The following is a 57671-nucleotide window of genomic DNA, read 5'->3' on the forward strand; positions in this document are numbered from 1 at the left end:
AGAAGCCAAGGAAGGGCTGATAGTTTTTGAATGCCAGAAGCACGCCCCACATGGGTACGTATTTGAAAATAATGAAATATAACAGGCCTGGAGTTAAAAGCAAGTACAGCCACTTGTCTTTCTTGAGTCTCGCCAGCACGTTGGGTCGCGTTCTTTTATGAATTGTCGTCGCCCGCATCAGTTCTGCTTGGCTGGGAGCAGCCGCCTGCTTCATTTGGGGTCACCTCCAAGTTATGGTTGCATCGCATGACCTAATTATTAGACCTCCCTCGCCTTTCCGCCAATCGGACATTTTTGAGAAAGCCCTTACAACGACTTGCTGCAAGCGAAAATCAAGATAATGCAAACCCGTCAAAATAGTGGAAGGTCCCGTCAAACCGGGCAAAATTGTACGATTGTTCTCCCCTTTTCGGGCACCTATAGTGGAACTGCGTGTTATTCCAGTCGAGTTGAGGTGAGCTTATGGGAAAGAAGCTGTATCATGGGGCAGCCTGGTATCCGGAGCTGTGGGATGAGGATGTTCTGGCGGAAGACTTGAAACGGATGAAAGAAGCCGGCATTAATGTGGTACGAATCGGAGAATTTGCTTGGTCAAGGATGGAGCCGCATGAGGGCAAGAACGATATGAGCTTTTTCGAGCGCATTGTAAATCGGTTATATGAAAACGGGATCGATACCGTTATGTGTACGCCTACGGCAACACCGCCAATCTGGTTCAGCCACGGCCATCCCGAGCGGATGTATGTCGATGCGAACGGGCAGACGATGGGACATGGCTCCCGTCAGCATGCCTGCACGAATCACCCCTATTTCAGGGAAAAGGCAGCGATTATTACCGAAAATATAGCGCGGGCAATAGGACGGCACCCCGGCCTGGTCGGCTGGCAGCTGGATAATGAATTCAAGGCACATGTGTCGGAATGCATGTGCCGTACCTGTCTTTCGGAATGGCATCAATGGCTGGAACGGCGTTACGGGACGATTGAAAAACTGAATGAGGCCTGGGGAACCCAGATTTGGAGTGAATATTACCATCAGTTCGACCAGGTGCCGCAGCCCGGTCCCGCTCCCTTCCTGCATAATTCTTCGCTGAAGACCATGTACCAGCTGTTCTCGATGGAAGCAATCGCCGAATTCGCCGATGAACAAGCGGCAATTATCCGCCGTTATTCCGATGCGCCGATTACCCATAACAGCAGCATGGCGTTTAGCGTCGATAATGAACGGCTCTTCCGCGAGCTTGATTTTGCTTCCTTCGATACGTATGCCACAACCGATCACGTATCGGCGTTTCTTATTAATAATGATCTGTTCCGCAGCTTCAAACGCGGCCGGGATTATTGGATTATGGAGACAAGCCCGTCCTTTGCCGCTTCGCTCGAAAGCTATGCGAAGCCGCATCCGGACGGCTATCTTCGGGCGGAAGCCGTTGCCGCTTACGCCCTTGGCGCCGAAGCGTTCTGTTATTGGCTGTGGCGGCAGCAGCGGGCGGGCTGCGAGCAGCCGCATGGCTCGGTATTAAGCGCATGGGGCAAGCCGGCGGTTGGGTACAACCAAGTACTTCAAGTAGACAAAGCCCGTAAGGAGCTGGAAAATGTTATTTTGAATACCCGCCCGGCTCAAGCTGAGGTCGCCCTTGCCTATTCGGACCGGGCAAAAGCCTTTTTGAAGACAGAGCCGCTTCGGAAGCTGAACCACCGGGGGTTAATCACGGACTATTACGCAAGGATTCTTAACGCCGGCATTCACCGGGATGTCGTACCAGAGGGTTCCAACTTGGACGGTTACAGGCTTCTCTTCACTCCGTTCCTCCCTTATGTCTCGCCTGACTATATGGACCGGGCATTGGATCTGGTTGAGAACGGCGGCATTTGGGTCATCGGCCCGTTGACCGGCGGGCGTACAGAAGAGCATACGATTCCTACAGATGCTGCGCTTGGCAGGCTGGAGCAGCTGGCAGGCGCGGAAGTCGTCTACACGTATCCAATGGATGGCAGCGGTGCGATTGGACATGCATTTGGCCATTCGGCTCCGCTAACGTTATGGAGCAGCGTCTTTAAGCCGGTAAGTGCGTTAGCGGTTGGAACGATGGAGGGCGGTTTAACGCCAGAGCTTGCCTGGATAACCGAGAAGGCGCACGGTAAAGGGAAAATCGTCATGCTGGGCTCCATGCCGGCTGGCGAGGATGGACAGTTCTTGATGGAAGCCCTGATAACGCATTATGCGGATAAGGCTGGCGTGACGCTCCGCTCCGATGTGACGCCGGGCACCCTTATTGCCCCGAGACGCGGCGACGGGTACGAGATCTGGATCATTGTTAATATGGATGGCGGCGGCGGAAGCTTAACGATTCCGCGTGCAGCGGTTGACGAGCTCGCGCAGGAGCAGCTTAAGGCGGGTACAAGGCTGGAACTGGGAAGGTACGAGTATAGGGTCATCCGATTCTAATTCCTCCTACAAAGCTTCTGTTCATATCCCAGGTTGGATTTTATCCAATCTACGACCTCTTCTCCTATGCTTTCAGCCCCTATGTTGGATTTCATCCAACGTAGGGGCTCCCAACTAATCTATTTTATGATTTAGACGGATTTTACTGGAGAAACTCCAACGTAGGCGAGGATACAGCATCTAAACCGGCAATTTTAATGGATTGAATCCAACGTAATCTCAAAAAGTGACCCGGTAAGCGAATTCGCACAACAACAAGCAACCGTGTTACGCTGTGCCAAGCTCCTACGCGAAAGAAGCATCGCCTTCCGATAAACGGAAAGCGATGCTTCTTCTTTTGCTTTTATGATTTATTTTTGAATCGATGCCGCTTCAATGTCGCCGGATGCCCAATAGCTTGCCGGGACGTCCTTCCAGGATGATGCTCCGCTGCTGGATGGGCTAATGCCCAGCGAGCGATTGATTACAACTACGGCTTCGGCGCGAGACAGCGTGCGATCCGGCCGGAACGTGCCGTCGGCGTAACCTTTAATGTAGCCGGCGCCCTCGGCGGATTTCACCGCTTTCTCCGCCCAATGGCCGGTCGTATCTGCGAAGCCTGCGCCCAATTTGGAGCCGCCGCCGGCCAGACGTACGACGAGCTGTGCCATCTCGGCACGCGTAATTGCCTGCTCCGGACGGAAAGTACCGTCAGTATAACCGTTCATCAAACCGGCAGCCGTAGCTTTGCGGATTGCATCCGCCGCCCAGTAACCCGGCTTGACGTCGCTATAAACGCTGCCATCTTCTCCTGCCGTGCCGTCCTGCGCGATACGCGACAGAATGGCCGCCATCTCCGCGCGGGTAATTGCCTTCTCCGGCTTAAACAGATTGCCTTCGAAGCCATTCATATACGCGGCGGGAGCCGATCCCGAAGCTTCGTCCAGCTTCACAAGCGCAAATGTGCTGAACTTCGAGTTCTTGAATTGGATCCCCTTGCCGCCGTCAATATCAACAGCAGCGCCTTGCTTGTATTCGACCGTGCCATCGCTATGCTCGATGTAGACGCCGATATGCGAGAGCGCTTCGGAGCTCCAGTCTCCGGCAGGAAGCGGCAGCACAAGCGTTGTCTCGCCTTCCGGCAGGTTTGTTTCAATGTCTGCCGGATAGCCAATCAGCGTTATCTTGCTGTCCTTGACGGCTGCGGAAACAACCGTGGACAGATTGGCGCGGCGTTCGAGCTGCGCTCTATGCTGGGTCGACTTAACCGGTGAAATTACAAAGTGAACTTCCGTGTTTACGCTCTTCAGTACGGCGTTAGGCACATGAATCTTCGCGCCGAATACGTCAATGTCCAGATCAAGTCCGCTGGCTGCAAACTGTTTGACCGCTTCCGCATCCAACTTCACGGCTGTCTCTGCCGCTTGGCCCTTCGAATCCGGCACCGCCAGCTTCAAGGCGCTTGCTCCCGCTGCCTTACGCGCGTCAATCAGTACCTTCGCTTCCGTGCCGGCCAGCGAAAGCTCATCCCGCACCGTGCCGTCCGGCTGCGTCGTGCGAATAACTTTTGGCGCTGCAGGCTCAACCGGCGGAGTTGCATTGCCGCCTCCGGATACCGGCGGCACGCTTGCTTCCGCGGCGGTAAACCGCAGGGCGTCGGCAAGCATCAGCTCACCGGACTTTTTAACGACGCGGATCGTATGCGAACCCGCGGTCAAGCCCGAGACGCTGTACAGGCTTACTTGCGAGTCGCGGCTGTCCGCATAAGCGTTAACCGTCTTCTTCAGTTCGCCGTCAATATAGACTTCCATCTCGCCTTGCTTTGGACCGACTGGCGACAGCAGCTCGATGCCGATGCCTTTAAACGTATAGGAGAAGGCTGCTCCTTCCGCCGCGGACGCATGCGCGTCGTCGCCGTAATCGCCCCGGAAGCGGAGCGTCAGCTTCGTTGTTCCGACCGGCTGAGCGGCCAAGTACTGTTGCTTGATGGTCAACACATGATCTTCAATCGTGTAATCAGTGCCGCGAACAAGCGCCGCTCCCCCGTTATAGATGCCGCTCAGGCTGTCCGGACTTGCCAGCAGATTCACGCTGACGTCAGCCGGCGCATTCTTCGCGAAGTCCGTCGAGGAAACATCAATCAGGTCCGGCAGCTGAACGCGCAGCGCGTCGAGCAGCATAAACTTCCCTGACTTTTTCACGGCTTTAATCGTATGGAAGCCATTCGTCAAGCCTCGTACGGTATACACCGTACGCTGCGGCGCATTGTGCGCTCCAGCTTCGTACGTGCTTACATTGCCTTGGCTGACTCCATCAATGAAGATTTCGACATTGCCCTGGCCTTCATCCACTTCGGTAATATAATCGATTCCCGTGCCTTGGAACGTATACGTAAAGAAGGCATCGTTGTTCTCCGTCCATTGCACGTCATCCTTAAAGTCTCCAAGGCCGCGGCCGCTGCTGCGGTTCCAGCTGCCCGTGTACCGAATGCCCGGATCGTCGTTGTTCACAAATACATAACGGCCCGGCGAAGCCGAATTGAGAACGGTAAGCGCAAGCGTTCTTGGGCTGCTGTTCGAGAATTCGAACGATAAGCTTGCGTCCCCGACCGGCAGAGATGCCAAATAGGATTTGGCGATGCGGACAACGTTGCCGTCCACCGTATAATCCGTTCCTTTATTCAAGGCATTCGAGCCGTTTTTAATGCCCGTCAGTTCGTTCGAGTCGCCAAGCGTCAACGTAACCGCAAGGTCTGCCTGAGCGGCAGGGCGTTTATCGAAGGAAGCCGCCAGCGGGCTTATCGAAGTACCGCTAATGGCAATGGATAACGTCTGTGCGGCGCCTCCCGCGAATTTGAAGTTAAGCGCTGCCGATTGACCCGATGCCTGCTGCGCCAGATAAGACGATTTGATCGTGACGACGCCGCTTGACACCGTATAGTCGGTCCCCGACTGCAGGGATGCGGTGCCGCTGCTGATGCCGGCGAAGGAGCTTGCGCCGAGATTCAGCGGAATCGTAATATCAGCCGGCGCGTCCTTATTGAAGCTTGTCGCCGAAGGGCTGCCGAGCAGCGTATCCGCCGTGACTTTAAACGCGTCGAAAAGGAAGTAATATTGGCCGCCGGCATTCCGGACTGCCTTCAGCGTATGCGTGCCTTGCGGCAAATCCGCCACGCTGAATACGGAATGCTGTCCAACCTGGTCATTGCCGTAGGAATCAACCGTCGAATGGAAATTTCCGTCGATATAGATATCAATCTTGCCGCTGCTGGTGCTTTGCTCCGATAGCAGCTCAATCCCCGTACCATCGAACGTGTACGATAACTCCGGCTCCGAACCGTCCGGTTCACCGTAATGCACGTCGCCCATATAGTCGCCGAAGGACCGGCCGGTGCTGTGACCCCATTTATTGGCGTAAGCAATCGCCGGATCGTCATCGTTGATCGTTACCGTATAGGAGGAAGCCGCAGCGTCTGCCGCCCCCGCTGATCCGTCGCCCGCAACGGATTCCCCGCCGGTGCGGGCGCCCGTATCCACGGAGGAGCCGCTGCCCGAACCCGAAGAGTCCGTTATAACAACGGACAAGTCCTGTGCGTCGCGCACAAGCTCATTGCCGCCGTTGCGCGTCCACTCGCCCGTATATTTCATGCCGGTATCGTCATCGTTAACGATCGAGGTACCGTTTTGCACGGTCACCTTAAACAAACGCGATGCGTGCGGCTCGAGGAATAACGGATCAATGCCGGTTGCCGAACTGCCCATTTCCTTATGGCTCCACAGGTCGCGGATCGAACCGGTGCCGCTTAGGCCGATCTCGCTCCATTTCACGCCAACCCGCGCGCCTTTGCTGCCCAGATTAAACAACGCCACCGTGTACGTCCCGTCACCGTTGTTGGCGTACCAGGCTTGCTGATCGGTATCCATCGATACCGGATGAATCGGATGACCCGCTTGGTTGACGGCGATTACCTCATCGTTCGTGTAGAGAGACAAGCCATAATCATCCAGATTGGTCAAATCGTCCCCTGTATAGAATTGCGCTGCGGAAGCGGCCCACAGCGTTGCCGCAGTCTGCCGTTCGTCCTTCGTTAAGCCGGACGTTGCGCCGTTGCCGACGTTCAGGGAATCGAAGTCGTTCCAGCCTCCGGGACCCGCGTCGCGCCACCATAAAGCCGCGCCCGGGAACAATCTGGCGACATTGGCCCATTGCGTCATGCCAATATTCGGATCATAAGCCTCTACGTCCCAATCGATACGCCAGCCGTTAGCGTATTTCTTCCAATAATCGACGTAGTTATGATCAAGCGCCCAGCTCAGCTCCAGCCAGATGCCGTGCCTGCTTAACGCCTCGGACCACGCTTTAACGTCGCCGCGGGCATCGATGCTCTCGTCGTTATGGCCGGAGCCCGGCGTCACGCTGTCGAACTTGACGAAGTCGACGCCCCAAGACGCGATCAGATCGGCAACAGAGTCGACCCATTTTTGCGCGCATGGATTGCTGAAATCGATCTTGTAACCAAGATTCCAATAATCGCCGTATTTATAAGGCCTCACGACAATGTCGCCGATGGAGCAGCCCGGTGCTCCGTAGATCGGCAGATCGCGTTCAACGGCATCAGGCGATATGCCTGGAATCATATAGATACCGAGCTTCTGCCCATTGGCATGCACATAATCGACAAGGTTCTTGAAGCCGTTCGGATACTTCTCCGTGCTTGGCACAGGCCGCCCGTATTCGTCCATGCTGCCGTTCCAGCCCGCGTCGATATTAATGTATTTATAGCCGTGTGCCTGAAGCTTCTCGTGCATCGTATCGGACATCAGCTTGATTTTGTCTTCCGAAATCCAGTTGCCCGACGGGCCGTCGTATACCTGCATGCTGTAGCTGCTCCAGCCCATGTAAGGCTTCTGCGCCAATCCGTTATCGGCTGCCTCCGCGACATTCTTCCCCGGAGGAATGAAGCCGATTTGCGCCAGGACGGCGACCACAAGCAGAATCCCCATCCACGCCTTGTTCCGGCGTTTTGCGTTAACGCTCAATCTTTGCATCCCCTTTACCCAAGTTATTCGGCAGCGCTGACCGCATGCTATGTAGAGTGACTCTCCAATGCGGCCCCATTATGAAAACGCTTACCGTACAACCGATTGTATCGGTCCCATGCTTGGGAAGGTAGGTACATCTTGGTCGTTTAGCGTACCTTATTCCTGATTTCGGGGGTACAAATTGCCTTTTCATGGACAATTTCACCTGTATGGCGGCCGATTAAGGAAAAAAAACGCAAACGGGACGCCGCTGAGCCAACGCCCGCACCGTCCCGTTACGCTTGCTATGTCGAGCGGTCAATTCCGCTGCTTGCGCCGGACCTCACTGCAGCTCATCGTGCTGACCTTTGAACGGGGCATTCAGCCCGTTCACGCCAAGGCTGATGACCGGATCCGTTCCTTTTAAGTTCATAGATTAGCGCATGCTCATCTCCTTATGGAATCAACCTTTTACGGATCCGATCATGACCCCTTTCTCGAAATATTTTTGCAGGAACGGGTACAGCATCAGAATCGGCAGAGACGACACGATAATAACGCCGTATTTGATCTGGTCGGCATAACGCTGGGCATAACCGCCCGACGCCGCACCGCCGCCCGTCCCTGCTCCGTTCTGAAATACCTGGTTGGACAGCAAAATATCCCTTAGCACGATTTGCAGCGGCTGCAGATTATTGTCCCGGATATAGATCAGACCGGTAAAGAAATCATTCCAGTGACCGACCAGGTAATATAATCCGATCACCGAAATCAGAGCTTTGGACAAGGGCAAAGCGACCTTGGCGAAATACATGAAATGCGAGCAGCCGTCCATCACCGCCGCCTCGTAAAGCTCCGCCGGCAGAGCGGTCTCAAAGAACGTACGGGCAATAATCAAATAGAAGATATTCACGCAAAACGGCAGGATAAATACCCAGAACGTATTTGTGATATGAAGATCCTTCATCAGCAGATAGGTCGGGATCAGACCGCCGTTAAAAAACATCGTAACGACAAACAGGAACATAATCGGACGTCTCGCCTTAAATTCCTTCCGCGACAGCACGTAAGCGGCCGGCATCGTAAACAGCATGTTCACCAGCGTTCCGAACAACGTATAAAACAACGTATTCCGGTAGCCGGTCCATACCCGGCTGTCCTGGAAAATCTCCTTATAACCGAATAGGCTAGCGCCCTTCGGAAAAAACAGCACCTTACCCGTCGATACGAGCGTTGAATCACTAAACGAAGCAATCACAATGAAATAAAGCGGATACAAGATAATGACAAAGATAACCGCGCATAACGCATAAAGCGCGATATGAAAGGCGAGTTCACTCCCTTTCAAGCCCTTAAGCGCCATATGGCCATTCCTCCTTCCTTTCCGAATTAATACAGGCTTGTATTGGACATTTTCTTGGAAGCGGCATTCATCGCAAACAGGAACACAAAGTTGATCAGCGTATTAAACAAACCGATAGCGGAAGCATAACTAAACTGATTGGACACAATGCCGATTTTGTAGACGTAGGTGGCGATAACCTCGGAGACCGGCAGGTTCAGAGAGTTTTGCATCAGGAAGATTTTCTCAAAGCCCGTGCTTAAAATATTGCCCATGCTAAGAATGAACAAAATAATAATCGTAGGTACAAGCGCCGGAAGATCGACGTACCGGATCATCTTCATTCTGCTTGCCCCGTCAATCTTGGCGGAATCATAGAGCTGCGGATCAACGGTAGACAGGGCAGCCAAGTAAATAATGCTGTTCCAGCCGCAATGCTGCCAAATATCCGACAGGACATAGACCGGTATAAAGGTATTGGTCGAGGCGATCAGGTTGATATGGCCAAGCCCCAGCCCCTTCATCATATGGCCAACAACGCCGGTCTCCGGCGACATCAGCACGTTCATCATGCCGACAAGGACGATAATGGATATAAAATGCGGCAGATAAACCGTCGTCTGCATCACATTTTTGAACCTTTTGCGACGGATCTGGTTCAGAATCAATGCCAGAATAATAGGCGCCGGAAACCCGACGATAATAGTCGCCAAGCTAATGAGGAACGTGTTGCGCATCAGATCGGTGAACAGATAGCTGTCAATGAACTGCTTGAAATAATCGATGCCCCTCCAGGCGCCGCCGGTGAGACCCTTTGTAAAATCAAAATCTTTGAAAGCAAGCTGAATGCCGTACATCGGTATATAGTTAAAGATCAGGACAACGGCAATAGCGGGCGCAATCATAATCCACAGCTGATAATCCCGCCTTAATGCCCGGAGTCCTCCCCCTAATAATCGCATCGCCGATTACCTCCTTTGCCAGCCGGAAGCCGGCATCCCGCATCATGCGGCATGCCGACTTCCGCCGTCCGTTATTGCTTCTTGAATTCGTCGTAGTACTTCTGCATAATTTCAAGATTTTGCTTCAGGCCGGCTTTTTCGCTTTCCTTCACATAGCTGTCCCATTCGCCTTCAACGCCGCCCTTTGTTACCCATTTCGCGAAGTTTGTATTGGCCAGGTTCATCACGTTGGTATTGTTCAGGCCCATTGTGCTGTTGTCGGCGCTCGAATATTTCAGGAAGCTAGGGAACACATCGTTATCGACGTCGATTTGAATCGCGTCAATCGGCTTCGATTGCTCCAGAACCTCCTGCATATCCTTGCCAAGCGTCAGTTGAAGCGAGTCCGGAATATAGAACGCGCCGTTATCCGCCATCGTGGACGTCCATTTCCATGTGCCGGGATCCATTTTGGAATCAGCCGGCGGCAGAACGCTGTAGCTTCCGTCGCCATTATCCTTAATGTTTGGTCCAAGAGATCCGAACAGAACCTGCATGCCCATATCCGGTGCATACAGCTCGTTAATAAACCGCATGACCGCATCTTTGTTTTTCGATTTGGCCGACACGACAAGCTGATTAACCCCATAGTTCAAGGAGTTGTAGTCATAGCTCCACGACACATTGCTGCCTGGCGTTGCCTTAAGCGGCGACATGGAGGTGTACTGCGGCGCAAGCTGCTCGCCAAAGCGGTCGGAAGCAACCCAGCCCATCGTAAAGCCAACCTTCGCCGTATCCCCTTCGCCGCGGGCAACGGACTGGTATTTCGTGTAATCGTGCGTGAATACTTCCGGATTAATCAGACCGGCTTTATAAAGCTTGTTCAGGAAAACAACCAGCTGTTTGTATCGATCATCGACCAAATAGTTCTTCACGACGCCGTCCTCGACGAAATACCCTTGCGGGCTGCCGTCCGTCAGCGTTATGCCTTCTCCGCCAAGCATATAAGCCGGGTTGAAATAACCGCCGATTCCGCCCGGCCAGTCCATCGGGATCTCGTCGTTTGGATCTCCGTTGCCGTTAGCGTCCTTTTCTTTGAACGCCACGAGCACATCGTACAGCTCATCCCAGGTTGTTGGCATTTGGAGGCCTAGGTTATCCAGCCATTTCTGATTAATGTATTGGCGGGTAGCCGTAGACGGCCAATATCGCTGGTATTTCGGCAAGCCGTAAATTTTGCCGTCCGGCTGCTCGGCGATTTTTTTCGTCTCCGGCTTCGCATCAAACATCGCCTGAACGTTAGGCAGTTTATCCAGCATGCCCGACAGATCCTGGAACAGCCCTTGGAACTGCGCCATATCCGCATCCGTAATAACGTTAGGACCAATAAAGAGATCCGGAATATCCCCGCTTGCCAGCAACGTTCCTTTCTTTTGATCCCAGTCGGCGGTAATCTCCTGCCAATCAATCTCAACGCCGGCCTTTTCCTCCACCTGCTGCAGCCATTCCATATCCTTAAGCGGTTTCGTCAGAGCATGTTTGGTCATGATCGCCGTTAGCTTTACTTTCTTTCCGCTATTGCCGCCGCTGCCGGCGGAGCTGTCTGCCGTAGGACTGCTTCCCGTATTGCTTCCGCCATTGTTCCCGCCCGAATTCGAGCTGCTGCTGCACGCTGACATAATGGTCGTTGCAGCAAGCATGACGGTAATGATGCTGACTACTTTCTTCCGCATGTAATTGCCCCCTCAATTCAATTCATTTAGATGGCGCCGAATCGAAGCCGATGCGCCGCACCAGGACGTCGCCGCCCGGTACATCCACAATAATCGGTATGGCGATAAGCCGTATACGGACAGTTTTCGAAAGGTTGGCATTTTTTGAAAGCGTTTAACATCAGGTTGCTGAAAACGCTTCAATTTCTGCCCATTCAATTATTGTGGATGTTCAAAAAATGCCGCTTGCCATGCGCGGAAGGGTGATCCGTGGCTAAAAGAAAGGCCTTTTTATTTCTTGGGCAACAACAAAGCCTGCCGAGCGATTCGGCAGGCTTGCCCGCGATATATGTGCAGCATTTTATGAAATGAGCTTATGCGTTTCCCGATATTGCCCGGGTGTCGTGCCTACGATTTTTTTGAAGCAGCGGATATAGCTTGACGTATTGGAGAAGCCCGTCTGCTGGGCAATGCCGTCCAACGTCTGGTTCGTCGTTCTCAGCAGCTGAATAGAGGTTTGAATGCGGAATAAATCGATGTATTCTTTAAAGTTCTGGCCCATTGTTTTCTTGAAATGATGGCTGAAGTTGGACCCCGACATGGCGAAATGGTCCGCAATCAGCTGAAGAGAAAAATCGGGGTTTAGCCCCCTTAGCTCGATAAACCGAGTAATCTCGTCCTGGGATGCATTTCGGACAGGCGGCAAGGTGTTCTGAATCATGAGGCAAAGCCTTTCGCAGCTATCCCGGATGATATCCGCCATCTGCTTAACCGTATACCGGAACTGGTATGCCGTATCCGTAAGCCGGAGCAGGACATCGTCCTCCGGGCTAAATCGCTGGAGCCCGTTCAGCAAAGCGCTAACCGTGTTAATGTAGACGCTTCGGACCATGTGCGGCGGCATTCCTTCGCTGCTCATCTGCGAGATAATACGGTCCGTAATGGAACGGACGGCTCCGGCGTCATTTTTCAGGATAACAAGCTCCAGTGATTGCAGCAGCTCCGCGTAATAGGATACGGAACCGGATTTGGGCGCTTCTATCTCGTCGAAAACGATAACCGGACTGCCTCCGCGCAGCTGAAGATGCTCCGATGCACGAACGGCCTGCAAATAGGCAACATGAATAGCTTCCGCCCGGTCAGGCTTGCTTGAGGTTCCTATGCCGATATAGACTTTCGCACCCGTCTGTTCCTCCAGCTCCCTTCGGGTATCCGCCAGAAATGTCTTTACCGCAAAGCCTTCTTCATGTGAGCAGACGTATATCATTTCGTGACTGTAGATGCTCTTTAGAAAATATCCCTTAACCTCGCTTGGCTGCGAGTCTTCTATTGCTCTTAAGTACTCCGCTGCCCGGCAATCCGCCCCTTCATCGCTTTTCGGAGATTCGATGGACAGGACGGCAACGGTGACGGCTTCATGCGGGAAAGTAATGCCGTATGCAGCGGCCTGCCCCATAAAGGCTTCATCATTGACCGTTTTACCGCTTACCAGCTCAAGCAGCATATGATCCCGGAGCATCGGCAGCGTCTGCTTCACTCTGGCATCAAGGGAACTGTTCACCGACACCAGCTCGCCAAGCGCAAAGCGGATCATCTCGAATTCATTCATGGGCTTCCTGCCGCCGGGCTCGAACAGATTGGAGGCAAAATCCACAATGCGCTTAATCGGCTGATAGTTCCGGCGGATAGCCACATAGATAATAACCATTTCGAGCAGCAGCATCATGCCAATGAGGACCACCGTATTGCGCTGAATCGTCTGAATGCCCTGCAGCATCTCCGTTACGGGCAGGACGCTTACGTACTGCCAACCGTTTTTGTCTGACACGGTATGCGAAATGATATAAGAGCGGCCGTCTTTCTCATATAGGCCAGCTCCTTTGCCGCTCTTATCAAGATCGGTCAGGAAGCTCTGCACCTCGTTCGTAGGTATGTACGAGCCTTTGCTCGAGGTGAGCAGAGGACGCCCCTCTCCATCCAAAATGATGAAGTCTCCGCTGTACATCTCCGACATCGAGTTCAGCATCCGGATAATCGTATCCTCTCGGACCATAATGAGCACCGCTCCCGGTGTTTCGTAGCCGCCGATCGGGAGCGGCAGGGCAAAGGTAAGCATGCGGACATGATTGCTGCCCGGAATAACGACATCCTCTACCGGCCGCACTAACGTCCCCTTCAAATGGTTCAGTTCATTAAACATATTTGGCCAATCTTTGTAGTAATACCCGATGCCCGGTTTGCCGAAGTCGCCAACATTGTAAGCGCTTCCTGTTTTGGCGAATAAATAACCCATACTTTCTATATAAAGCAGGGTGTTATCGATAAAGCCGTCTGTGGCGTTATATTTCCGCATTTCGTTTGCGATTTGCACGCGTTGATAATCCATGTCTTCGGCGTTGTACAATTTGATTTCCCGGTTCTTCAGCAGCTCGAACGGCAAATTGTACACGTATCGGGTAAACGTATCCATTGATGTCTTTACCTGCTCCGTAAGATGCGTATTCCAGTCCATCTCTTTCTGCTTGACGACCGCCGTCGAGTGCGGATAGTAGTAGACCAGAATAATCAGCAGCGGGAACAGCAGCACCAGAAAGTAGGAGACGAGATGCTGGATCAGCAGATTCATACGGCTTCTTTTCATCGGAATGCCACCTTTCGCCCTTGCCAAACTTAAAAAGATGGGAAAAGTCTCAACAATTGCTTTATTATACCACTCCGGATAAAAGCAGACTACCGCCCTAAGCAGCAATTGAAACAATTCCATACGATCCACGGACGGAATAGGAAAGGATTATTATGGAAAAATAAATAGATGATCAAAAATCTCATCCATTTGAATTGCGAGGTTACGATGAATAAAATTACGGTCTATCAGTTGTTCGCAATCACTTTTATTTTTCAAATAGGCACTACGATTATATTCGGCTTTGGCGGTCTCGCCGGCAAGGATGCATGGATTGGCGTATTGCTGTCCAGCTTCCTGGGTGTATTTGTGGTTCTGATCTACACGGCCTTAATGCGATTAAATCCGGGACTGACCCTGGTCCAATGGTTTCCCGCGCAATTCGGGCGCTGGATCGGAACGCCGCTTGCCTTTTTGTACCCCCTTCTCTTTATATACCTTGTAGGAAGGGCTATTGCGGATATTAGGGATATGGTATCAACAACCTTATTATTTAACACGCCGCTTATCATCATTTCGGGGGTTTTTGTCTTTATTATTGCCTATTGCGTATATGGCGGAATTGCGCGGGTTTCCCGGCTGGGGGAAATGTTTCTCCCCATCGTGCTGCTGTTGTTTTCGATTGAAGTCATCCTTCTGATGAGCTCGAACGTTATGCATTTCCATAATATGCTTCCCGTTTTAGAAAAAGGTTGGGGGCCCGTCTGGAAAACCGTATATCCTTCCGGGATCACTCAATCCTATGGAGAAACCATTGTCCTTGCCATGTTCTGGACGGAGACCAAAGAGCCTAATAAAGTGATGAGAGTTACGATTCTTACGACTTTGCTGTCAGGAATCATGGTAACCCTGTTCGATTTGATGGCCGTATTCGTATTTGGAGATATGTTCTCGGGTTTCCTGTACCCTCTTTACACCCTGCTTAGTTTGATAAGTATCGGCAAATTTATCGAAAACTTGCAAATGTTTGGCGTACTTTATTTATTAATGACGGCTCTGTTAAAGGGCGTTATTGAAATGTTCGCAGCGGTAAGAGGGATTCAGCAATTAACGAAGATGAAGAGCTACCGCGCACTTGTCATCCCGTCCTGCGCCGTTGCGCTCCTTCTTGGAATGACGATGTCCAAAAACATTGCCGAGCACATTTACCGCCATCACTTTGAAATACTGGTGCCTTACGTGTGGGTGCCTTTATACTTAATCGTACCAACGATTCTTCTCCTTGTTACTTGGTTACGGCGGAAATTGGCGAAATAAATCTCATCACTTCTTAACCTCGTCTGCTTTTAATTGCAATGCGGGTCCCGTTACCCCTATCCGTCTAACCGTAACGTTCGCATTTACGGAAATTTCCGCTTCCCGGAACTCATGTTCCCAGTCATTCCTTATCGATTTCCATAATGCCAAATTCTTTCTTTTGATCGTGTCGCTGAATCCGAAAATATCTGTTCCGTACTCTTGCTGAACATGGGAAATCGTTCGCGATACGGTTTCTTCGATTTGTTTGTCCAACACGCTTTGAACCACGTTTACATTATTAGGCCGTGTCAGGTCCAGCCTGGTGTTATTTTCGCGGATTGCCCCATTCGCTGTTAACGTAACAACCATTTTCAGCTTGCCATTCTGGACAGCCGGCTGAATTTTGCTATGCAGCTTAAAGAGACTAATGCTGACATTGCCTTCCTCGCCGGGTATTGTTACAGGAACCGTGAGCTTATTCAGATTTCCGGTTACCCATCGAATTGCCCGTCCTTCCTCCATCTTCAAAAAACCAACCATTTTCAACTCTTTATTAAAAATGGCTGTTCCGATAATCCGGAATCCTTCCGGATTGGACGTCACATTCTGATGGGGTTGATTCCCTGAACTAGAATCCATACCAATCGCAACCGCCGGTACGGCTGGAGAAGCTCCTTCGCTGGTTGCGGCATGCAAAAAGTTCAACAACCCCATTTCTATTGGTGTTCCTATTTGATCGTATTCTCCTAACACCCCAAGCGCGGCAATGTTTTCAAGTGGGTATGAGGTTTTCAAAAATTCGTTTGCAGTGCCCCCCATGACGATAAATATATCGGTTCTCAGCTTAAGGTTCGGATCGCGCGTGTACGTATCGAATACATCCTTAACTCCCTGTCTAGCCATGGATTCCCCAATCACAATGACACGCCGATGACCGCGAAACACTAACCTGGAAAGCTTGGTCTGCATCTGCTGTACCGCGTCCAGCGTATTCATGCCTTCGCCCGAGACGACAAAAAACGGCTTATCCTTGCCCCCTCCGCTTTTACCGTCCTGCCCGCCGTTTATTCTCGCCGGGATGATCGCCTGGGCACTGATCTTGACTCTCTTATTCGGGGCTTTGTCGATCCCCCACCCAAGCTCAACCGCAATCTCATTTACTTCGGAATTATCCCAACAGCCAGATACTAACGTAAGAGAAAGAGTAAGAAAAAACAATCCGGTTCTATATAACTTATTCATTCGTCTGCCTTTCCCCGCTTTGGGCTTGGTTGTTGGCCTTTAGGGATCCGAGTCTTATTAGCCCCGGATACAAAGACTGAACGCCGTGTCATACTCCACCTGGGCGCACGTATAAATACATCCTTCAGGCCCTGAGGTAATTTGGGAACGACCGGACTCATATACGGAACTCCGAACGACCGCAGACCAAGAAGATGGATCATCAGAAGGAATAATCCGCTGATGATCCCGTATAAGCCCAGCATACCCGCCAATATCAACATGGGGAAACGAAGAAGACGATAAGCCGTCCCGAAATTGTACCGCGGGATGGCAAACGATGCGATCCCGGTCGTGGCAACTACTATGACGACAGGAGCGGATACGATGCCTGCTTGTACGGCAGCTTGTCCAATGACAAGCGCTCCCACAATGCTGACCGCCGAACCTACGGCTTTTGGCATGCGTATACCGGCCTCGCGGAGCCCTTCGAACATAAACTCCATTAACAATGCCTCGACAAACGTGGGAAACGGGACACCCTCCCTGGAATTAGCAATGCTAATGAGCAGGTTCGTAGGAATCAGCTGTTGATGGAAGGTTGAGAGCGCCACATACAAGGACGGAAGCAGCAGGGCGATATTAAATAAGGAATAACGGACGAATCGAATGAATGTCGTGTAAATGGACCGTTCGTAATAATCCTCTACCGCTTGCAAACCTGTCCAAAACGTCATCGGCACGATTAGCACAAAAGGGGTATTATCAACAATTACCGCGACTTTCCCTTCGAGCAAACTTGCGCATACGATATCGGGCCGCTCGGTATTCTGAATTTGCGGGAACGGAGACCAAGGCGCATCTTCAATAAATTCTTCGATAAAGCCTGACTCCAGTACCCCGTCTATCACAATCCGGTCGATTCTAGTGCGGACTTCCTTCAGGACCGTGCTTGAGACAATTCCGTCAATATAAACGATAACGATATCCGTCTGAGAAACTTGACCAAGCGTAACGGATTCCATTTTGAGCTTTGGACTGCGGATTCGTCTGCGTATTAAGCTGGTATTGGTTCGCAGTGTTTCCGTAAATCCGTCTCTTGGACCACGAACGGAAATTTCGGCGGCCGGTTCTTCAATCGAGCGTTTCTCGAATCCTTTAAGATCCGCGACAAGGGCCTTGTTTTGTCCGTCGGCCAAGAGAACGATATTCGCCTTCAGAATGCCATCGATTACCTCGCCTAAAGTGGAAACGGTTTTAATTTGCGCGACGGCAATCAGTTTATCTTGAATCATCTGCCCCGATAGGGGGATTTCTTCATATAGAATTGGCGCTAACACCAAGTTATCGAGCGCTTTATTGTCAATTAAACCATCGGCATACAGGATAAGAATTTCGGGATTGCTGCTGATTGAACGAAATATGATATCTGAGCATTGATGAAAAACTTCTCTAACCATCTTCTCGTTCATAGCAAGCTTTGCGCTTAATTCAACATGCTGATCGTCAGTAATCCGCTTCAAGCGCATCCCCTCCTTCAAACGTGTATGCAAGCATCCAGTTGTGTAGTATATCCAACCTTTCCAAAGTTTATTGGATAGCCTGGCTGCTTCGAATCGATGTATAAAAAACAAGGAGCGGATGCCTACGGCAAACCGCTCCTTGTCAAGCTCTTTTTGCTACCTATGTTAACCTTCAACGGCTACTTTCTTTGCCGCCGCGCTTGTCTGTTTCTCGTCAGACGCTTGAGCGACGCGTTTAATGAAGAAGGTTAGAATCAGACCAACAACGCCAATTCCGACGATAACCAGATAAGCGTCATTCATCCCGCTGATCGTCGCATTCGTAATCATCTGCTGTTGAGTCAGGCCTTCGGTTGCCCCGGATGTCATCGCATCCTGCAGATGGGATTTGGTTTGCGTAGTCAGGATAGTCACGAGAAGCGAGGTGCCAACCGCACCCGCAACCTGTCTGATCGTGTTGGAAATCGCCGTGCCATGCGCATTCAGTCGGTTAGGCAATTGATTGAGGCCCGCTGTCTGGACTGGCATCATCAGGAGCGCCATACCGATACGGCGGCCGGTCGACATCAGAACCAGATACGTATAGCTCGTTGTGTCCGTCAGGTTAATAAATCCTAGAGTGGTTAGGATAACAATAATCATACCTGCAACGGACAGCCATTTGGCTCCGAATTTATCAAACAATTTGCCTGTAACAGGCATCAGGAAGCCCATGATAAGCGCGCCTGGAAGAAGGAGCAGACCCGATTCCATCGCGGTATACCCGCGTGCATTTTGCAGATAAAGCGGAAGCAGCATCATATCCGCATACATGATCATTGTAATGGCAATGTTGATAAACGTCGTTAAGCTGTACATATTGTATTTGAAGGCACGCAGATCCAGCAGCGGATTGTCGGAAATAAGCTGACGCCATACAAACAGCACAAGAGCAACCAGCCCCCCGATAATCGTAACAAGCACTTCCGCGCTTTCCCATCCCGCGCTGCCCGCGCGGCTGAAGCCGAACAGCAAAGCTCCAAAACCGACGGTGGACAAAATTACGCTAATAACATCAATCTTCGGATAGGAACGTTCCGATACGTTCGTCAAGAACATATAGCCGCAAATAATAACAATAACCGCAAGCGGAATCATGCCGTAGAACATCGTTTCCCACTTAAAGTTCTCGAGCACCCAGCCCGCAAGAGTAGGGCCAATCGCCGGAGCGAAAATAATCGCAAAACCAACCATCCCCATTGCCCCGCCCCGCTTCTCGGGAGGGAACAAGGTCAAGATGACCGTCATCAGAAGAGGCATAATAATACCGGCACCAGCCGCTTGAATCAAACGCCCGATCAGCAATACGTTAAAATCCGAGGCAAGCGCTGATACGACGGTACCCGCCAGGAATAAAATCATCGACGTCTGGAACAGCTCCCGCGTCGTAAATCTTTGCATCAAAAAGGCCGTAATCGGAATCAAAATACCGTTAACCAGCATGTAACCGGTCGTCAGCCATTGGACAGTAGCAGCCGATATACTAAAATCGTTCATTAACTCAGGGCCGGCTACACTCATAATCGTCTGGTTCAGCGTCGCAATAAAGGCGCCCAAAATCATAACAAATAGAATTGGCCCCTTTTTGACAGAACTGTCTGCTTGTAAACCTTTACTCAACCGCTCCATCCTTCTTTCTTGTCTCTCTAGACTAAATTTACAACGTGTCGTATAGTGAACATTGTATAAATTAAATTATAGCTTTAGCCGCCCCTTTTACAAGCGACGATTCCAGTCGAAAGTGTAAATTAGTTTACAGAAATTGAATTTATGTAGCATTTGTTAAGAAAATAATACAGTCAAAACGAAATTGTAGTTTATTACTAGAACATTTAATACTAAAGAAATGAAGGAGAAAAAGGATGGACAAAACAACAACCCGGACCGATCCGCGCATTTTGCGGACACGCCAGCTGCTAAGAGATGCCTTTATTGATCTGCTTGAGGAAATGGATATCGAGAAAATTTCGGTTAACAAGCTTGCGGAGCGCGCTACGATCAACCGCGTCACCTTTTATCTTCATTATAAGGACATCCCGGATATGCTGGAGAAAATGGCCGATGATATGATCGAGGACATCCATCAGGTTCTGGACCGGTCAACGGTAAAATCCGAATCGCCGGAGGTTATCAATACAACGATGCTTGTCAAGCTGCTCGAGCATATTGCGGAGCATTCGAAATTTTACAAGATTATTCTTGCCTCTCATCGCACAACAATCTTTACGGATCGGCTATTGCGCCTGCTGACCAAGCTGATCTCGGACGGCATAGACAAACGGGGGAATGATTCCTTTGTGGCGAAAGCCAATATCCAGAAGGATATCGCGGTCTGGTACAGCTCCGCCGCCTTGATTGGCACCATCGTGTCCTGGCTGCGCGCCGACCTGCCTTACACCCCGGTATTTCTCGCCAAGCAATTCTTCCTGCTCCGCACGCTGCAGGATCCGAAAGAATGATTTTAATTACGGTAAATGAAATCGCCCTCACCCAGGGAACTCTGCATACAGGTGAAGGCGATTTTTTACGCTGTTTATTCATCCTCTATAGGCTTTGTGCTTTGTCTGACGATAAGCTCGGGCTCAAGGGAGTACACTTTTTTGACCTTTTCCTTGTTCATCAGATGGCGGAGCACCCGCACCGCCGTCCGTCCAAGATTATTAGCCTGCTGCGATACGGTGGTCAGCTCGGGAATAACGTGATGGGCCAGCGGAATATCGTCGAATCCAACGATCGAAATATCCTCCGGTACGCGAAGTCCCTGCTCGACCGCCGCCTTGATCGCGCCGATTGCCGTAAAATCATTCACGCAGCATACAGCCGTCGGCCGGTCTTTCAATTGCAGCAAGGCCTCCATTTGCGTCCGTCCGGAATCGACGGAGAAGCTGTCCGGAAGAATCCAGTCTTCCCTTACGGCAAGGCCGGCGTCTTTTAAAGTCTTCTTATAAGCCCGGATCTTGACCGAGGTCGTTGACATATGGATGTGACCGCCGATAAAACCGATTTTATGATGTCCGATCTCGATTAAATGCTTAACCGCGAGAACGGTGCCCGCGTATTCATCCGTTACGACGCGTGTTATACCGGAATCCTTCAAATTTCCGTTTACGAGCACCATTGGAATTTTCTGCGAATGCTCAACAACCTCCTGAATCAGGGCAGGGCTGCAATCCTTCAAGTTAATCCGCCCGCCCATAAACAGTATGCCGTCCACCCGCTTCTCCTGCATCATGGTCAGGAACTCCGATTCCTTGTCGTGTAGCCCTATCGTATTGCAGAGGAAAAAAGTATGGCCGGACTCCCTGCCCTCCTGCTCGGCTCCGGAAAATACTTCCGGAAAAAACGGGTTCGTAATATCCGGTAAAATAACGCCAATTATCCCCGTCTCTTTCTTCAGCAGACTTCTGGCGTTTGCATTTGGCTGAAACTGATATTTTTGCATAATAGCTTCGATTTTTTCCCGCGTTGAAGCACGTACAGGAGCTGTGTCATTTAGAACACGCGAAACCGTAGCAACGGATACTTTGGCCTCTTTCGCTATATCATACACGGTTACTTGCTTCATCTTATGGCTTCTCCTCTGGAACATCTAATATAGTTGAAATTATATCAAAGTTAGGTTACTAAAGAAACGGATTAAACAGGCCTTAACCCTCTATTCTTTCCTGTACATTTTTGCAGCGGCTAGTACTTTTTCCGCAACAAAGCTACGCGGTGTTATTTCTTAATTGACTTTCACTAGCGTCCATTGCTGATTTGTCCCGTTATTATCGGCCCATTGGATGACGGATGCCCCGCTTGCCGTTGAGGCCTGATTCACATCCACGGTCATTCCGCTGTTCCTGTTCACGAGAATAACGGAACCTCCGGCGTCTACCGGAAGCCATTGCTGATTATAACCTCCGTTATCCTGGTATTGAATCAATGCGGTACCACCCGTCGTGGAGCTCTGATTCACATCCAGCAGCAATCCGCTGTTCACATTCTGGATTTTGTAATAACCGTTGCCTGCCGAGACAAGCTTCCACCGCTGGTTGTTGCCTCCGTTATCGGTATATTGTATGACTGACGCGCTATTTGCCGTTGAAGCGCCATTCACGTCCATCACGAGACCGCTGTTCTTGTTGACCAGCTTATAGATTGCGGCAGAAGGATACCCTGTCGCTCCTGTATAAGTGACATTCGAGATAACGTATGTCGTGACCGAACTTGCCTTGGCCGTAGCGGTAAACGTCTTGTTCGAGATGGCCGCATTCGAGACTTGGGCCAAATCCTCCGTCTGGGACGTCCGGTAAACCTCGGCGGAGCTGCCGGTTGCCGTGAACTTGCTAAGATCATAGGTCACCGAAGTATCGGTTGTTGCGCTGTTGGTTGTAACCAGCACAAGCTTACTTGAGGCCGCATCGTAAGCCGCCAGCGTATTGGCATCGCTAGAGCCGATAATCTTGTAGCCCGGACGGACAAATTTGCTGTAATTGCCCATGACGTAATATTTTTTGTTCACCGTATAGCTGGTCGTTTGCGTGTTATTCAGCACGTTTTTGAAAAAGCCCCAGCCATCGGCGCTGTCTACCGCCTGCCAATAAATCCATGCCGTTACGCCCATGTTGCGGATGTCCTTCAAGATTGTGCGGGACATCGTGAGGCCGCTGGCATCCCCGTCTCCATACTCCGAAACCCAAGGCGTCTTCCCGTTCGAAGCCGCAATATTGCGGAAGGCCGCTCTGCCCGTTCCGCCGTAGGTATGCGTGTTGATCTGTGCCAGAGCAGATTTGACTCCGCTTGAGTAGCTGTTATACGAGGTTACGGAATCATCTATGCTGTATTCTTCCGGAGCGCTCAGCTTGGTTCCCGTGAGACCTTTTGCGGCAAGGGATGCATTCACCTGGCTCAGGATCGTATCCTGATTTGCCCGGTCGAAGTGCATGCCTTCCTGATTGTTGCCGAGTGACCACCAGGTGGATACCGGCTCGTTCAGCGGCGTTAAGGTTTTGAAAGTAATGCCCCAGCTATCACGGAAATGCTTAACGACCTCCGTCAAATAGTCGGCAAAATCATCGTAATAATCGGTCTTTAAATTGTTGGCCCCGCCGGATGCGCCGGTAACGCTTCCGCTATTGGTCATCCAGTAAGGAGCGGAGTTGGAGAAGGCTTCAAATACGTTGGCGCCTCTTGTTTTTGCGGCTTGGAGCATATACCTCTGATTGGCATCGGCCGTCCAATCGTATACACCTTGGGTCGGTTGGAAGCCGGGGACGGCTTTCCGGTATTCCAGGTAATTCAAGCTTGGATTCTCGCCGCCTCCGATATTGTACCGGAGAACGTTAAGGCCAATCCCGCTTGTTGTGCTGAACATTTTGTCCGCATAGTCGTCCCGGTTGGAATAACCGCCTACTACCTTGCCCCACCATGCCAGGGAAGTTCCCCAGCCCTCAATCGTCTGATACTGCAAAGACGGGTCGGCAACGGCGGTGTAAGCACCTGCCGCCGATGCGGTCACCCCTAAGCTTCCCGCAAGCATGCCGCCTGCCAAAGCTCCTGCCACCATTCGTTTGATCCTTTTCATGTTTTCCTCTCCTTATTTGAGATTGCTCATCACTTCTGACGATTCTCAGGTGAGACGGACGCTTCGGCATCACCTCCTTTCTTGCAATCGGTTACATAAAGTCAAAAAAAACCGCTGCCCGGCATGATTGATTCAAAAATGAACACATCATCTAAGCAGCGGTTACTCACAACCTATTTATTTTACTCTAATTAGAAGGACTAGATAGAAATCCAACGCTTACTGGATGCCTGATCATAGAGGAGGCGTACCTTCGACGGGCTTGAGCCGTTCTCGTCAAACAGGACAAGCTCGTTCTTCTCCTTCAGCCATGCCATCGGGATTTTGTAATCCTCCTGAGGACCAACCTGCCAGTAGCGGCCAAGGTTAATGCCGTTCAGCCACAATGTTCCTTTGCTCATGCCGGTTAAACGCAGCTTCAGCTTGGCGTTTACTTCCGCCGGAAGCTCAGGCTTATCGAATTGCACGGTATGCCATACCGGAATTCCGGTTCCTCCTGCGTAAGGCTTGCGGTTTAACTTCAGGACATCTGCAATGCGCCAGCCGTTTAACTCGTTCTTCGAGGAAGATACGAGCAGCTCCAGACGCTGCAGCGGTGATTTTACGTAAGCCATTTCAATCAGATTGGAGCCTTCCTGAATGTAATCCGAGATATCCAGCGTGTGATGCAGGAACCAGTCCTGATAGCCTTCGAGCTCGATTTCCTTGCCGTTAATGCTAAGGCGGCCGCTGATTGCCCCTACCAGAACCGCGCGGTCATGGCCGGCTTCCACAGTGAAGACTCTGCGGATCATGCTGCCGGCCGCAATAGAATTGACTTCATTCAGATGAACCGTAGCGTCTTCATGCTTCCAGCCGCCTAGCAGATCAATCGCTTGCCCGTCTGCGTAGACTGCCCCGGCGATCCCCTTCACTTCTCCCAAATAAGGCGAGAAATTAAGGCGGCCCATATTTTGCACCAGAATTTGCAGTTGGTTCTTGCTGTTAGGCGTAAGCTGCACTTCTACCGCGGCTGCTCCTACCTTTTGCACAAGCGCCTGCTGCTTCCCATTGACGTATACTCTAGCCGTATCTTCAAGCCGCGAGATTACCAGATTCGTTACGCGCTCATCGCCAGCTTCGATATCGCATTCATAAAGCAAATGGCCATATGGCTGACCAAGCTCGGAGAAGGCTTTCGGCTGCGAGGCTTCCTGGCCTTGCGCCGCTGACAGCTCGCAGGCTTCGGAACTCCACCCTTCAAGGACCGGCGCTTGCAAATACACGTAAGGCGCAAGCTGTCCGCCAGGAAGAGCTCCCCAGTCGCCTAGATGAATCGGCTCCGCATCGCTATCCTGGAGAGCAGCCTTAAACGTACCGTCTGCCAAGAGGTCGAAGTCGGCGTAGCCAATAGCCCAGCTTGCTCCGTTATTGCGGGCAATCCGCCAAGCCCGGTCCGCGCCGTCCTTGTTAATAACCACAATCCGGTAAGGCTTGCCGCCAACCGTCAGCTGAACGATCTGTGCCTCCTGGAAGTGGCAAAGATCAAACGCAACTCTTGTGCCGCCATCCAGCGGTTGTCTTCTCACTCCGTCATCTTCAACCTGAATCGGCTGCCCGGATTCCAGCTCGATATACGAACGTTGTCCGTTCTCCGCATAGACAATAAGCGTATGCTGACCATCGATCAGCTCATTGGCAATCAGATACGTATTGCAGGTCAAATAAACGCCCGGTTCAAGCTGTAGTCTGTCGATTACAGGAACGACGGCATGAGGTCCAACGGTAACCGGAATGGTCCGGCCGTCCGGCAGCGTTAAGCTTGTTGTTTCACGCTCATCCTTCGAGCTTTCCACAAACCAGATCCGTTCATTGCCTTTCTCGCGAACCCGCGCCGAGAAGCCTTGCGGAAGAGCAGCTAGAGCTGCGGCGCCTTCAACCGCGTTCAACAGTATGCTTTCCGTTGCTTTTACAAAATAGGACATCCGTTTGGCGGCATTATATTTATCTGTCACGCGTCCGTATTCATTAAGCGGTGCGTCGTAATCGTAAGAAGTCACCATAAAAATATCGCTGGCGCCAACCGTACGGCCGCCGTAACCGCCAAAGTTCGTACCGCCAAAGAACATATAATGGCTGATGCCGGTGAACCCGGCCCGCAGCGATTCCAGCATTCTTTTCTCGTACAAGGCTGCCGTCTTCTGCGTTGCCGCAGGAGCACCCCAATGCTCGAACCAGCCGGTCCAGAACTCGGTTACGATCTTTGGCGTATCCGGCTGCTTCTGCACCAGATTGTTATAATGCTGATCCGCTCCCGACCAGAAGTTCGCGCCTTCAACCGTGCCTTCTGCCCCGCCGACGCAAGTGATCAGCGGTACCGTTACTCCGCGTTCCAGCATGGCATCCCTAAGATGAAGCATATAGTCGCGGGCGACCTCGTCGCTCGCCAGATAACCGTATTCGTTCTCTACCTGTACAAGAATAACCGAGCCGCCGGCGTTAATCTCGCGCTCCCGGATAATCGGAATAATCCGGTCCATGTAGAGGTCCACATAGGTCAGATACTGCTTATCGTAAGCCCGGAATTTCATATCCTTCTTGGTATTCAGCCAATAAGGGAATCCGCCGAAGTCCCATTCCGCGCAAATAAACGGGCCCGGACGGGCAATGACCCACAGCCCCAATTCATGGCAAAGATCGAGAAAAGCGCCGCAGTCGTTATCGCCTTCAAAGTCCCATTGTCCTTCTTCCGGCTCGTGAACGTTCCAGGCAAAATAAGTATCGACGCAATTCATGCCTGCCAGCTTCGCTTTTACAAGCACCTCGCGCCATTCTTCCTTAGGCATGCGGAAATAATGAATGGCCGCACTGTTCAGGAACACTTGCTCTCCGTTAATATTGTAGCTGAATGCGTTATATTGAACTGCCGTATTTTTATGCGGCAGTCCGTTTGTTGCTAGAATTGTTTCCTGCATCTGAAGTGCCCCTCCCTATTTCTTTTTTTACAGAGTTATATTGGATATGACCACAGTCGTCACCGACCGAGCCTCAAGATTAATGGTAAATTTGTTACTATTAATGAACAGCTCAGCTTCAACCAGGTTCTCCTGTTCCGATGTGCGATATAGCTTGGCTGATGCAGCATCCATGGCAAACCGGCCGAGATCATAACCGATTTGTCTTTGCCCTTCCCGGTTATGAACCACCACTGTCAGCTGTTTGCGCGCGGCATGGTAAGCGGCAATGGAATCTCGATCATCCTGCCATAAAATACGGCTGCCCGGACGAATAAACTTGCTGAATTGAGCCATCGCGTAATATTGCTTCGTTATTTCATACTGGCTGTCGCCATTTCTGAAATCGGAGTGGATAAATCCCCAGTTATTCTGGGCGCTTTCATCCTCTACGGCCTGCCAATATACCCAAGCTGCGGGCCGCAGCAGCCGCAGATCCGTTATGACCCTCTCGGCCAGCTCCATGACACTGCTCATATCCTCGTGATCGTGCGGTCCAGTGCCCCCGGTTCCGTACTCCGACATCCACAGCTTTTTCCCCTTCTCCTGCGCCAGCTTGCGAATCTCCTCAAGCTGAATGCCGTTATATGAATGGGTATTGATTTGCGAGAAGCTGCGAAACGTCTCTTCGTCATAGCCGTGCAGCATTTCCAGCGTTTCATCCACACTGTTCTCATCGGGCGCGCTGACTGCCGTTTCGGTTAAGCCTTTTAATTGAAGGGATCGCGCTGTTTGCTTAATAATCTCCATTTGTTTATCGAGCGAAAAATGGGCACCTTCTTGAATATTGCCCTTCTTCCACCAGTTAGAGATCGGTTCGTTTAACGGATTAAGCGTCCGGAAGACAACGCCGTGCACGTCTTTGTAATGCTTAACCACTTCCGTCAAATAGTCCGCAAATTGTTCATAACATTCTTCGCGCAGATTATTGCCGCCGTCTTCCGCACCCGTAACAGAACCGCTAATCGTCATCCAGTAGGGTGGCGAATTCGAAAATGCTTCGGCAATATCAGCTCCGCGCTTCATCGCTGCCAGCAAGACGTATCGCTGGCCTTCGTCGGCACTCCAGTTCCATATGCCCTTCTCCGGTTGAAAACCCGGAACATCGCCGCCTGGACGCAGCGTGTTAGGCCGGATCTCCGGATTTTCCCCGCCGCCGATATTGTACCGGATAATGTTTAAGCCAAGGCCTTTGTCCTCGTCAAAGATAAGATCCATGATCTCATCCAGTTTCTCCGGGCTGCTCCACCTGCCGATAATATGCCCCCACCAGGCAAGAGAAGTACCCCAGCCTTCAAAGCCGTCATAGCCATTCTCCGGCTTGATTTGAATGACGGTTTCCTTGCGGTCAAGTCCGTTATCGATTCTGTTTGTGCCGCTCATAAATCCTCCTGTTCCAGCTCATTTTGAAACCTATTTCATGAAACGGGTTTCATTATTGCTGAAAAATGAATACCCTTTGAAGGGTATTGGTAATTATGGAGCTCGATTGAAAAGGCTTACATTAATCTGGTTTCAATTATATTCCCGGCATCTGGAAACTGTCAATACTTGTTTATTGGCTCATTCGGAAGCAAAGAGACTGCCCTTTTGGACAGTCTCTTTGCCATTTTCATGCGATTCGCTATTTAACGGTTACGCTCATTTTCTCGCTTCTAGTCTCTCCCGCCGTATGTGCCAAATGCATTCGCGAGCTCGCAGGTGTACGTAAAATCCTCTTCCGCCGCAGCTGTCCCTTGAGGTAACAACGATGCTGCCATGCTTAGAGCACCCCATTTTATAGCCTCGTAAATCATTATTTATGGGTATAAAATGCTTCGAATTCCGCAACGGAGTCAAAGCGGTTCAGGGCTACACCTTCCGCTATGAGATGCTTCTCCAGCTTGCCGATAAGCTGCAGCACGGCTAACCGTAACGGTTCAAAATTGGCAGGATCCAGCAACGAGACAAGATCCGGATATCCATAACGAACGTAGAACTCCCAATAGTCCCCTATGTCAACAAGTCCAGGCCATCGTCCTTTTTCCGCCGCATACAATATTCGGGCTAGTCCGTCTTGCAATCCGGCAGCAACAAAAAAGGCCGTTTCGTAATGGCCCTTTTCGCAAGCGGTCAACAGCTTGTTCATCATCCCCCTTTCCTCTTCGTAGTATCCTTTCATACGTTCTTGGTAAGAGCGTTTCTCTTCCAGGCTGCTTCTTTTCTCCGATATTAGACGCATCGTATCCGCAGCCAATTTCTCGCACGCTAATAAGATTTCATCCGGATTATGAGTGAACATGATCGTATCCAGGCATTGATCCAGATGACCCGGCTTTACCTTCAGATCTCTGACTTGCTCGCGATAGTGGCCCCAGCTTCGCTTATAATAGATTTGGTTCAAGAAGCCAAGAGACTTGAAAATGTTTCCCGTAATCTCTTGAGCTTGGATTCGAAAATAGGACAGATTCTGGGAGTCCGCGAAAATCCGCATTTTAGCCAAGCTAACAAGGCATTCCTTTATAACGGATTCTGCTTTGTTAACCATTGATAATGCATTGGCTTCGCTTCCCATGCCGGATATCTTGTCTCGAAGCGCCTTGAATCTGGCCAAATCCTCCTCTGATCGAACATACAATAGTTGGCAGTCCGCGATAATCGTGGTGTTCCACTCCTCCGACGCTGCCATTCGTTCGGCACGATCCCAGCCGATTGGCCAGAAATCAAAGCTGATGCCTTCGATTATGAACTGGCACTCGGCTTGTCTCCCTTTGTCCGTTGCCGGAATAAAGAAGAAATCCAAATCGGAACGTTCCGTGGCTCGCCCCTGCAAATAAGATCCGTAATAGCCGACAATCGAAATATCTTCGGAGTAATGAGTTTTAATATGTTTAACGATAATATCAGCTACAGCAAAAACATCAACCATAAAGCCCCCCCTCCTAGTCTGTCTTGATCAACTTCCATGATTTATTCGAATAGACTAACCAAGCCTTGTAATCCGAGATTTCTGCCCTCATTTCGCATACATGGTCCATATCGGTGTAATGACCAATTTGGCTTAATGGTATCGCAATTTCTTTCGTCCCCATCGTTATTCTTGCTAAATCAATGATTAAACCGCCTCCCGTATATTCAAAGAGCATGGATGCAATGTCCATGGGAATATCATTCATTTGTTTGCCTGTTAACCGTTTATGTTTGGAGACAATGATTTTTGCCAGAAGCATTTTATAATCATTTAGATCGGTCACGTAAAGCTTATTAAACCAACCGTCATCGTGAGCAAAATAAGCAAATCTTACCTTAGGTATGGCATGCAATGGCTTGGCAAGATGAGCGAAATACAATAATTCCGCAATATCAGCACCACTTAAAGCATCCAAATCGCTTTCCTTCGAGAAATCCACCCAACAAAAATCCCCATAACCGTAAATATTGTCTTCCATTAATTCTTCAATTTCTTGCTCCGTAACATATTCAAATCTGGAGTGCATATTCCATTGTGCGCTGTCAAAATGATGTTTTAGCAACAAAAGGTTCTCCGGTCTTTTATCCATACAATTCATAAACTCATGGAATTCGATTCCATAGGAATAAATACAGTTCAAAGAGTTTGGCCTGCTTACATAGATCATATCCCTGATTTTTTTACGATTCCTCATAAATTTAGATCCTCGCATAAATGTTTTATCCTTACTATAAGCCATTTTCGCCAAAATCAGGTGGGAATCTTTAGGTATAAAAATTAAAGCCAAGTACCCGAAGTACTTGGCTTGTTATTTGCTACAGCTGATGAGTTGCAGTCAGCTGCCCTGCCGGGCTTGCTTCAAAGTCATCCGCATTAACAGCGGTGGATTGCCTTGAGAGAACCTCTAAACGCGCAATATGCAAGCCGCGCGATACTTGGAGGCAGAGGATCAAAAAAATCATGTAAAGAATCAGCGTAACAAAGCTCAGGATAAGAAGCATCGTTCCGCTCAATTCGTCGGCTTGATTAACCATGCGGCCAAGACCGTTGGAGAGCATCAGGAATAGAAGAAGCGGCAAGGCTAAGCTGCAGATCCAGCGCCCTTCTTTCTTAGCGCCGCCTGTATCTTCCAGATACCATCGTCCAATCATTCGGTAAATGGAAGGAATCCCGAATAAGTTATAGACGGGAATCAGGATGCACGCGAGCGATTTCCCGGGTGAACGGGCGAAGCTCGGAAAGAGCGTCTTCATATCGAGATGAACGCAATAGATCCAGATCAAATAAACAACCGCGGCAATATAATACAGAACGGAGGATACAATTTCAATGAAGCCGTAGAAATCATAAATATAAGCGGTGAACGCATCCAGACTTGCCGTATACACAATGGTGCTCACCAAATCGGCACAAGCTAGTCCAACAAGCACCCACAGCAGTAATTTCAATACGTTCGACAAAGTCTCTGACTTCAATTTCAAGGTTGGTTCACGCTCCGAATATAGGGATTAGGTAACTGCCGCAAATAAGAAATAGCTTCTTCCAATGTCGCAACCGGGACAATCTGTAGCTTCAAATGCAGTTTTTTTAGGGTTAACTCGGCTTCTTCCTCGTTGCTTAGTCCGGGATACATAAACGTCTCTTTATCCTTAGGGACGAAGAAAATATCCGTGCCCGCCGCTTCGGCCGTTCGCAGCTTATCCCGGATAGCGCCAACGGAGCCGACTGTATGGTCCTCTTCCAGCGTTCCCGTGCCCGCGATAATAATCGTACCGTCTTGAGAGAAATCTTCCTGCATCGCTTCTTCCACAAGACCAATCCCCAGCATAAGGCCGATCGAATCCCCGTAATAATTCGACGTTTCTTCGATTAACTGCTGAAGCCGTTCATCTCGCCGGTCTTGTTCGATCGGGGAGGAGATCACCTCGGAAGCCGAATCTACGGCATAATGGATCGTCTCATTACGCCTATCTTCCTCAAAATCCAACATTGCACTTAGATCGTCTTCAGCCGAGGAATCAACCTTCGTAAATTCGGCTTCCAAATCGCGAAGGCCAACGGAATACTTTTCATAGCGATTACGAGTGACGCCTTCTTGGACGTACACGAAGTTAACGCTGCCGTTGACATCAATCTCTTCCATCGGGACGATCTCGCCCGTAGTCGTGAAGCTATAGTACTGGGGCCAATAAGCATAGATGGCGACCGTAAAGGGAATGAGGAGCAATAGTATGCCTATGATCCAGTGGCGATACGACTTTTGACTTTCGTTGCTTGTCATTTGAGGTATTTCTTTCAATTTTACAACCATCCTATTTGTTCAAATGCAGGTCGAATGACACCTATTCGACAGTTGGATAAGTATTCCTGCTTACTTGCAAGAAACTAAAGAATGAGAACTATTTTTCGTTGAATACTATATGAGTAGATCTAGCTGAACCCTTTTTCTTTTGAAAAAGACTTCTCGTTATGTAATATCCTAATAGAATGCCTGAACTATTTAAGATTACATCATCAATATCAACCGCTCTCATTCCTAGATTAATGAAATACATGATCAGTTGTCCGGATTCAATAATGAGCGGAATAGCGACAGCATAAACGGCTATGTTGATTTTAGGAATGACCCTGATCTTAAAGAAATAGTAAAAACCAAATGGCATGCAAATGACGATATTTCCTATTATATTTCTTATCGCCGTACTGGAAGGGATATCCTGGAGGTACTCGATGATCGTCTTAAAAGGGATATAATTATACAAAATATATTCGGTTTGAGCCGCATAATAAAGCCACACCATAAATACGACAGAGGACGCATACAAAACAAAAGATACATGAAGAACCTCTCGAATCAAGTTGATTCTAAACACTTTCCATAAACCTATTCTTATAATGATGTAAAGCAGCGTTGCAGGAACAGCAACGATAAGAATATCAAATCCTAATCTCATGAATAGATCTTCTCATTAATTCATTTTTGACGCCTAATTTTTTACACGTACTTCTAAACGATTACTAGACTATTCTCACTTCAACCTCCGCCCACTCCCCGCCAGGTACACGTACAAATACATCAAAATCTTGATTGACGGGCAATGCTTTTAGGAATCCGATAAACCGATTTTGTGTTAACGGCTGCCTTTGCCAAACGGAACACTCTCCTAATCTGTTGTTCTATTCATTTTACTTAGCCGCCATTCCGCCGAACAATCATAATTTCGCTAGATTTCTTGTACAATTCCTACGGTTGTTCCTCCTTATCGACGATTACCCACTTACCGTGGTCAAGCTTGGTTTTGATCTTGATTGGAATTCTGGATGCCCCATACATAGCGGCATGATCATCTTGACCAACGCCTTCGTACGTGTACTGAACCCATACTGTCCCTCTCGTAAAGGTATGAAAGACATGCCCCGTGCTTAATTGAACTTGAATGCGGTCATCGGGCTTTTGATTCGGGAAATCAACAAACTGCAGAAACTTGCTTTTTACCGTATCCGATACAGAGGACTCGTCTAACGTTATTCCGTTTTTTCCTTCCATATAGATCGAGGTTACGGTATGTTTAACGCTTTGCAGGATCCAGACATAGAAACCAATATACATTGCTAACACGAGAATTAGCGCAGCAATAAGCCGTGTTCTCCAGCTCTTTAGGCTTATGTTCATGCAAGCCCCTCCCTCGCATTAAGGTCCCATTCCAACGCTCGAAACAATCCAGAACGGTCCAAATTTTTTCAAGTAAAAAACACTCAATTCATCATCGGTAACTCTGTCTTTGAATCTAGTCACATCGTATAGATGCCCGTAATGATGATCATAGCGATGCATGTCGGTAATTTTAGAAGAAAATACACTTCCGAGATGGAAGCTGGCCAGCATATATCTCCGGGTCGTTAGCTGCGGGGACAAGAAACTAATGATCCATAAGGCTACTGCAACAATAATGGCAAGCTTGAGTATCGTTCTTCTCTGCAGCTTAATAATCCATCACCTCTAAGTAAGCAAATTCCAATATGAGGCTTTAATTCTAGTTGTTAGACGATGGGAGCGGACGAATAGTTTCGTTTTAATCAAATGAATTGATCGTATAACTGCAAAGCGGCTTCTTTCCGACCTAAGTCCAGTAAAAGTAGCGACAAATGTCGGAAGTGAATCGACACAACTTTGGGTAATCTTGAGAAGCAGTTGTTAAACGTCCATATACGTATTGAAAAGGAGAAATTGATTGTGAATGAGTTGCAAAATGCGCTGTCTGAGGTTATTGAATCAGGCTCGCAAGCTAATCCTGCTTTGAGTGCAGTCATCCATAACTATGCGAGGTATCATGCGGTACTCGTTATTTTTGGCGGACTATTGGTCATAATCTTTGCATGGCTTAGCATCAGATTTTGGGCAAATTTCAAACGAAACTCTATGATAAACAAGTCCAAATGGAGTTTCGAGAAAAAGGTATACTTTTCTTTTGGAATAATAAGCTCGTTTATCACTTTATTAATGGCTTTGATTGTTGTGGCAAACGCGACAAATACCTTTTATCCGCTGCATGGGTTTTCCTTGTTTATTGATTCATTTGCAATCTCGGATGGAGAATCCTACAAGGATGAATGGCGTTTTGCTTTTATGGAATGGATAAGGTCAGGTAATGAAAATATCCCCGCCATGATTCAGCAGAAAATAAATGCACGTATCGAGTTTCACGCTGCAAAGGCAATAGTTTGCGGGGCTTTGTTAATCATCTTTGTTACACTTGGCCTATTCCTTTGGAACTCCTTAATAAAAAGATCCAAGGCTATGGGTTCCAAGTGGAGATACATAGAAAAAACGTACTTTATATCCGGAATAGCCACGGTTGCTCTTTCTCTGTTATTGATGGTGATGGTTGTGGCAAATACGCAAGGAGCAATTGCACCCTTGACCGCCTTTTTAGTTGGTTTGTCCGGATAAGGTTGGAAAGCTTCGCATCGAAAAAGCACCGGTAGTATGGACGGGACCATACCACTGGTGCTTTTAATAAGTTCTTACCCATTCAAAGCATCTGCATACAAATGCAAAGGCTTCATGCTCTTGTTCTCTTACCCGGAAGTTAATATCCTCAAGCTGATCGGATGAAATATCCTGAATTCTGATATCCATGCGGAAGGCTCCTTGGAAGCTGCCTATTTTCAGATCTTTGACGTCCTCAAACGTAATGATTAATTTGGGACCATCCTGATCAAGCGGAAGTGAACTAAGCGTTATAATCAAATTATCTGTTAACATCCCCGCTTCATGCTCACAGCGAACCAGATTAAAGGATTGGATGTAGCAGAGCTTGTACTGTTTTTGATAAAAACTCTGTATTCGATCAGCCGTATGTTTCATCTTCGGACAGCCTCCTTATTCTTAATATATACTCCACCACATAATTGAAAAGGACCATCTTCTAAGATGGCCCTCCAGGACTAGTAGGGAACAAAATATGCGTTTATTCTACAGTTATTGAGTATTATATAGTATTCGCCCTTGTCTCTTGTTTTGGGGGTATGCGACTCCTATCCACTGCATGAAGCTAGATCCATGTCCCACATATTGTTATAGAGGTGGAAAACATCTCTTTGCTGGCCTAGTACCTGCATAGACTCGAGCAGTTTCGTTTTTGTTGCGGCAGAGGATTGCCTATCCTACAGTAGTAATTATAGGATGTAGATCTTTTGTCATTCTGTGGATGGAGGTAAATATGATTAAGAAGTCATTATTAATTTCTGTTGTCTCTATTGTTGTTATTGCTATTGGATGTATGGTTTACCTAAATAAGATTAGCTCCACGAAAGTCATTAATCTTAATAAAGAAGCAGTAAGCATTGTATTAAATGATCCTTCTTCTGCTAAACCAACAGTAATTTTCATTAAGGGAAAAATTTATAGACCTTTGTTTAAAGATCATTATTTTGAGGGATCAATAGTCATTGATGGATATGATTTTACACAGAATCCACTTAATCGAATGTATTTAGTTGAGAAAAAAAAGGGAATTAATAAAGGAATGTTGGGCTATCATATGAAGCAGAAACCGTATGATACTACTAACCTTGGACTAATTTATTATGATAATGACTTCAAGAATATTAATATTACATGGAAGACTACACCCGAAGAATTCTCAAGTAATTTGTATATAGTTACAGCCAATAGTTATGATCAAGCTATTGAAGTACAAAATCAGATGAGAGAGAAAATCAAAGATGAGAATTGGTTTGAACCTCATAAATAAAATTTGTTTTCAAACTGCAAAAAGTCACTCACATTGTTGAGTGGCTTTTTTTAAAGGAGGCCAATCATAATTGGCCTCCTTCCCGTTGTTAGTTCGGTTTCTTCCAGCTATCCTTGAGCGGTACAATACGGTTAAACACCAATTGATCATCCATACGGGATTTTGCGTCGACGGAGAAATAGCCATGGCGCAGGAATTGGAATTTTTGCTCGGGCTCGGCATGCTTAACATGTGCTTCAATCAGAACTTGTTTTCGAACCAAGGAATCGGGATTTATTTTGGATGTCCAATCCTCGCCGTCCTTCGGCAGCTCCTCGTCCTGAAGCAATTTATCGTACAGGTTAACATCCGCCCGGATGCAATGCGCTGCCGAGACCCAATGGATGGTCCCTTTCACCTTGCGCCCGGTAAATCCTGAACCGCTCTTCGTAAGCGGATCGTACGTGCATCGCAATTCCATGATTTCACCGGAAACAGGATCCTTAACTACCTCTTCGCATCGGATAAAATAAGCTCCCTTCAGCCTAACTTCTCCGCCTGGACGAAGCCGGTGATAGCCTTTTGGCGGCTCCTCCATAAAGTCTTCCCGTTCGATATAAATAGTTCTGGAGAAAGGGACCTCACGTTTACCCAACGCTTCGTTTTCACCGTTATTCTCGATCAGCAGCATTTCCTCCGACTCTTCCGGATAATTCGTGATAGTGACCTTTAACGGCTCCATAACTGCCATAACACTTGCCGCTTTTTCCTTGAGGTCCTGCCGCACGAAATGATCCAGAAGTGAAATGTCTACAATGCTTTGATTTCGGATACTCCCGATTTCCATAATAAAAGCATGGATGCTCTCCGGCGTATAACCCCGGCGTCTTAAGCCGCGAAGGGTAGGCAGTCTGGGATCATCCCATCCGTCCACGAAGCCGCCTTCCACCAGCTGTCTTAAGAACCGCTTGCTCGTAACTACTCCGGTTAAGCTCAATCGGCCAAATTCCCTTTGCCTTGGAGGCTCAGCAATCTCCAGCTCATTCAGGACCCATTCGTACAACGGCCGATGATCCTTGAATTCAATCGAGCAGAGCGAGTAGGTAATCCCTTCAATCGCGTCTTGAATCGGATGCGCAAAATCGTACATCGGATAGATGCACCAGTCGTGTTTGGTCCGATAATGCTCAGCGTAAATAATACGGTAAAGGACGGGGTCACGCAGATTGATATTGGGAGAGGCCATATCTATTTTTGCCCGCAATACTTTGGTACCGGCTGGGAAGGCTCCGTTTTTCATTTTCTCGAAAAGCTCCAGATTTTCCTCTACCGAGCGTTCCCGATAAGGGCTGTTTCTGCCCGGCTCCGTTAAAGTTCCGCGGTACTCCGTTAATTCTTCAGGCGTCAGATCGCATACGAAAGCTTTACCTTTCTTAATTAGGGCAATGGCAGCATTGTAGATTTTCTCCGCATAATCGGAGCCGTAATAGATGTGTTCTTTGGGATCAACGCCAAGCCACTTGATATCCTCGATTATGGCGTTAACGTATTCGATATCTTCTTTTAACGGATTAGTATCGTCGAACCGCAGATGAAAGGTACCGCCGAAGTATTGCGCAATCATAGCGTTCGTAAGAATCGCGTAAGCACTCCCGATATGGAGATAGCCGTTAGGCTCTGGAGGGAATCTCGTGCGCATTTCCCTGCTGAACGGCTTCCGTTCAAGCTCTTCGCTAATAAGTCTAAACATGTGATGCTCCGCTAAATGTTCCTTTGAATTCTCCATTCCGAATTCCTCCTAAAAAGAATTTCGCTTCTTAAAGCCTACCTATAGCCCTAAGAGCAATTCTTACTTCGTAAGCATTAGCTAAGGCATTGTGAAACAAAAAAAACTTCACCCCCAAGACGTTAAGTCTTGGGGACGAAGTTTCGCGGTGCCACCCCAGTTTGTTAATATGTCGCCACATTAACCTCTTCAAGTACGGCATTGCATGCAATGGTTATACTCTAGCTCTGTAACGGGAGCTCCCGTCATGCCATCACCCGTAAGGATCCGTCATGCTGCTCAGAGGCTTGTTTCGTGGAATCGTCCTCCGCTCCTTCTCAGCTGCCGGAGCTCTCTGTTCGAGAACGTTATTCCCTTACTCTTCTCTTCATCGCGTTTCCATAATTGTTTATTATAATACGAATAATTCCCTATTTTGTAAACGGTATTCCGTTTTTAATCCGGTTGTACTCTTTCATCGTAATGGAAAGCACCGTGCCATGCTTACACCGGTAGAACTTGCCGTTAATGAACCACTCATCCGGCAAACAATAAAGGATCACAGCTAAAAACTTACCTATCGTGCTTTTTGAGATTGATAACTGATTAGCTGGACCGTTCCTTGTGTAATACTATACCGATACATAAATTTTACGACGGGGTGATGGGAATGCATGCAAATACAAATAACCGGGAAGCCATCGAGAAGGTAAGGGAACTGATCAAAGACATCAAAATCGCGATGCTCACAACGGTGTCGGAGGAAGGCCTGGTGTCACGCCCGATGAAAACGCAGGATGTCGATTTCGACGGCAGCTTGTGGTTTCTTACAAAAAAGGATACGGAGAAATTTCATGAATTGCTTCAGAACAAGCAAGTAAACGTAGCCTATGCGGACAAATCCTTTGTCTCCATTCGCGGCGTGGCGGAGCTTGTGGACAGCACCGACAAAATAAAGGAATTCTGGAATAAAGCCTACGAGGAAATACTGGAGACGACCTATGACGATCCCAACCTTGTTCTGATCAAGGTGGATGCCGAAGCCGCCGAGTATTGGGACTCCGGCAATAAGTTCAAGATGGTAAAGTTTCTGTTCAATAGATTGATGGGTAAAAATACGGAAGGAACAGAGCTGAACCAAACCGTGGAAATGAATTAATACGGCCTCATGCACAAACTCGCTTCGGAAGGAAGCGGGCTTGCGGCATGAGGCTTTTTTTAACCCGTTACGTGAATATAAAACCAACCCGCCAACCACAAGCCAAGAGGAAGCAGCACACTTGCAGCCGTTAGACTGTGTGTCAACGGTTTCTTCCGAATAAATGAAAAGATCGTATCCGACAAGAAAAAGATAACCGCAGCCAATAAGCTGACTTGATAAAGAATAAGTCCAAAGACGCAATGAAACACGGCGGATACCGTCAATTGAACCCAACGCCTTGGGGCAACAAAATGCGCAATGATATCGCTGAGCAGCGACGTCATCGATCCATAAACGTAAATAACAGGACCGGCGTACATCATATATATAGTGACCATTCCAAAAGCTTCATGCAATCTCGCTCCTAATGAAAGGTTGTTATGGATAAGAAATAAATCCGGCTCCCATAAGGCAAAAATAATAGTAAATAAGAAAGCGGTTATTCCGGCGCTTATGATTTTTCTCATGAATAATTGGCCCAAAGCTGGATGCATCGTTCCTTCTCCCCTTTCCTTGACGTATGCAGTATGAACTTACGAGCATCATACATTAGGAGCAAAGCGTACGTAAGTCCTATCTTTTGTAGTACCTGGCTCGGAAAAAAATTTTTTTCAAAAAATGATTTCCGTTGTCGATTTCAGTATCCTTCGTTCGTTGTCTACATAGAGGCTGAAGAAAACAGTCTAAACCAAGCGATGGAAGGATGTTATTCAAATGGCAAAACTTACGGCTTATATCCTATCAGAAGACGCGAAAGCACAGGCAGATTTTTATGTTCAGGCACTGGGCGGGGAAATTTTGTCCGTCGTCACCCACGGTCAGCTTCCAGAGTCCAATGAAGAACTGAAGGACAAGGTTGTTAATCTCAGCATGACGGCAGCAGGCATTACCTTTCTCATGTCCGACTCCGTGTTTGAGCCGCTTAGGCAAGGGAATGCGATTAATCTAAGTCTGGAGTATTCTGATGAAGCTGAAGCACGTGCTGCCTTCGATAAACTCACGGTAAACGGCAAAGTAATTTGTCCGTTGGAGCCGGCTTTCTGGGGAGCCTTATTTGGACAAATCGAAGACAGATTCGGCATCAGATGGATGATTACAACTACTGCGCCACAGGCTTAATGTGCATGAAAAAGGGGCTATCTCATAAGTCATTTAATTGACGATGAGATAGCCCCTTTTATTGGGGTTAAACAGCAAACTCCGCATTTAAATGTTCTTCCGATCGCCATTGTTCAGTGTTCAGGGATTCCTTCAAATAAATGACAAACGTTTAGTCTTATTTGAAGGGGGCAGCAAGATAAGCTTTCACCTTCTGCACCGCTTCCGCTATCGTACCCGCTTCAATCTCGACTCTATCCTGACCGTATTGCATCATGGCATGCTCATAACGCGGATCGTAGTAATGCTCCAGCAGCAAGCGGACTGCCAGCTCGTACTGGTCTTCCGTTAAGGCCTGCATGATTTGAGCAGCGATCGGCGTATGAATCCGTTTCTCAATCTGCTTGAACGCGGCAATCAGTTCCTGCTTGTTCTCATAAGGATTGTAGTCCTCCACAATATGGCGGACCCTCTCTTCCAGCGGCAGACGGATAAAGAGCTGCTTCCCGGCTTCTTTCTTCTCAATCAGGAATGGAGGCAATACGGCTTTGCCGATCCGTTTGCTCTCTCCCTCCATCAGCACGTACGGAGCTTCCTGCAGTTTCAGCAGATCCGTGACTAGCAAAGCTTCGAACGTCTTCTGATTATTCGCCTTCTGCCCGACCTGACCAAAGATCGAACCTCTATGGCCCGCCATGCCTTCCAAATCAAGAACAGGATAACCTTCTTCTTGAAGCTCGCGCAATATCGTCGTTTTTCCGGTTCCCGTATGGCCCTGCAGCACAATCGCCTGCGGCTTGAGTTCGAGATGCTCAAGCGTATCCACAATCCATTTCCGGTAGGTCCGGAAGCCTCCGGTCAGCCGGTAAGCCCGGATTCCCATCAGTGACAGCACCGTAGCCGTTGTCTTGCTTCGCATGCCGCCGCGCCAGCAGAATACGGCTTTGGAGTCTTTGATCTGCTCGAAGGATTTGATGAACGCCGGCAGCTTGGCCGAAAACAGTTCAAGTCCCCGGTCCTTAGCCGCTTGGACGCTGACCTGCTTGTAAATCGTGCCCACTTCCGCCCGCTCGGAATCGTCGAAGAGCGGAATATTCAGGCTGCCCGGAATGGTGGAATCGGCGTACTCCGAAGGAGAACGCACGTCGATCATAACGATTTCTTTTTTATCCCGTAATGCCAGCAATTCCTCTATGGTGATGTCTTGAAACAAGTTAACCGCTCCTTATTCGATCAAGCTACAGTACAACGATACGTCCCGGATGGTCGGCAACCGTTTCTCCGATAATAGCCGCTTCCACGCCGGATTGCTTCAGCTTGCCCAGAAGCTCCTCCGCTTGGCTGCCTTCGACGGAGATAAGCAATCCACCGGAAGTCACCGCATCGCATAAGATCCATTGACCGATCTGATCCAGCGTATCCGGGAAGGTAACCGAATTCTGCACATGGGCGAAATTGTTCTTGGTTCCTCCCGGAACAAAACCTTCCTCGGCCAGCTCTCTTACGCGCGGGAGCACAGGCACTTCATTCGCATGAATGCGGATTCCAACTCCGCTGCCTTTGGCCATCTCAAGCGAGTGACCAATCAGGCCAAACCCGGTGACGTCCGTGCAAGCATGCACATGATACGGCTCCATGGTTTCAGCCGCCGTCTTGTTCAGCGTAGCCATCACATCCGTCACGCGCTGAATTTCTTCATCCGACAGTTTGTCTTTCTTGATGGAAGTCGTAAGTATGCCTACGCCAATCGGTTTGGTCAGGATAAGCTTGTCTCCCGGTACAGAACCTGCATTGGTTCTCACTTTATCCGGGTGGATGAGGCCAGTAACGGCCAATCCAAACTTTGGTTCGTTATCGTCGATGGAATGGCCGCCAACGAGGGTAATGCCCGCTTCCTTCATCTTATCGCCCGCACCGCGCAATATATCGGCCAGTACTTGTTTGTCCAGCGTCTTGATCGGGAATGCAACGATATTCAGCGCGGTCAACGGTCTGCCGCCCATAGCGTAAATATCGCTGATCGCATTGGCAGCGGCTACTTGTCCGAACGAATACGGGTCATCGACGATCGGAGTAAAGAAATCGACGGTTTGCACCAGCGCAAGATCGTCGCTTAATTTGTATACGCCTGCATCATCGCTTGTATCGATGCCGACCAGAAGATTCGGATCCGCCACGGGTACTGGCAGGGAACGGATAACTTGCGACAGGTCGCCTGGACCAATCTTGCAGCCGCAGCCGCCTTTGGTGGAGTAGGAAGTCAGTTTGATTTTTTCAGTATCGGGCATTGGCTCGTATCCTCTCTATATAAGAAATGTTTTATAAAGCTAACCATATAGAATAATGATAAAGGATTATGCGGATAAAATCTAATTGTCCGCCTTAAGCACTCCGTGGAAAAGAAATTATTTTCGCCTCATGCAGCAAAAAAAGCGTGGCTTCCTTCTCGGGAAACGCACGCTTTTGACTTACAACAAGAGTTACTTCTCGATCATAATCCAAGAAAGCATCGGCTTGGAATTGCCCGCCTTAACCGCTTTTACAACAATTTCTCCGTTTACTGCCTCAATATTCTCGAATACCTTCGCCTCGCGTTTCGAGCCAATGACGTAATTGCTCAGCAAGGTTTCGCCGTTAATGGTCAGGTTCATATTCCTATCGCTTGCTTTCCAAGGGTCATAGAAGCCAACGGTTACTTTATACGTTCCTTCCGGAAGCTGGAAGCGGTAGGCGATTCCTTTGCCGTTCTCGTTGCCGTCGTACTGGCGGATCGTTTCATACGCGTCCACCGGTGAGGTTTGGGCCCAAGTCTTTCCGTCATCGGCTACATAGCCCCACTTCATTCCGGTAATTGGATCTAGACCGTATTCCTGCTCCTCTTGCGACTGGAAAATGCCCAGCACTTCGCCGTCCTCCAGCGTGCCAGGCGTTCCGTCACCGGCATCCGCATAATAGACGACTTTGTTATTGGAGTTTGGCGTTGCATCCATTGGAGCGGATTCCGAAGCTACTCCGCCGCGAATGGCAATGACCTTAAACGAATAAGCCGTACCGTTCTGAAGTCCGGTTACAACCGATGAGCCGGGTGCTGCAGGAACCTCCGTTTCCGTTCCGCCATTCTTTGGCGCATAGTGAATCAGGTAGCTGTCCGCTCCGTCTACTTCTCTGTATTGAAGCACAACCTGCCCATCGCCCTCTTTGATCTGATAGATTTCCGGGGCGGCTGTCAGGTTTTCCGGCTTACGGGCAACCTGCAGGTAAGCGAATTGCGCGTCCGCCCAGCTATGAAGTCCAACGCGTCCGCTTGTGTACGTCGAATCCTTTACGTCAAAGATGAGATTGCCGTCCACATAAGCTTGAATACGCTGACCGTCGAGTTGAACCTCCAGCTTGTAATACTCGCCTAACTTAGGCGAGAAAGGCACGGCCTCGGCCAGATTTTGTCCGTCTCGGCGAAGGAACAGAATGCCGTTCTCAAAGCCAAACACATAACCTTTCGAATAGCTGCTGCCGCGGAACGTGATTCCCCAGTCCGCTTCGCCATTGGCATACTTCGCAACGGCCGTAATGGTTCCGTCAACGATTGATAGATTGTTAACGCCGATCTCGCCGCGGTTATTGCCGCCGGAAACATGCTTCAGGAGCCCGTCTTCCATCGCCCATTTGCTGACGTCCTGCGTGTAGCCCGCAAGATTGCCGCTTGTAAAATCGTCCTTATACCGGATTTCCCCATTAACAGGTGTTACAGAAGTTTCCGTATAGCCGGTTCCTTTGCCGCCTTTGCCAATCGTCGAGACGCGGACGGTTACCGCTTCCCCGTTGGTCAGACCGGTTAATACGGTTTTGTTGCCGCTGATCTGCTGGACATTGTTGTTCAGCGAGGTTTGAACCGTATATCCGGCAGCCCCTTCAACGGCACCAAACGTAAGCAGGGCTTCTCCATTGCCCGGAATCGCAACCAGCTTGCCCGGCGCGGCAATGTCCGGCTTTACCGTAAACTCGGCCGTAGGCTTGCTGGAGTTGTTGCCGTCTACGGCTTCCACAACGCCGTAATACACCGTTCCGTTCGCAAGTCCGTCAATCTGAATCTTGCCGTTAGGTACTTGGGCCAAAACTTGCTTATCGTAATTCCCCGACTCGGTGCCATAACGAACGCGGTAGGCGGATACGCCAATCTGAGCATCGTAAGCGAGGTTAAAACCTCCATCCGTGCTTGCTGCTTTTACGCCGGACGGCGCAAGCAGCTGAGGCGTGCCGTATGCTTTCTTGGAGGTCGGGCCAAAGCCTTTGTCATTGCCTCCGCGAATGGTTACGCCATACTGCACGTCATTATTTAGACCTTGAAGGATAACGGTATCGGAGGACATATTCGACAGCGTCAATACCTTCTTGTCATTTTTGCTGCCGTATTCCACTTCGTATTGGTAAGCGCCTTTTGGAGCTTGGAAGTCGATTTTAAGACCTTTGTTGAGCGGCTCTACCTTTACGATTTGGGGTGCATCCGGCTTTTTGTTATCTTTTACGACGTCGCCGTTAAGCGTCACGATTGAACGGGCCGGGATAACCGCATCAAACGAGCCGTCGACCGATGCCGGAATGTCCGCGCCTCTCGCCAGATCCTTGTCAGCCGATGTGACATAAGGCTTCAATACATGAACCGCCTCGTGTTTATCGATGCCGCTCAGTTCAACCTTGATATGTTGCTCCTTCGCGCTGTCGTTAACGAACACTGTCGTTACGGTATTTTCCCCTTCATGCTTGTATGCCGATCCGAGCAGCGCGCCGTTGCGCGCGTTATCGTCAAGGCCGGAAAGCGCTATACGCTCCGCGCCCGGACGAATAAATTTACTGTAGTTGCCCAGCGTCCAGAACATTTTGGAAGTGAGGATATTTTGCTCGTCGCCCGGGTTATGGAAGTCGGTATAGATCAGACCGTCCTTGTAATCTCCCGCGGATACGGCCGTCCACCACTGCCATGCGGAAGCATTGGCTCTCGCCAGGTCGAAATGGATCGTCTTCGCGATATAGAGGGCCGGGTCAATGCCAAGGTCGCGGCCGGGACCGTAGTCCCCGAGAATGCAATATTCGCTCATCCAATAAACCGCTTCGCGGTCGTATTTGTTCAAATTGGAAAACAGCAAATCCCTTAATGTACCGTACCGGTCATCGCCCGCCTTGCTGTAATCCGACCAGTAGGAGTGAGAAGCAATATGGTGCCCAACCGCTTCCTGAAGCTCCGGATCGCCAAGCAGGTCTTTAATATATTCGCGGTATTTGCCTACGCCAAGGCTGTTGGAGCCGCCGCTATACTTCTCTTGGCCCGAGAAGGATTTGAACACTTCATCATCAAGCAAAGCCGTAATCTCTACGCCGTCAGGCGCGCTGATCTGCGTCTGCAGTCCTTTGGCTTGCAGTTGCTTATACAGCTCGAGAATAACCCGCTTAATATCGTCGTTGTTATACCGGTTGCCTTCCTGGCCTGCTTTGTTCCAGTCCCAAGTCGGTTCATTAATCGGGCTGATATAGTTCAGATTAATGCCTTGTTCCTTAAAATGTTCAATGACATCCGTCAAGAAGGTCGCGAACTCGTCCTCGTACCCGTCCTTCAGGTTCGTGGAGCCAACCGTGGAATCCGGCTGGGCATGGCCGTTCTTCGTCATCCATACCGGCGGGCTGTTGACAAAGCCGATAAGCGTATCTACGCCGCGGTCTTTGGCTGCCTGCAGGAACCACTGTTGACCGGCTTGCTTGCTCCAGTCGTAATTGCCGTTCTCCGAGGACTTAAACGATTCGACGCGGCGCCAAGGATCGGTAATGATCGTTTTGTCCGTCTCGGTTGAGCCCGCCCCGATATTGAAACGCCAAGCGGTAAGGCCAATCCCCTTGTCCCTTGAGAAAAGCAGATCCGCTACCTTGTTCTTGTTCTCCTCTGTCCAGTTCTTCCCGAGCTGCTCCATGCTCCAGGCGTCGGACGCTCCAAAGTTATCGATGGTCTGGAAGGTGGTTGAGGCATCCACTTTTACGACGGCATCGTATGTAACAGGTGTTTTCCCAGCCTCTGCCGCATAAGTTGGACTTCCCAGCGAGGTAAGGCTGATGACGGTACCCAGCATCGCTGCCGCTGTTCTTTTCTTAAGTTTGAACGGTTTCAATCGTCTTCCCCCTTAAGTTGAATTGGTCGGGCCAGTTAAGAAAACGGTTTCATGAAACCGGTTTCCTAAAGCGCCAAAAAGGTGGAGCACGTCATCTTCTGAAGGCTCCACGCTCTCGATTTTACTTCCTGCTCCTTTCCTCCACATCCTACTTTGCTCCTAAATATTCCATCCTTCAATCGATATTTTTGTCTAATCCTAGCTTTTTTTGTTGAATTAACAAAATGAAATAAGCAGCGGTAGACCAACCGTTTGCCAGACCCAAGCAAATAAATTGGCTCCAGTCTATGAGATATATTCATTATTCCGAGCTCGAAGCTTGCACGTACTATGAAGCATATCGTCTAATGAGGAGTTGAATAATGAAAGCTTTAGTTACGGGAGGCGCGGGCTTTATTGGTTCCCATCTGACAGATGCACTGGTTCAAAGCGGTGCCGATGTCCATGTCATTGACAATTTATCTACGGGCTTCAAAAGCAATGTCCATCCCGATGCCGTTTTCCATGAACTAGACATTAACAGCGATGCGGCTATGCAAATCATTAAGCAGGTCAGACCCGATATTGTATTTCACATGGCTGCGCAGGTCGATGTCCAGCGTTCGGTAACTGATCCCGCCTATGATTCTTCGGTTAATATTGTCGGAACGATTCGTCTGATGAAGGCATGCCAGCAGGCTGAAGTCGGCAAGCTTGTTTTTTCTTCTACCTCCGCTGTTTATGGCGATGCCAATAAAGAAAGAAACTTGGAGGATGCCGTTGCAGCCCCCATCTCCTATTACGGCCTGTCCAAGCTAACGGGAGAGAACTATATCCGGCTGTTCCACAAAATGCACGGTCTTCCCTATACGATATTGCGCTACAGCAACGTGTACGGCCCTCGGCAAAACGCTTCCGGGGAAGGCGGCGTCGTATCTATTTTCATGAGCAAATTAAAGCAAGGCCTTCCGCTTCACGTAAACGGCAGCGGTAACCAAACCAGGGATTTCATCTATGTGCAGGATGTTGTACAAGCGAACTTGGCGGCCATTCATCAGGGAGACCAGGAAACGATTAATATCAGCACGGGACTGCGCACTTCCATTAACAATTTGATTCATATGATCAAGCTTATTCATGGACAAAATGTCGAAATCACTTATGGCCCGGAACGGCCGGGCGATATTATGGACAGCTGCCTGGACAACGCAAAGGCCAATCAACGATTGGGCTGGCGGCCTGCAAGCAGTTTGTTTGAAGGGCTCTCCCAAACCTATCTGCATGTGCCATGAAACAACAAGAAAGCTAATATCGTCACTGCTGCCAGCGGGATATTAGCTTTCTCTTCATTTCCTTCACTTGGTAGCCACATAAATAATTGTAAATCCATCGTCTCTTCCGGGCACAATTTCGTAGGTCTCGTTGTCCTGCGTTACAACCTGCAGAATATGAAAGCCATGCTTGACAAGCAGACTGCGCAGCTCCTCCGGACGGTAATGACGATAATGATGAGGGTTTACGCCATGCAAAAAATAAGGATTCTTTAAGTGAGGAATAACGTTTTCATTAGGCGCCGAAATAAGCAGCACCCCGCCTTTATTTAAGCATTGATATAATTTTCGGATAAATGACTTGTCGTCCTTCATGTGTTCCACCGTCTCGAAACAAATAATGACGTCATAGCTTGGCAGCGGTAGTTCCTCGTGAAAGGAACCCGATAAATCCGTTTGGCAATAAACGGTTTTGTGGGAGAAGAAGTAATGTATCGCCCAATTTAATCCATGCTCGGACCTATCCACCCCGACCGCTAATGTACATGCGGAATGGGCTGCCAAATAATGCGTTCCAAAACCCGAACCGCAGGCGGCATCGAGCAAAATATCGCCGGGACGGATAAACCGTTCCGCATATTGGTAGCGATAATAATGATCAAGCATGGCATCTTCTATTGACGTTGCATACATTCGTTCCATCTTCGCAATTTCGTCGTCCATTTTTCTCCCTCCAGCAGCCTTGAATTTTAAACTTGATACGCAGAACAGATATTTACCATGGTATATCTGTACATTGCATATGACCGAATCTATGAATCTAATGTATGAAAGCAATAAAGAGGAGGAGATCAGCTTGACCGATTGGATAGATTTTTCCGCACAGGAGGTTTCGGTCGGAGCGGGAGCGCTGCCGCTGAATATGGCTGCAGGCACTGAGATTTTGCTTACTTCTATCTTTCTTCCTATGCCCAGTCGTCAAACCCGGATTAACGGTTATGCCACCATCGGCTGGGAGACCCCTCTATTACAGAACACGCAGCGCATAAATATGATTTTCCGAATTCGCCGCGGTGGGTTTACATCAGCCCATAAGTTGATCTGCTTGGTCAAGGATACCGCGTCGCTTGGCCGCGATGTTCCGGTATTAACGATAGATAAGACTTTATCTTTGCAATTCAGCGATTTGCCAAGCTCAGCGAACGTCGGAACTTTTCAGCAATACTGCCTGACAGCAGAGCTCGCAGGTGCCGGTACGGCCACAATCTCCGGATCTGTCACGCTTATTGGCGGAACTTTTATTCTATAAAAAGAGGAGGGTAAAAAAGCTATGGCCATCCATGACTCTGCTTCAATTACAGTATTGCCGGGCACGCATTCCCTCCCGCTTCCTATCCCTGCCGGTACGGAAACCTTGCTTACATCCGTATTTCTTAAAAGCTCCGGCCCTGACAGTAAGATCTTTATCGAAGTCTCCGTATGCTGGAGGGCCGAAGCGTCTCAATTGCCTATTGTGCCGAAGATCATACTCCGGCTAAGACGCGGCGGCGCTACCCCGGATTTCCCCGAAGTATCCCAAATCGCAGACTCCTATTACGTAAACCGCAAAACTTCCTCCATCCCTGCCACAACCACCTTTTATCATGTGGAATCTCCCGAGCCGGGAACAGCCGGGTTATATCAAACCTATTATTTGACTGCGGAATCCGCCGGAATAGGCAGGATCACCGTAATGGGACCGATCGTTTTGAATGGAACAACAATCGGTTATTCCTAACGATTTTTGTTTTTTGAAAGGAGGTGATAGCATGACTGTTACAATTGTAGACTACCAGTATCAAGAAGTTGCCGCCGGAACCGGTTCGCTCCCGTTTACAATCTCTCCGGGTGCCGAATACTTGTTGACTTCCATCTTTCTCCAAGTGAACAATATCAATAACCGGATTGAAATCAAAGCATCCATTGGCTGGGAAGCCCAGCTGCTGCTGCTCAATATCGTTCCGAAGCTGCTCTTCCGCATCCGGCGCGGCGGCATTTCCGCTCCTGCTCCTGTGGTTTATCAGACAACGGATTCCGCTTTTATCGGAACCGCGCAAGAAGGCCCTTGGGTAGCGCTTGATTTCACGACAGCCTTCCAGCATACGGAAACGGCTACGGCTGCTCTGGTTGGTACCTTCCAGCAATATTCCCTCACGGTTGAACATGTCGGACAGAACTCGGTTACCATTACCGGCCCCGTGCATCTTGACGGAACGGTCTATCTGTAAGCAGGCAACCATTAAGTGGTTGGTTAGCTGGATTCCGGCTAACCAACCGCTTCGTTGTTTACCGGTCCTCGAAAATATTCTGCGAGCCGGTTCGGGTATCCATCCATACAACGAAAGTCGTTCCCGCCGCATTGATTTCCAGGTCGTTATAATCGCCAATGGACGGTGTAGGTTCTCCAAGAGAAGGGTCTGCGTTTGGATCAAAGGAGACGCTTGTAATCCGCCGGTTAGGCAGAAACGTATTGCCGGCATCATTAGACTCGGCTAAATAGACATCAATGAGAGTATTGGTTACGCGGTTCGTATAGTACATAGCCTTAAAGGCTCCAGTATCACGGGAAACCGTCGCATTGGGCAAAAAGTTCTGCGTTCCGGCAGGGCTGTCGTCAATCTGCTTTGCGCTTGACCAGGTATTTCCCCTGTCCGTCGAACGCGCCATAAAGATATGCGCGCTGCCTGTACGGTTGTCTTGCCAAACGGCATAAACGATACCTTGACCATTAAACGGCGAAATATCCGTTGCCATATAAGCGATGGTCAAGACGCGGAAGCCAAAGGTTGGAACCGGAAGAGGAGTGGGGACGAGGCTGACAGTGGATACCAAAACGATTGGCCCAAAGGTTACTCCTCCGTCCAAAGATTTCCGCATTAAATATTGCGGTGTTCCGGGACCGTATTGCATCCAGCCGACATACACATCTCCTTGCGGTCCGATCGCAATCGTTGATCCGAAGCTTGTTACGCCTTGCACCTGATTCGTAAGCAGAATTGGCGGAGACCAGGTCTGTCCTTGATCGACGGAACGCTGAAACAAGGTTTCCGACTGCCTAAAATCGTTAAAGTACCGGGTATACGCAATGTACGCTTGACCCAAATAAGGGCTGCCGTTTGCCGTATCAATCGTTAGCGCCGGTTTGTCATTATAAACAGCCGTCCCGTAGCCTTGATTGACAATGATGGGAGCAGAGAACGAAGCTCCGTTGTCGATGGAACGATAGACGATAATCGAAGAATCGCGCACAGGGTTTACGTTAAGCGCGGTAGCGGCAACGAGAAAGGTCTGAGCATAACCAAAAGCGGCTACAGCATCTCCGGAGGCGGCAAATCCGGCGGGAGGAGAAAGCAAATTTTGCGCATATGATACGCCCGCGTCAATCGAACGGTAGACCGTTGTCATGTTATTGCCTGAACGCAAATCATTTGTTGTTACCACAATAGTGGATTGGTCAAGATTATTAAGCGCAATGGATGGCTCCTGCTGCGGCCCTGAAGGGGTAATTTGCTGATTTGCCATCTATCGTCACTCCCTTTCTAAAATTTATTAAGACTGGTTGGCTTGGAACAAGATTGAACCGACAATATGGTCATCTACGATAGAAAAAGAGCCCGGAATATTCATCTGATAGGCATGGCGCAAATAGGTGCATATTTTTGAACCGTGGTGACCGGGATGCTTAGGCGGATGAGATACCTTACGGGTGTGTTGATTATTCAGAAGCCGTTCATACTGCTTTTCAATTCGTTCTGCCATTGCGGGGAGCGACCATTGCTGCAATCCCCAGCTGTGTCCGTTCTTGGCTAATCGGTTGCGAAGCGGCTTGTTCTCGATCAGCAATTGCAGGCAGCGAGACAGTTCGCCGCTGTCCCCGGCTCTTGCCATCAATCCGGTCTGACCGTGCTGTACCATCTCCGGAATACCTCCGGCATCCGAAACAATTAGCGGCTTGCCCGCAAGCTGAGCCTCCATTACGGCATACGGCTGGTTGTCATTGAGGCTTGGAAGGACGATGATATCCGATTGCCGCATTAACGCCGGCACATCGTTTCTGCTTCCCGCAAAAACAACATAAGGCGATAAGCCAAGATGAAGCGCTTTTGCCTCCAGCTCCTCCCGAAGATTGCCGTCGCCAACGAACAGGCAACGCCAATCGTTCCTGGATTGCTTGAGCAGATACAGGGCATCCAACAAGCTGCTGTGTCCTTTTACTTTATCGAGGCGGGCTGGACATAGAATATTGCAGTGGTCTTTCGGGAGCCTGAACGAATTTCTTTCTTTTGTGCGCTGTAAAAAACGTTCGATGTTCATTCCGTAAGGAATCACTTCCATATGATCACCGGGAACCAAATAACCGCCAAGCGTCCGATGCAGCCAATTGGTCGGCACAATAGCCAAATCACTGGAGGTTGCGCCATAATATTCTCTGGCGCAGGCATATTTCCATATCGAATCCGATGGCGCCCGCCCTTCCAGGGAAACCCAGAAATCGGTTGCCAGGCACCCGTGTATCGTATTGATCAAGGGAATGCCATCCGGCTTGATTTGCCATAAAGCACGCGAGGAGATAACGTCTTGAGCGTGGATAATATCATAACTCTGAACGCCCAAATACGCGGCAGCCAGCGCATAACAGCAAAACTCGATTTCCTGGTCCACGATCCAAGGATCAATCGGGATCTGCTGCGAGGCATACACCGTTTTTATCTCTTTTTCTATTAGAGGTCTAAACAGCTTTTTTTCAACCCTGCGGCCGGAGTTAACAATATAATAGCTATTCTCGTCCGGATGCCTCGCGAGTATATCTACTTTATGTCCCCGCTCCTCCAGGCTGGCTTTCAAATCCTGCATATATGCCCATACCCCGCCTACATGCGGAATGAGCCAATACGTTGCTATAAGAATTCTCATAAGCTTTCAGCACGCTTAGAGGTTAAGGTTTTTTCGTAAAGAAGAGCCGTCCGGTTAATCATGGTTTGCAAGGACCAATTACGCAGTCCATGATATCTCGCTTGATTAGCCAACTTCTTCCTTTGATCTTCATCACTAAGCAGTTTATTTATGCTCTGGCATAACAGATCCGCTTTCCCTTTCTGGAAAAGGACGCCCGTCTTCCCGTTGTCAATCATTTCAGGTATTCCCCCTGTATCTGAAGCAATGATCGGTTTTCCAGCCACCTGCGCTTCCATAACGGCAAACGGCAAATTGTCATGAATACTCGGCAGAACAATAAGATCCGCTTCCTGCAGCAGCAACGCCATGTTGTTCTGGTGACCCAGAAATGTGACATGTTGACCTAATCCCAAACGGTTTACGGATCGTTCCAGTTGCTTGCGCATGAGTCCGTCTCCCGCCAACCAGCAAATCCAATCCGAACGGGATTCCTTCAACAAAGACAAAGCTTGCAGCAATACGGGATGACCCTTCACAGGATCGAGACGCGCAGGACATAGTATTACCTTCAAGCCGTTTTTATTGAAGGAAGGCGTATAAAGGGCGGTTTGATGGAGGAATCTCATCGTATCAAAGCCATATGGAATGACGGCTGCCGAGGAAGCGGTTCGGGCTGGTTTTGCGTCATACTGCCGTTTAAGCCATTGAGAAGGAAAAACGATTCGGTCTGCCGCTATTCTTCCGTAGTAATCAAGCGCTTTCGCCCATTCCCAGGGCAAGGAAGGCTCCGAAAAAATACCCTGATATCTCCATTCCTCTGCCAGATCTCCATGGAGCGTTAATAGCAGCGGAATATTTGGGGGCTTTACTTCATAGGCGCCTATTGCGGATATGACGTCCTGAGCATGGATGAGATCATAATGATGTAATCCGAAATGAGATAACGCTTGACGGAAAGCGATGCGCTCGCTTTCCATATCAGCGAGCCAAGCGTCAAAGGAATTCGTCTTTCTATTGTAGCGCGTACCGATCTGCTGCTTTACCGCCGCCGAAACAGCCAGTTTATCGATTGTTTTCCCCTTGTCGGCAATGTGGTATTTCATTCCCGTTTCGTTGTGGGAGATAATATCGACGTCATGCCCAAGGTCTTCGAGTCCCTTCCTTAATGCCAGCGTATACGTGGAAACTCCGCCGGAATAAGGAATACACCAATAGGAAACAAGCGCAATCTTCATTCCGTCCCTCCTCTGGCTAGACCGTCTTTAAGCTGATGCGTTCCCGATACCATTCAATCGTTTTAATTAGTCCTTGTTCCAGGGAAACGGAGGGCTTGTAGCCAAGCAAAGCTTCTGCCCGGGTCAGATCTGGCTCGCGAGCCGGCATATCCTCATAACCCGGACCATAAGCTTCCGCATAGGATTTCAGTATAATCGGCGACGCAGAACGGCTCAGACTAATAATCAGCTGCGCAAGCTGAAAAATCGTCACGGAATGCGTCGAACCGACATTAAAGGCCAGACCATCGGCGTCCGGTCTCAGCGCCGCGACCGTTCCGCTTACGGTATCGTCCACAAAGGTGAAACATCTTCGCTGCGTGCCGTCCCCATACACCTCAAGCGGTTCGCCTTTTAACGCGGCTGTAATGAATCTGGCTACCACCCCCCCATATTGCGAGTTTGTTTGCCTAGGTCCATAGGCATTGAAATAGCGGAGCACCGTCACCGGAAGTCCTTTCGCCGCATAGGCAAAGCACATGTGTTCATCAATGGATTTGGCCGTTGCATAGCTCCAGCGATGGATGGAAGGTGCGCCGTATACGCGGTCCGACATCTCGTTAAACGGCAGCTTCTCATTTTTCCCGTAAATCTCCGATGTCGATGCGAATATCACTTTCTTGCGGCCCGGATAAGCCAGTTCAAGAATATTGCGCGTGCCGTCAATGTTGCCTTCAATGACTTTAATTGGATCTTCAACCGTATTTTTTACTCCTAGCACGGCTGCCAAATGGCAAACGGCATCCGCTTGACTCACGCATTTCTTTACTAGCTTCCTGTCAAGCACCGAGCCTACTATAAGCCGGTGACGAGGATGATTGAGCAAATGAGCAAGAAACTCCGGCCTTCCATTCGAGAAATCGTCCAATGTCCAGACAGTATGCCCTTCCGCCAACAAGCTTTCCACAAGATGAGAGCCAATGAATCCCGCTCCGCCTGTTACTAATATTTTCAAGCAAACTCCCTCCTCAAATTAAGATAATGTTTTTCCGGTCCGCAAGTTTGCTGGTTGCATTCCTCGTGTCCAAGACGATAGGAGTATGGGCTGCAATAAGCTCGTATGAAATATTGGAATGATCCGTCAGAATGACGGTGCAATCGTAATTTTTCATATTCCGGGCAGTAAGCGGGATCGAATGGAGGGTGGTTGCGCCAACATGCAGTTCGTTAACGTAGGGATCAAAATAGCCGACATGGACGCCTTCCTGCAGCAAACGTTCAATAATAGGCAAAGCGATGGATTCGCGCATATCGTTAACGTCTTTTTTATACGTGACTCCAATAATCAGCACTCTGCTGTCCTTCAGCTCTTTTGGCTTCAAAATTTTGGACACTCTCTCTACGATATAGGCAGGCATACTCTCATTTACATGCGAGCTAAGCTCGATGAAGGGCATATCGATCTGATGCTCTCTTGCCTTCCATAGCAGATACAAGGGATCAACCGGTATGCAATGTCCGCCAATTCCGGGGCCGGGATAATATTTGGTAAATCCAAACGGCTTAGTCCCAGCAGCTTCGATAACTTCCCAGAGATTGATATCCAACTCTTCGCATAGCTTAAGAAGGCTGTTCATAAAGGAAATGTTCAAGAATCGCTGGCAGTTCTCCAGCAGCTTCGTCATTTCCGCGGCGCGAGGGGAAGAGACGATAACCACCTTCTCAAATGCGGTACCATAGACTTCTTTTGCGTACGAAGTGCTTGCCGGATTCACCCCTCCTACGACCTTCGGAATTTGCGACAGCTCCCAATGCGACCCGGGATCGATCCGTTCCGGCGAATAAGCTAGCAGAAGATCCGTCCCGACCTCCAGTCCGGTACTCTCTCTCCAGCAGCGGCTTCAGGATTTCCTCGCTGGTCCCAGGGAAGGTGGAGCTCTCCAGAGCGATCAGCTGACCTCTTTTTAGATGGGGAAGTATGCAGCGCGTCGCGTTTATAACAAATTTCAAATCCGGCTGCATTTGCTCGTCAAGCGGTGTCGGAACGCATAGAATGATGACGTCAGCCTTCTCTATCACTTCAAACGAATGACTGACATGAAATTTTTTTCCGCTGAAAAGCTCCCGAATATCGTTTCTCTTATAGTCGGATAAATAGGATTGACGTTTCTGCAGCATTTGAATCTTGCGAATATCGGTATCGATTCCGTATACCGTATTCCCCTTCTCTACGAATAACTTCGCAAGGGGCAAGCCGACATAACCCAGGCCGATTATGGCGATTTTATATTTATGGGCAAGCTCCAATCTCTTTCAACTCCTTCAATTCATCTTCTAGCATGATACGCAAATGAATCAGAGAAGCATTGGATTAATGTCTAAAGGCTATGAAAATAGTAGTTTATCCCGAATTTTCGAATCGGAAGAGATAGTTGCCCTCTTATAGCGGTTATTGCCGGAAATCTTCCTTTTTTACGGGATACCTAATAGGACATTGCCCGCCCGAAAATACGAGTGAAATAGGTTCATGTACGTTAACAATGCTTTGGTTGAATCATATACTAATGGGACGACGGACCAATCGGAGGACAAAACATGCGAATCTTAATCGCTTGCATGTGGGCACTGCCGCATGCCGGCGGCGTAAATACCTATGTCAATCAACTTGTCAAGGGATTACAAGGTGCCGGACATGAAGTTGATATATTTTCCACGACGCCGGACGCGCAAGGCTTCTATATTCCAAGCCGAAACTTATCGATAGACAAAAGTCGGCTAACCCCTCTCATTGCCCGCCAAACGGATCTTTATTTGGATCAGCTGCTGCCGGGGATCGATCCATGGATCAAACAAGCAGAGGTTGATAGATTGTGCATGGAAGCAGCTGCTTTGTATTTCGGATTGGCCGAATACGATGTCATACACGCGCAGGACATCGTAAGCGCACACGCGATTTCCCGCGTAAAGCCTGCGCATATCCCCCTTGTCACAACCATTCATGGCTGTCTTACGAAGGAATGGTTTGTTAAATTGAAGGAACTGGGCTTGACTGACCAAAATATAAACTCTCCCTTGTGGTACTATTCGTCCTTGCGGGAGTATCTTGGCGCAACGGTCAGCGATGTAACGATTTCTCCTTCGCTATGGTTGAAAAACGAACTAGTCAATGACTTTGCCGTTCCCGAAGAATGCGTGACGGTTAGTCATTACGGGATAGATATCGATGAATTTCAGAATAAAATGCTAAGAGAACCTACGACGATTAAGCCCCTGGCGGAGAAACTATTTATATGCCCCGCCCGCTTCGATATCGTGAAGGGACATTCCACTCTCATTCATGCCTTTGCGAGACTAAAAGAAGAGCGTTCCGACTGGGTCTGCTGGCTGGTCGGAGACGGTTTCCTCCGCGAGGAATTAATCCAACTGACCAATCAGTTTGGTCTATCGAATCATATTCTCTTCTGGGGACACCGGGAGGATGTGCCCGAAATGATGCAGCAAGCGGATTTTGTCGTTCTTCCCAGCATGCAGGACAATCAGCCGTTCGCCATCATTGAAGCTCAAATCGCGGGGAAACCGGTGATCACCTCCGATGCCGGCGGCATTCCGGAAATGGTTGCCCACCTTCAAAACGGTCTGGTAGCTCGCATGGGAGACCCTGAGCAGCTTTATGCATGCCTTCGTACGGCCTTGGAAGAACCGGAACTGCTTAGCGCGATGGCGGAACAGTCGAAAGCGTGGGGACATTCTCATTGGTCACTGTCTTCTATGATTTCACGGGTTCTGGAGCTATATGAATCAGCCCGGAGTAAACATGCGGAGGAGCGCCTTGCCTTTGAGGCTCAATCTGGGGAACAAAACGGAATAATGCCACAGGAGGAACGCAAATGGAGCGCTTATACCCCAAGAAAAAGAAAGCTGCCAAATCGAAAAACAAAAAAACGCCGAAGAAAAATAAGAGGATCAGGAAGATAAAGAAGATAAAAGCCGCAAAAACGCCGTTACGCAAAAGAAGAAGGAAGCGCGTAACGACTGAAGCTGCATCGTTAAACCTCGCCCCGCTGTTTGCATCGCCGCTCGATCCAAACTTTATCCTTTCAAAAACGGATGAAGAGGTTTGGAGGCGTATTCTGGAAGTCCGGCCCAATGGATACGCCCTTCCT

General features: G+C 49.1%; 47 protein-coding genes and 1 other annotated feature (2 of these 48 cut by a window edge). Of the genes, 14 read left to right on the forward strand and 33 right to left on the reverse strand.

Features of this window, described 5'->3' with window-relative positions:
• On the reverse strand, positions 1-214 hold the start of the coding sequence (locus WFK81_RS22540) for an ABC transporter permease (protein ID WP_442956088.1). 758 nt of this gene lie to the left of the window's left edge; 214 of the gene's 972 nt are visible here — the first part of the coding sequence; it begins with the start codon at positions 212-214; the stop codon falls past the left edge of the window.
• Positions 215-462: 248 nt separating this feature from the next.
• On the opposite strand from WFK81_RS22540, the gene WFK81_RS22545 reads away from it, so the two are divergent.
• Entirely contained in the window at positions 463-2448 is a 1986-nt protein-coding gene (locus tag WFK81_RS22545) for a beta-galactosidase (RefSeq protein ID WP_336788631.1), read from the forward strand.
• A 350-nt stretch (positions 2449-2798) separates the two neighbouring features.
• Here WFK81_RS22545 and WFK81_RS22550 read toward each other — a convergent pair whose 3' ends face one another.
• Positions 2799-7466, reverse strand: a complete 4668-nt coding sequence (locus WFK81_RS22550; protein ID WP_336788633.1) for a X2-like carbohydrate binding domain-containing protein — start codon at positions 7464-7466, stop codon at positions 2799-2801.
• Between the two features lie 184 nt (positions 7467-7650).
• Here WFK81_RS22550 and WFK81_RS22555 point away from each other — a divergent pair, with 184 nt between their 5' ends.
• On the forward strand, positions 7651-7875 hold the full coding sequence (locus WFK81_RS22555; RefSeq protein WP_336788635.1) for a hypothetical protein: 225 nt from the start codon (positions 7651-7653) through the stop codon (positions 7873-7875).
• 36 nt (positions 7876-7911) lie between these two features.
• On the opposite strand, the gene WFK81_RS22560 is transcribed toward WFK81_RS22555, so the two are convergent.
• From WFK81_RS22560 to WFK81_RS22580, 5 genes are all read right to left on the reverse strand, one after another.
• Entirely contained in the window at positions 7912-8811 is a 900-nt protein-coding gene (locus WFK81_RS22560; RefSeq protein WP_336788637.1) for a carbohydrate ABC transporter permease, read from the reverse strand.
• A gap of 26 nt (positions 8812-8837) precedes the next feature.
• Entirely contained in the window at positions 8838-9752 is a 915-nt protein-coding gene (locus WFK81_RS22565; RefSeq protein WP_336788639.1) for an ABC transporter permease, read from the reverse strand.
• Between the two features lie 71 nt (positions 9753-9823).
• Positions 9824-11464: an ABC transporter substrate-binding protein gene (locus WFK81_RS22570; protein ID WP_336788640.1), complete on the reverse strand. Its 1641-nt coding sequence runs from the start codon at positions 11462-11464 to the stop codon at positions 9824-9826.
• 12 nt (positions 11465-11476) lie between these two features.
• Positions 11477-11605, reverse strand: a complete 129-nt coding sequence (locus WFK81_RS22575; protein ID WP_336788642.1) for a hypothetical protein — start codon at positions 11603-11605, stop codon at positions 11477-11479.
• 199 nt (positions 11606-11804) lie between these two features.
• A complete protein-coding gene (locus WFK81_RS22580) occupies positions 11805-14084 on the reverse strand; it encodes a helix-turn-helix domain-containing protein (RefSeq protein WP_336788644.1) in 2280 nt (759 codons plus the stop codon).
• A gap of 171 nt (positions 14085-14255) precedes the next feature.
• On the opposite strand from WFK81_RS22580, the gene WFK81_RS22585 reads away from it, so the two are divergent.
• Positions 14256-15383: a GerAB/ArcD/ProY family transporter gene (locus tag WFK81_RS22585; RefSeq protein WP_336788646.1), complete on the forward strand. Its 1128-nt coding sequence runs from the start codon at positions 14256-14258 to the stop codon at positions 15381-15383.
• A gap of 6 nt (positions 15384-15389) precedes the next feature.
• Here WFK81_RS22585 and WFK81_RS22590 read toward each other — a convergent pair whose 3' ends face one another.
• From WFK81_RS22590 to WFK81_RS22600, 3 genes are all read right to left on the reverse strand, one after another.
• Positions 15390-16607: a Ger(x)C family spore germination protein gene (locus WFK81_RS22590; protein ID WP_336788648.1), complete on the reverse strand. Its 1218-nt coding sequence runs from the start codon at positions 16605-16607 to the stop codon at positions 15390-15392.
• Entirely contained in the window at positions 16604-18115 is a 1512-nt protein-coding gene (locus WFK81_RS22595; protein WP_442956089.1) for a spore germination protein, read from the reverse strand. The genes WFK81_RS22590 and WFK81_RS22595 overlap by 4 nt, the downstream gene beginning before the upstream one ends.
• 159 nt (positions 18116-18274) lie before the next feature.
• Positions 18275-19711, reverse strand: coding sequence for a DHA2 family efflux MFS transporter permease subunit (locus tag WFK81_RS22600; protein WP_336788764.1), 1437 nt, complete (start codon positions 19709-19711; stop codon positions 18275-18277).
• Between the two features lie 299 nt (positions 19712-20010).
• Between WFK81_RS22600 and WFK81_RS22605 the strand changes: the two genes are divergently transcribed.
• Positions 20011-20607: a TetR/AcrR family transcriptional regulator gene (locus WFK81_RS22605; protein WP_336788650.1), complete on the forward strand. Its 597-nt coding sequence runs from the start codon at positions 20011-20013 to the stop codon at positions 20605-20607.
• A gap of 74 nt (positions 20608-20681) precedes the next feature.
• On the opposite strand, the gene WFK81_RS22610 is transcribed toward WFK81_RS22605, so the two are convergent.
• The 10 genes from WFK81_RS22610 to WFK81_RS22655 form a co-directional block, all read right to left on the reverse strand.
• Complete coding sequence (locus WFK81_RS22610) at positions 20682-21713, reverse strand: LacI family DNA-binding transcriptional regulator (RefSeq protein WP_336788652.1); 1032 nt, start codon at positions 21711-21713, stop codon at positions 20682-20684.
• A gap of 159 nt (positions 21714-21872) precedes the next feature.
• Complete coding sequence (locus WFK81_RS22615) at positions 21873-23714, reverse strand: RICIN domain-containing protein (protein ID WP_336788654.1); 1842 nt, start codon at positions 23712-23714, stop codon at positions 21873-21875.
• Positions 23715-23914: 200 nt separating this feature from the next.
• On the reverse strand, positions 23915-26668 hold the full coding sequence (locus WFK81_RS22620; RefSeq protein ID WP_336788656.1) for a beta-galactosidase: 2754 nt from the start codon (positions 26666-26668) through the stop codon (positions 23915-23917).
• 27 nt (positions 26669-26695) lie between these two features.
• Positions 26696-28090, reverse strand: a complete 1395-nt coding sequence (locus WFK81_RS22625; RefSeq protein ID WP_336788658.1) for a glycoside hydrolase family 30 protein — start codon at positions 28088-28090, stop codon at positions 26696-26698.
• 412 nt (positions 28091-28502) lie between these two features.
• A complete protein-coding gene (locus WFK81_RS22630; RefSeq protein ID WP_336788659.1) occupies positions 28503-29615 on the reverse strand; it encodes a hypothetical protein in 1113 nt (370 codons plus the stop codon).
• Positions 29616-29628: 13 nt separating this feature from the next.
• A complete protein-coding gene (locus WFK81_RS22635; protein ID WP_336788661.1) occupies positions 29629-30246 on the reverse strand; it encodes a hypothetical protein in 618 nt (205 codons plus the stop codon).
• Between the two features lie 226 nt (positions 30247-30472).
• Entirely contained in the window at positions 30473-31138 is a 666-nt protein-coding gene (locus WFK81_RS22640; protein ID WP_336788663.1) for a hypothetical protein, read from the reverse strand.
• Entirely contained in the window at positions 31135-31938 is an 804-nt protein-coding gene (locus tag WFK81_RS22645; RefSeq protein ID WP_336788665.1) for a hypothetical protein, read from the reverse strand. The genes WFK81_RS22640 and WFK81_RS22645 overlap by 4 nt, the downstream gene beginning before the upstream one ends.
• Before the next feature lie 118 nt (positions 31939-32056).
• Positions 32057-32611, reverse strand: a complete 555-nt coding sequence (locus tag WFK81_RS22650; protein ID WP_336788667.1) for a VanZ family protein — start codon at positions 32609-32611, stop codon at positions 32057-32059.
• Between the two features lie 290 nt (positions 32612-32901).
• A complete protein-coding gene (locus WFK81_RS22655; RefSeq protein WP_336788668.1) occupies positions 32902-33330 on the reverse strand; it encodes a hypothetical protein in 429 nt (142 codons plus the stop codon).
• A 561-nt stretch (positions 33331-33891) separates the two neighbouring features.
• On the opposite strand from WFK81_RS22655, the gene WFK81_RS22660 reads away from it, so the two are divergent.
• Complete coding sequence (locus WFK81_RS22660; protein WP_336788670.1) at positions 33892-34608, forward strand: hypothetical protein; 717 nt, start codon at positions 33892-33894, stop codon at positions 34606-34608.
• Between the two features lie 63 nt (positions 34609-34671).
• Here WFK81_RS22660 and WFK81_RS22665 read toward each other — a convergent pair whose 3' ends face one another.
• A complete protein-coding gene (locus tag WFK81_RS22665) occupies positions 34672-35025 on the reverse strand; it encodes a hypothetical protein (protein WP_336788671.1) in 354 nt (117 codons plus the stop codon).
• 355 nt (positions 35026-35380) lie between these two features.
• Between WFK81_RS22665 and WFK81_RS22670 the strand changes: the two genes are divergently transcribed.
• Positions 35381-35914, forward strand: coding sequence for a hypothetical protein (locus WFK81_RS22670; protein WP_336788672.1), 534 nt, complete (start codon positions 35381-35383; stop codon positions 35912-35914).
• A gap of 88 nt (positions 35915-36002) precedes the next feature.
• Here the strand turns inward: WFK81_RS22670 and WFK81_RS22675 are convergent, their stop codons facing one another.
• The gene (locus tag WFK81_RS22675) at positions 36003-37679 is read right to left on the reverse strand and encodes a glutamine--tRNA ligase/YqeY domain fusion protein (protein ID WP_336788674.1); all 1677 of its coding nucleotides are present in this window, start codon (positions 37677-37679) and stop codon (positions 36003-36005) included.
• 128 nt (positions 37680-37807) lie between these two features.
• Positions 37808-38059 (reverse strand) — a binding site (T-box leader).
• A gap of 263 nt (positions 38060-38322) precedes the next feature.
• Between WFK81_RS22675 and WFK81_RS22680 the strand changes: the two genes are divergently transcribed.
• On the forward strand, positions 38323-38817 hold the full coding sequence (locus WFK81_RS22680) for a pyridoxamine 5'-phosphate oxidase family protein (protein ID WP_336788677.1): 495 nt from the start codon (positions 38323-38325) through the stop codon (positions 38815-38817).
• Positions 38818-38876: 59 nt separating this feature from the next.
• On the opposite strand, the gene WFK81_RS22685 is transcribed toward WFK81_RS22680, so the two are convergent.
• Entirely contained in the window at positions 38877-39197 is a 321-nt protein-coding gene (locus WFK81_RS22685) for a hypothetical protein (protein ID WP_336788679.1), read from the reverse strand.
• A 376-nt stretch (positions 39198-39573) separates the two neighbouring features.
• On the opposite strand from WFK81_RS22685, the gene WFK81_RS22690 reads away from it, so the two are divergent.
• Positions 39574-39978, forward strand: coding sequence for a VOC family protein (locus tag WFK81_RS22690; RefSeq protein WP_336788681.1), 405 nt, complete (start codon positions 39574-39576; stop codon positions 39976-39978).
• Between the two features lie 157 nt (positions 39979-40135).
• On the opposite strand, the gene mnmH is transcribed toward WFK81_RS22690, so the two are convergent.
• The 3 genes from mnmH to WFK81_RS22705 all read right to left on the reverse strand — a co-directional run bounded on the left by mnmH (position 40136) and on the right by WFK81_RS22705 (position 46109).
• Complete coding sequence (gene mnmH, locus WFK81_RS22695; RefSeq protein WP_336788683.1) at positions 40136-41170, reverse strand: tRNA 2-selenouridine(34) synthase MnmH; 1035 nt, start codon at positions 41168-41170, stop codon at positions 40136-40138.
• Positions 41171-41195: 25 nt separating this feature from the next.
• On the reverse strand, positions 41196-42245 hold the full coding sequence (selD, locus tag WFK81_RS22700; RefSeq protein WP_336788685.1) for a selenide, water dikinase SelD: 1050 nt from the start codon (positions 42243-42245) through the stop codon (positions 41196-41198).
• Between the two features lie 192 nt (positions 42246-42437).
• Positions 42438-46109 (reverse strand): glycoside hydrolase, encoded by a 3672-nt coding sequence (locus WFK81_RS22705; protein ID WP_336788687.1) that lies wholly within the window; start codon positions 46107-46109, stop codon positions 42438-42440.
• Between the two features lie 362 nt (positions 46110-46471).
• On the opposite strand from WFK81_RS22705, the gene WFK81_RS22710 reads away from it, so the two are divergent.
• Positions 46472-47380: an NAD-dependent epimerase/dehydratase family protein gene (locus WFK81_RS22710; protein ID WP_336788689.1), complete on the forward strand. Its 909-nt coding sequence runs from the start codon at positions 46472-46474 to the stop codon at positions 47378-47380.
• 63 nt (positions 47381-47443) lie between these two features.
• Here the strand turns inward: WFK81_RS22710 and WFK81_RS22715 are convergent, their stop codons facing one another.
• Positions 47444-48082, reverse strand: a complete 639-nt coding sequence (locus WFK81_RS22715; RefSeq protein ID WP_336788691.1) for a class I SAM-dependent methyltransferase — start codon at positions 48080-48082, stop codon at positions 47444-47446.
• A 133-nt stretch (positions 48083-48215) separates the two neighbouring features.
• Between WFK81_RS22715 and WFK81_RS22720 the strand changes: the two genes are divergently transcribed.
• From WFK81_RS22720 to WFK81_RS22730, 3 genes are read left to right on the forward strand one after another with little or no spacing between them, the layout of a single operon-like run.
• Positions 48216-48668 (forward strand): hypothetical protein, encoded by a 453-nt coding sequence (locus WFK81_RS22720; protein ID WP_336788693.1) that lies wholly within the window; start codon positions 48216-48218, stop codon positions 48666-48668.
• A 21-nt stretch (positions 48669-48689) separates the two neighbouring features.
• Entirely contained in the window at positions 48690-49136 is a 447-nt protein-coding gene (locus WFK81_RS22725; RefSeq protein ID WP_336788695.1) for a hypothetical protein, read from the forward strand.
• Positions 49137-49167: 31 nt separating this feature from the next.
• Entirely contained in the window at positions 49168-49626 is a 459-nt protein-coding gene (locus WFK81_RS22730; RefSeq protein WP_336788697.1) for a hypothetical protein, read from the forward strand.
• A gap of 58 nt (positions 49627-49684) precedes the next feature.
• Here the strand turns inward: WFK81_RS22730 and WFK81_RS22735 are convergent, their stop codons facing one another.
• The 6 genes from WFK81_RS22735 to WFK81_RS22760 are packed head-to-tail and all read right to left on the reverse strand — an operon-like array spanning position 49685 to position 55815.
• Positions 49685-50920, reverse strand: a complete 1236-nt coding sequence (locus tag WFK81_RS22735) for a sialidase family protein (protein WP_336788699.1) — start codon at positions 50918-50920, stop codon at positions 49685-49687.
• A 27-nt stretch (positions 50921-50947) separates the two neighbouring features.
• Positions 50948-52312 (reverse strand): glycosyltransferase family 4 protein, encoded by a 1365-nt coding sequence (locus tag WFK81_RS22740; RefSeq protein WP_336788701.1) that lies wholly within the window; start codon positions 52310-52312, stop codon positions 50948-50950.
• The gene (locus WFK81_RS22745) at positions 52309-53529 is read right to left on the reverse strand and encodes a glycosyltransferase family 4 protein (protein WP_336788702.1); all 1221 of its coding nucleotides are present in this window, start codon (positions 53527-53529) and stop codon (positions 52309-52311) included. The genes WFK81_RS22740 and WFK81_RS22745 overlap by 4 nt, the downstream gene beginning before the upstream one ends.
• Before the next feature lie 16 nt (positions 53530-53545).
• Positions 53546-54523 carry an NAD-dependent epimerase/dehydratase family protein gene (locus tag WFK81_RS22750; RefSeq protein ID WP_336788704.1) on the reverse strand — a complete coding sequence of 326 codons (978 nt, stop codon included), beginning with the start codon at positions 54521-54523 and terminating at the stop codon, positions 53546-53548.
• 13 nt (positions 54524-54536) lie between these two features.
• The gene (locus WFK81_RS22755; RefSeq protein WP_336788766.1) at positions 54537-55337 is read right to left on the reverse strand and encodes a nucleotide sugar dehydrogenase; all 801 of its coding nucleotides are present in this window, start codon (positions 55335-55337) and stop codon (positions 54537-54539) included.
• Positions 55231-55815: an NAD(P)-binding domain-containing protein gene (locus WFK81_RS22760; protein ID WP_336788706.1), complete on the reverse strand. Its 585-nt coding sequence runs from the start codon at positions 55813-55815 to the stop codon at positions 55231-55233. The genes WFK81_RS22755 and WFK81_RS22760 overlap by 107 nt, the downstream gene beginning before the upstream one ends.
• Before the next feature lie 288 nt (positions 55816-56103).
• On the opposite strand from WFK81_RS22760, the gene WFK81_RS22765 reads away from it, so the two are divergent.
• Together WFK81_RS22765 and WFK81_RS22770 are read left to right on the forward strand one after the other, a co-directional pair.
• Positions 56104-57483 (forward strand): glycosyltransferase family 4 protein, encoded by a 1380-nt coding sequence (locus WFK81_RS22765; RefSeq protein ID WP_336788708.1) that lies wholly within the window; start codon positions 56104-56106, stop codon positions 57481-57483.
• Positions 57396-57671, forward strand: the 5' portion of a protein-coding gene (locus WFK81_RS22770; protein WP_336788709.1) for a hypothetical protein. Its footprint extends 69 nt past the window's final position; 276 of the gene's 345 nt are visible here — the first part of the coding sequence; its start codon is at positions 57396-57398; the stop codon falls past the right edge of the window. Before WFK81_RS22765 ends, WFK81_RS22770 begins: the two co-directional genes overlap by 88 nt.

This window comes from Paenibacillus sp. MMO-177 (assembly GCF_037147795.1).
Lineage (GTDB): Bacteria > Bacillota > Bacilli > Paenibacillales > Paenibacillaceae > Pristimantibacillus.

Coding starts and splice junctions, on each gene's coding strand:
- WFK81_RS22545 (WP_336788631.1), top strand. CDS start 463: ATGGGAAAGAAGCTGTATCATGGGGCAGCCTGGTATCCGGAGCTGTGG.
- WFK81_RS22560 (WP_336788637.1), bottom strand. CDS start 8,811: ATGGCGCTTAAGGGCTTGAAAGGGAGTGAACTCGCCTTTCATATCGCG.
- WFK81_RS22565 (WP_336788639.1), bottom strand. CDS start 9,752: ATGCGATTATTAGGGGGAGGACTCCGGGCATTAAGGCGGGATTATCAG.
- WFK81_RS22570 (WP_336788640.1), bottom strand. CDS start 11,464: ATGCGGAAGAAAGTAGTCAGCATCATTACCGTCATGCTTGCTGCAACG.
- WFK81_RS22575 (WP_336788642.1), bottom strand. CDS start 11,605: ATGCCAACCTTTCGAAAACTGTCCGTATACGGCTTATCGCCATACCGA.
- WFK81_RS22580 (WP_336788644.1), bottom strand. CDS start 14,084: ATGAAAAGAAGCCGTATGAATCTGCTGATCCAGCATCTCGTCTCCTAC.
- WFK81_RS22585 (WP_336788646.1), top strand. CDS start 14,256: ATGATCAAAAATCTCATCCATTTGAATTGCGAGGTTACGATGAATAAA.
- WFK81_RS22590 (WP_336788648.1), bottom strand. CDS start 16,607: ATGAATAAGTTATATAGAACCGGATTGTTTTTTCTTACTCTTTCTCTT.
- WFK81_RS22595 (WP_442956089.1), bottom strand. CDS start 18,115: ATGCGCTTGAAGCGGATTACTGACGATCAGCATGTTGAATTAAGCGCA.
- WFK81_RS22600 (WP_336788764.1), bottom strand. CDS start 19,711: ATGATTTTGGGCGCCTTTATTGCGACGCTGAACCAGACGATTATGAGT.
- WFK81_RS22605 (WP_336788650.1), top strand. CDS start 20,011: ATGGACAAAACAACAACCCGGACCGATCCGCGCATTTTGCGGACACGC.
- WFK81_RS22610 (WP_336788652.1), bottom strand. CDS start 21,713: ATGAAGCAAGTAACCGTGTATGATATAGCGAAAGAGGCCAAAGTATCC.
- WFK81_RS22615 (WP_336788654.1), bottom strand. CDS start 23,714: ATGAAAAGGATCAAACGAATGGTGGCAGGAGCTTTGGCAGGCGGCATG.
- WFK81_RS22620 (WP_336788656.1), bottom strand. CDS start 26,668: ATGCAGGAAACAATTCTAGCAACAAACGGACTGCCGCATAAAAATACG.
- WFK81_RS22625 (WP_336788658.1), bottom strand. CDS start 28,090: ATGAGCGGCACAAACAGAATCGATAACGGACTTGACCGCAAGGAAACC.
- WFK81_RS22630 (WP_336788659.1), bottom strand. CDS start 29,615: ATGGTTGATGTTTTTGCTGTAGCTGATATTATCGTTAAACATATTAAA.
- WFK81_RS22635 (WP_336788661.1), bottom strand. CDS start 30,246: ATGGATAAAAGACCGGAGAACCTTTTGTTGCTAAAACATCATTTTGAC.
- WFK81_RS22645 (WP_336788665.1), bottom strand. CDS start 31,938: ATGACAAGCAACGAAAGTCAAAAGTCGTATCGCCACTGGATCATAGGC.
- WFK81_RS22650 (WP_336788667.1), bottom strand. CDS start 32,611: ATGAGATTAGGATTTGATATTCTTATCGTTGCTGTTCCTGCAACGCTG.
- WFK81_RS22655 (WP_336788668.1), bottom strand. CDS start 33,330: ATGAACATAAGCCTAAAGAGCTGGAGAACACGGCTTATTGCTGCGCTA.
- WFK81_RS22665 (WP_336788671.1), bottom strand. CDS start 35,025: ATGAAACATACGGCTGATCGAATACAGAGTTTTTATCAAAAACAGTAC.
- WFK81_RS22670 (WP_336788672.1), top strand. CDS start 35,381: ATGATTAAGAAGTCATTATTAATTTCTGTTGTCTCTATTGTTGTTATT.
- WFK81_RS22675 (WP_336788674.1), bottom strand. CDS start 37,679: ATGGAGAATTCAAAGGAACATTTAGCGGAGCATCACATGTTTAGACTT.
- WFK81_RS22680 (WP_336788677.1), top strand. CDS start 38,323: ATGGGAATGCATGCAAATACAAATAACCGGGAAGCCATCGAGAAGGTA.
- WFK81_RS22685 (WP_336788679.1), bottom strand. CDS start 39,197: ATGGTCACTATATATATGATGTACGCCGGTCCTGTTATTTACGTTTAT.
- WFK81_RS22690 (WP_336788681.1), top strand. CDS start 39,574: ATGGCAAAACTTACGGCTTATATCCTATCAGAAGACGCGAAAGCACAG.
- selD (WP_336788685.1), bottom strand. CDS start 42,245: ATGCCCGATACTGAAAAAATCAAACTGACTTCCTACTCCACCAAAGGC.
- WFK81_RS22710 (WP_336788689.1), top strand. CDS start 46,472: ATGAAAGCTTTAGTTACGGGAGGCGCGGGCTTTATTGGTTCCCATCTG.
- WFK81_RS22715 (WP_336788691.1), bottom strand. CDS start 48,082: ATGGACGACGAAATTGCGAAGATGGAACGAATGTATGCAACGTCAATA.
- WFK81_RS22725 (WP_336788695.1), top strand. CDS start 48,690: ATGGCCATCCATGACTCTGCTTCAATTACAGTATTGCCGGGCACGCAT.
- WFK81_RS22730 (WP_336788697.1), top strand. CDS start 49,168: ATGACTGTTACAATTGTAGACTACCAGTATCAAGAAGTTGCCGCCGGA.
- WFK81_RS22735 (WP_336788699.1), bottom strand. CDS start 50,920: ATGGCAAATCAGCAAATTACCCCTTCAGGGCCGCAGCAGGAGCCATCC.
- WFK81_RS22740 (WP_336788701.1), bottom strand. CDS start 52,312: ATGAGAATTCTTATAGCAACGTATTGGCTCATTCCGCATGTAGGCGGG.
- WFK81_RS22745 (WP_336788702.1), bottom strand. CDS start 53,529: ATGAAGATTGCGCTTGTTTCCTATTGGTGTATTCCTTATTCCGGCGGA.
- WFK81_RS22765 (WP_336788708.1), top strand. CDS start 56,104: ATGCGAATCTTAATCGCTTGCATGTGGGCACTGCCGCATGCCGGCGGC.